This window comes from Companilactobacillus jidongensis (assembly GCF_003946575.1).
GTDB lineage: Bacteria > Bacillota > Bacilli > Lactobacillales > Lactobacillaceae > Companilactobacillus > Companilactobacillus jidongensis.
This window is the reverse complement of record NZ_RHOP01000007.1, coordinates 1-57,671: the sequence shown is the minus strand read 5'-3', so window position 1 is coordinate 57,671 and position 57,671 is coordinate 1. Positions and strand designations below refer to the sequence as shown.

62 protein-coding genes and 1 pseudogene (1 of these 63 running past the window's edge) are annotated in these 57,671 nt (G+C 36.2%); 8 read left to right on the top strand and 55 right to left on the bottom strand.

Going from position 1 to position 57,671, the window contains the following annotated elements:
* The 15 genes from EKM68_RS06005 to rpsU form a co-directional block, all read right to left on the bottom strand.
* Positions 1-250: the 5' portion of a recombinase family protein gene (locus tag EKM68_RS06005; protein ID WP_164509369.1), read on the bottom strand. It extends 392 nt beyond the left edge of the window; only the first 250 of its 642 coding nucleotides appear in the window; its start codon is at positions 248-250; its stop codon lies beyond the left edge, outside the window.
* 141 nt (positions 251-391) lie between these two features.
* Positions 392-1,639, bottom strand: coding sequence for a peptidase T (gene pepT, locus EKM68_RS06000; RefSeq protein WP_125588816.1), 1,248 nt, complete (start codon positions 1,637-1,639; stop codon positions 392-394).
* Between the two features lie 13 nt (positions 1,640-1,652).
* The gene (locus EKM68_RS05995) at positions 1,653-2,444 is read right to left on the bottom strand and encodes a Nif3-like dinuclear metal center hexameric protein (RefSeq protein WP_125588814.1); all 792 of its coding nucleotides are present in this window, start codon (positions 2,442-2,444) and stop codon (positions 1,653-1,655) included.
* Positions 2,444-3,133: a tRNA (adenine(22)-N(1))-methyltransferase gene (locus EKM68_RS05990; RefSeq protein ID WP_125588812.1), complete on the bottom strand. Its 690-nt coding sequence runs from the start codon at positions 3,131-3,133 to the stop codon at positions 2,444-2,446. The genes EKM68_RS05995 and EKM68_RS05990 overlap by 1 nt, the downstream gene beginning before the upstream one ends.
* 8 nt (positions 3,134-3,141) lie before the next feature.
* Positions 3,142-4,338, bottom strand: a complete 1,197-nt coding sequence (locus EKM68_RS05985) for an SAM-dependent methyltransferase (protein ID WP_125588810.1) — start codon at positions 4,336-4,338, stop codon at positions 3,142-3,144.
* A gap of 149 nt (positions 4,339-4,487) precedes the next feature.
* On the bottom strand, positions 4,488-5,615 hold the full coding sequence (rpoD, locus tag EKM68_RS05980; protein ID WP_125588808.1) for an RNA polymerase sigma factor RpoD: 1,128 nt from the start codon (positions 5,613-5,615) through the stop codon (positions 4,488-4,490).
* Positions 5,616-5,635: 20 nt separating this feature from the next.
* The gene (gene dnaG / locus EKM68_RS05975) at positions 5,636-7,462 is read right to left on the bottom strand and encodes a DNA primase (RefSeq protein ID WP_125588806.1); all 1,827 of its coding nucleotides are present in this window, start codon (positions 7,460-7,462) and stop codon (positions 5,636-5,638) included.
* Between the two features lie 81 nt (positions 7,463-7,543).
* Entirely contained in the window at positions 7,544-9,613 is a 2,070-nt protein-coding gene (gene glyS, locus EKM68_RS05970) for a glycine--tRNA ligase subunit beta (RefSeq protein WP_125588804.1), read from the bottom strand.
* Positions 9,606-10,517, bottom strand: coding sequence for a glycine--tRNA ligase subunit alpha (glyQ, locus tag EKM68_RS05965; RefSeq protein WP_125588802.1), 912 nt, complete (start codon positions 10,515-10,517; stop codon positions 9,606-9,608). Before glyQ ends, glyS begins: the two co-directional genes overlap by 8 nt.
* Positions 10,518-10,753: 236 nt before the next feature.
* A complete protein-coding gene (gene recO, locus EKM68_RS05960; protein WP_125588800.1) occupies positions 10,754-11,515 on the bottom strand; it encodes a DNA repair protein RecO in 762 nt (253 codons plus the stop codon).
* Positions 11,516-12,427, bottom strand: a complete 912-nt coding sequence (gene era / locus EKM68_RS05955; protein WP_125588798.1) for a GTPase Era — start codon at positions 12,425-12,427, stop codon at positions 11,516-11,518.
* A gap of 2 nt (positions 12,428-12,429) precedes the next feature.
* The gene (locus tag EKM68_RS05950) at positions 12,430-12,831 is read right to left on the bottom strand and encodes a cytidine deaminase (protein ID WP_125588796.1); all 402 of its coding nucleotides are present in this window, start codon (positions 12,829-12,831) and stop codon (positions 12,430-12,432) included.
* A 24-nt stretch (positions 12,832-12,855) separates the two neighbouring features.
* Positions 12,856-13,326, bottom strand: coding sequence for an rRNA maturation RNase YbeY (gene ybeY, locus EKM68_RS05945; RefSeq protein WP_125588794.1), 471 nt, complete (start codon positions 13,324-13,326; stop codon positions 12,856-12,858).
* A gap of 11 nt (positions 13,327-13,337) precedes the next feature.
* Positions 13,338-14,315: a PhoH family protein gene (locus EKM68_RS05940; protein ID WP_125588791.1), complete on the bottom strand. Its 978-nt coding sequence runs from the start codon at positions 14,313-14,315 to the stop codon at positions 13,338-13,340.
* A 100-nt stretch (positions 14,316-14,415) separates the two neighbouring features.
* Positions 14,416-14,598 (bottom strand): 30S ribosomal protein S21, encoded by a 183-nt coding sequence (gene rpsU / locus EKM68_RS05935; protein WP_025024478.1) that lies wholly within the window; start codon positions 14,596-14,598, stop codon positions 14,416-14,418.
* A 122-nt stretch (positions 14,599-14,720) separates the two neighbouring features.
* On the opposite strand from rpsU, the gene EKM68_RS05930 reads away from it, so the two are divergent.
* Positions 14,721-15,542, top strand: a complete 822-nt coding sequence (locus EKM68_RS05930; protein ID WP_125588790.1) for a pyruvate, water dikinase regulatory protein — start codon at positions 14,721-14,723, stop codon at positions 15,540-15,542.
* Between the two features lie 10 nt (positions 15,543-15,552).
* Here the strand turns inward: EKM68_RS05930 and EKM68_RS05925 are convergent, their stop codons facing one another.
* The 8 genes and pseudogenes from EKM68_RS05925 to EKM68_RS13680 form a co-directional block, all read right to left on the bottom strand.
* The gene (locus EKM68_RS05925) at positions 15,553-16,449 is read right to left on the bottom strand and encodes a deoxyribonuclease IV (protein ID WP_125588952.1); all 897 of its coding nucleotides are present in this window, start codon (positions 16,447-16,449) and stop codon (positions 15,553-15,555) included.
* A 17-nt stretch (positions 16,450-16,466) separates the two neighbouring features.
* The gene (locus EKM68_RS05920; RefSeq protein WP_125588788.1) at positions 16,467-17,345 is read right to left on the bottom strand and encodes a YitT family protein; all 879 of its coding nucleotides are present in this window, start codon (positions 17,343-17,345) and stop codon (positions 16,467-16,469) included.
* A gap of 63 nt (positions 17,346-17,408) precedes the next feature.
* Positions 17,409-17,927, bottom strand: coding sequence for a peptide-methionine (S)-S-oxide reductase MsrA (msrA, locus tag EKM68_RS05915; protein ID WP_125588786.1), 519 nt, complete (start codon positions 17,925-17,927; stop codon positions 17,409-17,411).
* The gene (gene msrB / locus EKM68_RS05910; RefSeq protein WP_125588784.1) at positions 17,927-18,367 is read right to left on the bottom strand and encodes a peptide-methionine (R)-S-oxide reductase MsrB; all 441 of its coding nucleotides are present in this window, start codon (positions 18,365-18,367) and stop codon (positions 17,927-17,929) included. Before msrB ends, msrA begins: the two co-directional genes overlap by 1 nt.
* Before the next feature lie 150 nt (positions 18,368-18,517).
* Positions 18,518-18,832 (bottom strand): bacteriocin immunity protein, encoded by a 315-nt coding sequence (locus EKM68_RS05905; RefSeq protein ID WP_125588782.1) that lies wholly within the window; start codon positions 18,830-18,832, stop codon positions 18,518-18,520.
* A gap of 45 nt (positions 18,833-18,877) precedes the next feature.
* The gene (gene aspS, locus EKM68_RS05900) at positions 18,878-20,647 is read right to left on the bottom strand and encodes an aspartate--tRNA ligase (RefSeq protein ID WP_125588780.1); all 1,770 of its coding nucleotides are present in this window, start codon (positions 20,645-20,647) and stop codon (positions 18,878-18,880) included.
* Between the two features lie 6 nt (positions 20,648-20,653).
* Positions 20,654-21,925, bottom strand: a complete 1,272-nt coding sequence (gene hisS / locus EKM68_RS05895; RefSeq protein ID WP_125588778.1) for a histidine--tRNA ligase — start codon at positions 21,923-21,925, stop codon at positions 20,654-20,656.
* 247 nt (positions 21,926-22,172) lie between these two features.
* Positions 22,173-23,300: pseudogene (locus EKM68_RS13680) on the bottom strand (chloride channel protein).
* A 261-nt stretch (positions 23,301-23,561) separates the two neighbouring features.
* Between EKM68_RS13680 and EKM68_RS05880 the strand changes: the two are divergent.
* The gene (locus tag EKM68_RS05880; RefSeq protein ID WP_125588772.1) at positions 23,562-24,863 is read left to right on the top strand and encodes an N-acetylmuramoyl-L-alanine amidase; all 1,302 of its coding nucleotides are present in this window, start codon (positions 23,562-23,564) and stop codon (positions 24,861-24,863) included.
* 49 nt (positions 24,864-24,912) lie between these two features.
* On the opposite strand, the gene EKM68_RS05875 is transcribed toward EKM68_RS05880, so the two are convergent.
* The 8 genes from EKM68_RS05875 to EKM68_RS05840 form a co-directional block, all read right to left on the bottom strand.
* Positions 24,913-25,527, bottom strand: a complete 615-nt coding sequence (locus tag EKM68_RS05875) for an HAD-IA family hydrolase (RefSeq protein ID WP_125588770.1) — start codon at positions 25,525-25,527, stop codon at positions 24,913-24,915.
* 5 nt (positions 25,528-25,532) lie between these two features.
* On the bottom strand, positions 25,533-25,970 hold the full coding sequence (dtd, locus tag EKM68_RS05870; protein WP_125588768.1) for a D-aminoacyl-tRNA deacylase: 438 nt from the start codon (positions 25,968-25,970) through the stop codon (positions 25,533-25,535).
* 1 nt (position 25,971) lies between these two features.
* The gene (locus tag EKM68_RS05865; RefSeq protein WP_125588766.1) at positions 25,972-28,203 is read right to left on the bottom strand and encodes a RelA/SpoT family protein; all 2,232 of its coding nucleotides are present in this window, start codon (positions 28,201-28,203) and stop codon (positions 25,972-25,974) included.
* Between the two features lie 96 nt (positions 28,204-28,299).
* Positions 28,300-28,638 (bottom strand): hypothetical protein, encoded by a 339-nt coding sequence (locus tag EKM68_RS05860; protein WP_125588764.1) that lies wholly within the window; start codon positions 28,636-28,638, stop codon positions 28,300-28,302.
* A 10-nt stretch (positions 28,639-28,648) separates the two neighbouring features.
* On the bottom strand, positions 28,649-29,398 hold the full coding sequence (locus tag EKM68_RS05855) for an RsmE family RNA methyltransferase (protein ID WP_125588763.1): 750 nt from the start codon (positions 29,396-29,398) through the stop codon (positions 28,649-28,651).
* A complete protein-coding gene (gene prmA / locus EKM68_RS05850; protein WP_125588761.1) occupies positions 29,379-30,296 on the bottom strand; it encodes a 50S ribosomal protein L11 methyltransferase in 918 nt (305 codons plus the stop codon). The genes EKM68_RS05855 and prmA overlap by 20 nt, the downstream gene beginning before the upstream one ends.
* Before the next feature lie 71 nt (positions 30,297-30,367).
* Positions 30,368-30,775, bottom strand: coding sequence for a hypothetical protein (locus EKM68_RS05845; protein ID WP_125588759.1), 408 nt, complete (start codon positions 30,773-30,775; stop codon positions 30,368-30,370).
* Between the two features lie 114 nt (positions 30,776-30,889).
* The gene (locus EKM68_RS05840) at positions 30,890-31,069 is read right to left on the bottom strand and encodes a hypothetical protein (protein ID WP_125588757.1); all 180 of its coding nucleotides are present in this window, start codon (positions 31,067-31,069) and stop codon (positions 30,890-30,892) included.
* Between the two features lie 167 nt (positions 31,070-31,236).
* Between EKM68_RS05840 and EKM68_RS05835 the strand changes: the two genes are divergently transcribed.
* Entirely contained in the window at positions 31,237-31,746 is a 510-nt protein-coding gene (locus EKM68_RS05835; RefSeq protein WP_125588755.1) for an aminoacyl-tRNA deacylase, read from the top strand.
* A 58-nt stretch (positions 31,747-31,804) separates the two neighbouring features.
* Here EKM68_RS05835 and EKM68_RS13760 read toward each other — a convergent pair whose 3' ends face one another.
* Positions 31,805-31,933 (bottom strand): hypothetical protein, encoded by a 129-nt coding sequence (locus EKM68_RS13760; protein ID WP_263853641.1) that lies wholly within the window; start codon positions 31,931-31,933, stop codon positions 31,805-31,807.
* A gap of 158 nt (positions 31,934-32,091) precedes the next feature.
* Between EKM68_RS13760 and EKM68_RS05830 the strand changes: the two genes are divergently transcribed.
* Positions 32,092-32,274 (top strand): hypothetical protein, encoded by a 183-nt coding sequence (locus EKM68_RS05830; RefSeq protein ID WP_125588752.1) that lies wholly within the window; start codon positions 32,092-32,094, stop codon positions 32,272-32,274.
* Positions 32,275-32,319: 45 nt separating this feature from the next.
* Here the strand turns inward: EKM68_RS05830 and EKM68_RS05825 are convergent, their stop codons facing one another.
* Complete coding sequence (locus EKM68_RS05825; RefSeq protein ID WP_125588750.1) at positions 32,320-33,030, bottom strand: hypothetical protein; 711 nt, start codon at positions 33,028-33,030, stop codon at positions 32,320-32,322.
* Positions 33,031-33,308: 278 nt separating this feature from the next.
* On the opposite strand from EKM68_RS05825, the gene EKM68_RS05820 reads away from it, so the two are divergent.
* Positions 33,309-34,538, top strand: a complete 1,230-nt coding sequence (locus tag EKM68_RS05820) for a M20/M25/M40 family metallo-hydrolase (protein WP_125588748.1) — start codon at positions 33,309-33,311, stop codon at positions 34,536-34,538.
* 41 nt (positions 34,539-34,579) lie between these two features.
* On the opposite strand, the gene EKM68_RS05815 is transcribed toward EKM68_RS05820, so the two are convergent.
* Genes EKM68_RS05815 through EKM68_RS05800 form a run of 4 tightly spaced genes read right to left on the bottom strand, consistent with a single transcriptional unit; the run spans position 34,580 to position 36,757 of the window.
* Positions 34,580-35,236, bottom strand: coding sequence for an NAD(P)H-binding protein (locus EKM68_RS05815; protein WP_125588746.1), 657 nt, complete (start codon positions 35,234-35,236; stop codon positions 34,580-34,582).
* Positions 35,237-35,596, bottom strand: a complete 360-nt coding sequence (locus tag EKM68_RS05810) for a cyclophilin-like fold protein (protein ID WP_125588744.1) — start codon at positions 35,594-35,596, stop codon at positions 35,237-35,239.
* Positions 35,597-35,614: 18 nt separating this feature from the next.
* A complete protein-coding gene (locus tag EKM68_RS05805) occupies positions 35,615-36,109 on the bottom strand; it encodes a YbhB/YbcL family Raf kinase inhibitor-like protein (protein ID WP_125588742.1) in 495 nt (164 codons plus the stop codon).
* A 9-nt stretch (positions 36,110-36,118) separates the two neighbouring features.
* A complete protein-coding gene (locus EKM68_RS05800) occupies positions 36,119-36,757 on the bottom strand; it encodes an NAD(P)H-binding protein (RefSeq protein ID WP_125588739.1) in 639 nt (212 codons plus the stop codon).
* A 136-nt stretch (positions 36,758-36,893) separates the two neighbouring features.
* Between EKM68_RS05800 and EKM68_RS05795 the strand changes: the two genes are divergently transcribed.
* The gene (locus EKM68_RS05795) at positions 36,894-37,793 is read left to right on the top strand and encodes a LysR family transcriptional regulator (protein WP_125588737.1); all 900 of its coding nucleotides are present in this window, start codon (positions 36,894-36,896) and stop codon (positions 37,791-37,793) included.
* Between the two features lie 16 nt (positions 37,794-37,809).
* Here the strand turns inward: EKM68_RS05795 and EKM68_RS05790 are convergent, their stop codons facing one another.
* The 18 genes from EKM68_RS05790 to EKM68_RS05705 form a co-directional block, all read right to left on the bottom strand.
* Positions 37,810-38,733 carry a hypothetical protein gene (locus tag EKM68_RS05790; protein ID WP_125588735.1) on the bottom strand — a complete coding sequence of 308 codons (924 nt, stop codon included), beginning with the start codon at positions 38,731-38,733 and terminating at the stop codon, positions 37,810-37,812.
* Positions 38,734-38,929: 196 nt separating this feature from the next.
* Complete coding sequence (locus EKM68_RS05785) at positions 38,930-39,313, bottom strand: VOC family protein (protein WP_125588733.1); 384 nt, start codon at positions 39,311-39,313, stop codon at positions 38,930-38,932.
* Positions 39,314-39,323: 10 nt separating this feature from the next.
* Complete coding sequence (locus tag EKM68_RS05780; protein WP_125588731.1) at positions 39,324-40,313, bottom strand: aldose epimerase family protein; 990 nt, start codon at positions 40,311-40,313, stop codon at positions 39,324-39,326.
* A 16-nt stretch (positions 40,314-40,329) separates the two neighbouring features.
* Positions 40,330-41,016, bottom strand: a complete 687-nt coding sequence (gene pgmB / locus EKM68_RS05775) for a beta-phosphoglucomutase (protein WP_125588950.1) — start codon at positions 41,014-41,016, stop codon at positions 40,330-40,332.
* Positions 41,017-41,092: 76 nt separating this feature from the next.
* The gene (locus EKM68_RS05770) at positions 41,093-43,336 is read right to left on the bottom strand and encodes a glycoside hydrolase family 65 protein (RefSeq protein WP_125588728.1); all 2,244 of its coding nucleotides are present in this window, start codon (positions 43,334-43,336) and stop codon (positions 41,093-41,095) included.
* Between the two features lie 71 nt (positions 43,337-43,407).
* Positions 43,408-44,511 (bottom strand): ABC transporter ATP-binding protein, encoded by a 1,104-nt coding sequence (locus EKM68_RS05765; RefSeq protein ID WP_125588726.1) that lies wholly within the window; start codon positions 44,509-44,511, stop codon positions 43,408-43,410.
* Positions 44,512-44,598: 87 nt separating this feature from the next.
* A complete protein-coding gene (locus EKM68_RS05760) occupies positions 44,599-45,255 on the bottom strand; it encodes a hypothetical protein (protein WP_125588724.1) in 657 nt (218 codons plus the stop codon).
* 16 nt (positions 45,256-45,271) lie between these two features.
* Positions 45,272-46,084: a carbohydrate ABC transporter permease gene (locus tag EKM68_RS05755; protein ID WP_125588722.1), complete on the bottom strand. Its 813-nt coding sequence runs from the start codon at positions 46,082-46,084 to the stop codon at positions 45,272-45,274.
* Positions 46,084-46,944 carry a carbohydrate ABC transporter permease gene (locus EKM68_RS05750; protein WP_125588948.1) on the bottom strand — a complete coding sequence of 287 codons (861 nt, stop codon included), beginning with the start codon at positions 46,942-46,944 and terminating at the stop codon, positions 46,084-46,086. Before EKM68_RS05750 ends, EKM68_RS05755 begins: the two co-directional genes overlap by 1 nt.
* A gap of 26 nt (positions 46,945-46,970) precedes the next feature.
* Positions 46,971-48,284, bottom strand: coding sequence for an ABC transporter substrate-binding protein (locus tag EKM68_RS05745; protein ID WP_125588720.1), 1,314 nt, complete (start codon positions 48,282-48,284; stop codon positions 46,971-46,973).
* Between the two features lie 164 nt (positions 48,285-48,448).
* Positions 48,449-49,729: an alpha-amylase family glycosyl hydrolase gene (locus EKM68_RS05740; RefSeq protein WP_125588718.1), complete on the bottom strand. Its 1,281-nt coding sequence runs from the start codon at positions 49,727-49,729 to the stop codon at positions 48,449-48,451.
* Positions 49,729-51,405, bottom strand: a complete 1,677-nt coding sequence (locus EKM68_RS05735; protein WP_125588716.1) for an alpha-amylase family glycosyl hydrolase — start codon at positions 51,403-51,405, stop codon at positions 49,729-49,731. Before EKM68_RS05735 ends, EKM68_RS05740 begins: the two co-directional genes overlap by 1 nt.
* A gap of 98 nt (positions 51,406-51,503) precedes the next feature.
* The gene (locus tag EKM68_RS05730; RefSeq protein ID WP_125588715.1) at positions 51,504-52,451 is read right to left on the bottom strand and encodes a LacI family DNA-binding transcriptional regulator; all 948 of its coding nucleotides are present in this window, start codon (positions 52,449-52,451) and stop codon (positions 51,504-51,506) included.
* Between the two features lie 124 nt (positions 52,452-52,575).
* Positions 52,576-53,082, bottom strand: a complete 507-nt coding sequence (locus EKM68_RS05725) for a DoxX family protein (protein ID WP_125588713.1) — start codon at positions 53,080-53,082, stop codon at positions 52,576-52,578.
* 237 nt (positions 53,083-53,319) lie between these two features.
* The gene (locus EKM68_RS05720; RefSeq protein WP_125588711.1) at positions 53,320-54,423 is read right to left on the bottom strand and encodes a lactate oxidase; all 1,104 of its coding nucleotides are present in this window, start codon (positions 54,421-54,423) and stop codon (positions 53,320-53,322) included.
* 289 nt (positions 54,424-54,712) lie between these two features.
* Positions 54,713-55,243 carry a PadR family transcriptional regulator gene (locus tag EKM68_RS05715; RefSeq protein WP_125588709.1) on the bottom strand — a complete coding sequence of 177 codons (531 nt, stop codon included), beginning with the start codon at positions 55,241-55,243 and terminating at the stop codon, positions 54,713-54,715.
* Between the two features lie 65 nt (positions 55,244-55,308).
* On the bottom strand, positions 55,309-55,845 hold the full coding sequence (locus EKM68_RS05710; RefSeq protein WP_125588708.1) for a phenolic acid decarboxylase: 537 nt from the start codon (positions 55,843-55,845) through the stop codon (positions 55,309-55,311).
* A gap of 72 nt (positions 55,846-55,917) precedes the next feature.
* Entirely contained in the window at positions 55,918-56,664 is a 747-nt protein-coding gene (locus tag EKM68_RS05705) for a TraX family protein (RefSeq protein WP_125588707.1), read from the bottom strand.
* A 114-nt stretch (positions 56,665-56,778) separates the two neighbouring features.
* Between EKM68_RS05705 and EKM68_RS05700 the strand changes: the two genes are divergently transcribed.
* Both EKM68_RS05700 and EKM68_RS05695 read left to right on the top strand, forming a co-directional pair.
* Positions 56,779-57,174 (top strand): hypothetical protein, encoded by a 396-nt coding sequence (locus EKM68_RS05700; protein ID WP_125588706.1) that lies wholly within the window; start codon positions 56,779-56,781, stop codon positions 57,172-57,174.
* 13 nt (positions 57,175-57,187) lie between these two features.
* Positions 57,188-57,571 carry a hypothetical protein gene (locus EKM68_RS05695; protein WP_125588705.1) on the top strand — a complete coding sequence of 128 codons (384 nt, stop codon included), beginning with the start codon at positions 57,188-57,190 and terminating at the stop codon, positions 57,569-57,571.
* The last annotated feature ends 100 nt before the right edge of the window (positions 57,572-57,671 follow it).

Genomic DNA, 57,671 nt, shown 5'->3' with positions numbered 1-57,671 from the left:
AAACCCTATCTAGTTTTACAACCACAAAGGTCACTTGATATCCTTTTTTAGATAACCTTTTACATTTATTAATTGCCTTCTGAAATTCCGGACGATCATCCTTTCGTCCGCTTATCTTCTCGCTATAGATATAATCTACATGATTATCTTTAAGTATTCTTTTCTGGGCTTCAAAACCTAACTTCTGTCGATCTTCAATAGTAGATACTCTTACGTAACCGATCATTACTTCGTTGCTATTTTCCGACATAAAAAAAATCACTCCTCCTATAGATTCAGCCATTCATTAATAGCTGAATCTATAGACAGAGTGACATTTTAAAAATATAAATAGCTTAAAATAAAAAAGAGCCAATCGCTAATTAAAGCGACTGCCTCTTTAAACGATCAATTATTTTTTACTATCATTATTCAACTTAATAATTTCAAGAATCACATCAACAGCTTTTTCCATTGATTCTTCAGCTACATATTCGTAACGTCCATGCATATTTTCTCCACCAGCAAACAAGTTAGGTGTTGGCAATCCCATGAATGAGATAGTTGAACCGTCAGTACCACCACGAACTGGTTCTTCATCCGGTGTGATGTCTAAGTTCTTCAATGCTTCTTCAGCAATTTTGACAACATCCATGTGATCCTTGATAACATCGATCATATTATAATATTCATCGTGCATATCAAGTCTAACAGTACCTTCGCCATACTTGTCATTTAGCGTTTTGGCAATTTCAGTTGCCTTATTTTTACGTGCTTCCAAACCATCACGGTCAAAATCACGGATGATGTAATCCATATAAGCATTATCAACAGTACCCTTCAACTCAAGTAAGTGGAAGAATCCTTGACGACCATCAGTCTTTTCAGGAACTTCATCGTCAGGTAATGCTGTTTGGAATTCAGTTGCGATATTGACCGCATTGATCATGATATCTTTAGCAGAACCAGGATGAACATCTTTACCGGTAATATAAACTTTCAAACTAGCAGCACTAAATGTTTCATATTCAAGTTGTCCAACCGGACCACCGTCAACTGTATAGGCGAAGTCAGCACCAAAGTCGTCAACATCAAACTTAAGTGAACCTGTACCGATTTCCTCATCAGGTCCAAGACCAATCTTGACTTTACCGTGCTTTACTTCAGGATGACTGATCAAGTATTCCATTGCCGTGATAATCTCTGTAACACCAGATTTGTCATCTGATCCTAGCAATGTGTCACCACTAGTTGTAATAAGTGTTTGACCAGCATAATTTTTTAATGATGAGAATATTGCTGGATCAAGTGTATACTTGCCGTCATCGTCAAGCTTGATAACACTCTTACCATCGTAATTCTCAACAATCTTTGGTTTGATGTTTTCAGAATTAAAATCAGCAGTATCAACATGAGAAATTAAACCAAGAACTGGGACATCATGATTCAAGTTTGATGGAAGTTCAGCGGTTAAGTATGAGTTAACTGGATTGATTTTTACATCGCTCATACCGATTTCCTTCAGTTCATCAGCTAACTTGTTCAAAAAGACTGTTTGTCTTTCTGTAGAAGGAATCGTATTTGAATTCTCATCAGAACGAGTATTCTCTTTCACATAACCCAAGAAACGTGGTACTAATTTTTCGTATTTAATTGCCATTTCCACACACTCCCTAAATAAAATTATATGGTTCTGTATCTACTTCTGATTGTACTATATCTACGTCCCAATGATTACCCTTTTTCCAATCATTAAGTAAATTAGCCATTTTTTCGATAAAAATTGCTTCAATATGGTGTCCTGGATCAACAACGTTCAATCCAGCTGACATCATATCGTGGGCAGTATGATAATAGACATCACCAGTAATAAATGTATCAGCACCAGCTTTTAATACTTCGGGATAAAATTTTCCAGCATCTCCACCGATCAAGGCAACTTTTTTTACGGATTGTCCCAACTCAGATTTGACAAATCTAAGATTAGGCAAGTTATAAGCATCACGAACTTTTTTTGCGAAATCAAGCAAGTCCATAGCTTCTGACAATTCGCCAATTCTACCTATTGAATAATCATCATCAGGGTCTAAATAATGGACATTCTCAAGTTCAAGCTTTTCCATTAACCAATCATTCATACCACCATGGGCTTTGTCCATATTAGTATGAGATGCATTTACAGCAATATTATTAGATAACAAATCAGCGTACATCTTGTTCTGAGCTGAATCTAAATCAAGATTCTTAGCAGGTCTGAACATAATAGGATGATGTGCCAAGATCAAGTCAATCTTTTTATCAATTGCTTCCTGAACGACCTTTGGCCTAACATCCAAAGTTGTCATGATACGATGAACCTCTTGATTACGATCACCGATTTGAAATCCTGTTGGATCACCGTCCATCTTAATTGACAGTGGTGCATAATCCTCTACTTGATTGATAATGTCTTGAACTTTAACCATTATAAGATCTCCTCAACATACTTAATATATTGTTGCATCTGACTTATCTTTGCTTCGTCGATTTGCTTAGCATTATGCATGTTAGCAACGGCCTTCTGGTAACCATTAAGCTTACGTTGCCACTTATTGACAAAAGCCTCTGATTTCTTGGACATAAGTATCGGACCCATCAAAAATTGAGCTTCAGTTAAATCATCAACTGAGCTCTTTTTTTGTGCCTTGATAATTTCATAATCATGATGATCTTCAGATAAAATATCTTCATCTATGATTTCAAAATTATGTTCAACTAACCAATGGCGGACCAGCGGTTCACCGATATTCGGCTGTAAAATCAGGGTTTGAACATTTGATAATTGCTCTTCAGTTGCACGTGACAAAATATCACATATCAAAATACCGCCCATTCCAGCAATCGTAACTGTATCAATCTTATCTTCCCCATTGATAACAGCTAAACCATCGCCCAAACGCACATCGATTTTGTCACTTAATCCAAACTTCTCAACGTCAGCTTTGGAGCGAGACATCGGTCCTACAGCAACCTCCCCAGCAATTGCATAACTGATGATTCCTGTTTCAGTCAATTCAACTGGTAAGTATGCGTGGTCAGAGCCAATATCTGCCACTCTAGTTCCAGCGTCTACCATTTGGTAAACGGCTTGTAATCTTTTTGATAGTAAAGTCACATTAACCTCTATTCTGCAGTCTTCTTGTCTAAGTCTGTCATATATTCACGTGTCATAGGCAATGATGAGCCACTAGGACCGTTTGTAAGTAAGAATTGAATTACATCGATATTACCACTTTCAAATGATGCGGCACAAGCCTGTAGATAGACATCCCACATACGGACAAATCTTTCACCATACATATCTTCAACTTTGTCTTCAACCTTCATGAAGTTACGGTGCCAGATTTCAACTGTCTTTTGGTAGTGGCGTCTAAGTGGTTCGATATCATCGATTTGTAACTTAGCATCCATAATATGACCGACATTTTCCTTGATATCCGGAATGTATCCACCTGGGAAGATGTACTTAACAAGCCATGGATCAACACCCAATCCTTCGTGTTGACCAGTAATTCCGTGAATTAAAGCAGTACCATTTGGTTTCAACAGGTTCTTGATTTGCTTAAAGTAATTCTCAAGATGAGTTTCACCAACATGTTCGAACATACCAACAGAAACAACATGATCGAATTTTTCATCGATCTCACGATAGTCTTCAAGAATAACTTCCATTTGGTCACTTAAGTTTTCTTCTTGAATCTTGTTATTAACGTAATCATATTGTTCTTGACTAAGAGTTACACCCTTAGCTTTCATGCCATATTCCTTGGCAGCAGTGAACATCATAGTACCCCAACCACAGCCGACATCAATAAGTGTCTCACCAGGTTTGGTATTCAACTTATTCAAAATATGATGAACCTTGTTCATTTGAGCTTGTTCAAGTGTATCTTCTGGTGTACGGAAATATGCACATGAATAAGTCATAGTATCATCCAACCATAATTTGTAGAAATCATTACCAATATCATAGTGTTCTTGAATTTCTTTTTTGTTGCTCTCTTCACTGTGACTGAACTTAGGAATGAACTTCTTTAATTTAACATTGGACATAAAGCTTTCTGATTGTTTGTATGCATTCATGATAAGTTTTTGAATTGAGCCTTCAATCTCAATATCTTTATCCATGTATGCTTCACCCAAAGTAAGTGTGGCATGTTTAACAACTTCAGAAATTGGAACCTTAGTATTAAACTTAATTGTTATGTCAGACTTTCCTTCTGCACCATAAGTTTTTTCTTTGCCATCCCAGTAAACAACCTTGATAGGAATAGTAAAGGAATGGGAAAATATTTCATCGTAAATTTTTTTATCTAACATAAATTTGAACCCTCCATAAAAGTAGCTATATTATATGGTAACGCAATTTTTAGAAAAATATAACAATAAAGTATGATATTTTCAGAAAAATTTCAATAAAAAGAGAACAGCATTTTTGTTTGCTGTTCTCTGATAATTAATAACGATTTTTATTCCAAGAAATCCTTCAATTGCTTAGATCTTGAAGGGTGACGGAGCTTTCTAAGAGCCTTGGCTTCGATTTGACGAATACGTTCACGAGTAACGCCGAATACTTTACCGACTTCTTCCAAAGTTCTAGTTCTACCATCATCGAGACCAAAACGTAGACGAAGTACGTTCTCTTCACGATCTGTCAAAGTATCCAACACGTTTTCGAGTTGTTCCTTCAATAGTTCGTATGAGGCGTGATCTTCAGGACTTGTAGCATCGGAATCTTCAATGAAGTCACCTAGGTGTGAGTCGTCCTCTTCACCAATAGGTGTTTCCAATGAAACGGGTTCTTGAGCAATCTTCAAAATATCACGGACTTTACCAGTTGGCATGTCCATTTCAGCACCAATCTCTTCTGGCAATGGCTCACGGCCAAGGTCTTGAAGCAATTGACGTTGAATACGGATCAACTTGTTGATTGTTTCAACCATATGTACAGGAATACGAATTGTACGGGCTTGATCAGCGATGGCACGCGTAATAGCCTGTCTGATCCACCATGTTGCATACGTAGAGAACTTGAATCCAAGACGATAATCGAACTTCTCGACAGCCTTCATGAGACCCATGTTACCTTCTTGAATCAAATCAAGGAATTGCATACCACGTCCAACATATCTCTTAGCAATAGAAACAACCAAACGAAGGTTAGCTTCAGCTAAACGTTGCTTAGCTTCTTCATCACCTTGTTCAATCTTCAAAGCAAGATCAACTTCTTGCTGAGCATTAAGCAATGGAACACGGCCAATTTCCTTCAAATACATACGTACAGGATCATTAACTTTGATATCAGTTGGTGCAGTAGTATCGTTCTTTTTCTTCTTCTTAGAATCCTTTTCTTCTTCCTTCTTTTCTTTCAAAAGAGAAAGTTTACTTGGATTACCCTTTTCGTCAACAACACCAATACCTTGGTCTTCAAGCTCACTGATGAAGTTAGTTAGAGGTTCACCCTTAAGTTTGTATGGCTTGATGATTTTTTCTTGTAGATCATCTTCGGTAATTGAACCTGTCTTCTTAAGATCTTTAACAAGTTTCTTTGTTGCAGCTTTTAGCTCTTTTGATACTGTTGTTTTTTTAGTTGCCATGTATTTTCCTCCAGTATGCTTTAATTACTTAACAATCTTCGAACATCAATCAATTGCTTTGTAAGTTCTAATTGTAATTTACTGTCACCTACCATTGCTGCTTCTTTCAACCGACGATTAATATCTGTAACCTTAACTTCAAGGCCAGAGTTATTAATGTTGCTGATATAATCATCAATCTCTTGATCACTATATTCCACGGGCATTGGCATCATCTCCAATTCTGCTAAAAGATTCTTTTGATCATTATCCAGAACATTCATGAAATCGGAAATATTGATCTCTTCATCATTGCTTTCTTCTTGTTCAGAATACGACAACAGTGAACTAAAGAGATCTTGATAATTAGCATGGACAAATTCGAATCCACTTCCCTTCAGATTGATTCTTACCTCCGGGAAGTTGATTGCCCAATAAATCAGACAGCGTTCAGATTTTTCGATTCGATCATAATTTGAACGAACAGTTGCGGTAACCTTTTCTAGTGCTGCTTGCTGAACATTCTTATTATTATTTGCAGGACGTTTGATTGCCATCTTACGACGCAATGTATCGAGTTCCTTATTGATGGCTTCCTTGGAAACTCCCATTTCATCAGCAATTTTGCCGACATACATGTCAATCTCAACGGGTGACTGTAACTTAACGATTTCATTCAACGAACGGTTGAGAAATTCAATTTGGTCATGCTCATTATTGAGATTATAGTTTCTGCGGAAATAATTTAATATGAATGACATTGGTGTTTGCACACCATTTTCGACTAAACTCTTAAACTTATCAGCGCCATCACTTCGAATATACTCATCTGGATCTTTTTGATTTGGAACACTGATAACTCCGTAAGAAAAACGGTCATCGTTTAACTGCGTCAAGGCTCGATAAGTTGCCTCTACACCAGGATTATCTCCGTCATAGCAGATATTGATCTGGTTGGTTAAACGACTTAACGTGTAAAGCTGTTGATCAGTTAAACTGGTACCCATTGATGCTACACCATTTGTAACTCCAGCTTTGTACGCACTGATAACATCCATAAAGCCTTCAAATAAAATCACGTTTTTATTATCACGAATTGCCTTCTTGGCATTACTTAAATTAAACAGTGCTTTACTTTTGTTAAAAATAGGTGTCTCAGGACTGTTCATATACTTAGCAGTGCCCTCTGACTTATTCAAGATTCTACCTGAAAAGGCAATGATATTACCAGCCTCATCAGTTATTGGCACCATTACTCGATCTCTAAAACGATCAAATAATTCACCTTCTTGATTCTCAGCGAACAATCCCGACTTTCTTAGGGTTGAATCATCAATTTTACGATCTTTGAAGAATTGAAGCAAGAGATTTGAATTATTCGGTGCATAACCTAAATCAAAAGTCTCAATGAGACTATTATCCAAATCACGTCCATTCAAATACTTTAGTGCTGGTGTACCATTCTCAGTTTTTAAGAGAATGTGACTGTAAAGCTTGGCAGCTTCTGAATACATTCTTATCAAAACTTGGCTGTCAGAATTTTGATAATTTTCGTTGCTTGCCTGATATTGATCAGGAATGGGAATATTTCCCATCTGAGCAACTTCTACTACAGATTCAGGAAAAGTTTTACTTTCCATCTCCATAATAAATTTGAAGACATTTCCACCACGACCACAACTAAAACAATGGAAAATTTGTTTATCTTCCGCAACTGAAAAAGAGGGTGTTCTCTCCTCATGGAAAGGACACAATCCAAACAGATTTTTGCCTGATTTTTTCAATTGCACATACTTACTAATAACATCTACTATGTTGGTTTTTGAGGTAACTTCATCAATAAATTCCTGTGGAATCCGAGTTGCCATGGCTGTCACCTCCTCAAAGATATCTGTAAAAACAGTGAACTATAATGTAACACGTTGTCACAGTAATTACAAACATTTCGACTACTTAACTACAATTTTAGACAAATCTCCCAATTTTGCAATTAAATGGTTTGCAATCACTAATTGAGTAAGACGATTATTCTTAATACTATCATCTTTTGCCATAATCATATTTTCATCAAAATAGCTATCAATAGCGGGCTTCAATGATGCCAATTCACCATAAAGTGCTTCAGCATCTGTTTTGTTAGCACCGATAATTGTTTTAACTTGCTCATTCAATGCTGATTCTGAAGGATTTTCGAATAATGATTCATCAAGTTTGAGATTATCACTATAACCAAACTTAGCCTTCTTAGATAAGTTAACAACACGACCGAGTGCTTCAACAACTGACTTGAAATCATCATCTAATACATGAGCTTGCAATACTTTGGCAGTATCGATCATCATAATTGGATCAATGGTTGACCCAGCAGTAACAGCATCAACGATGTCATTTCTAATCTCTGTTGTTCCAAGTAATTGACGAACACGGTCAACCATGAATTGATCGATATCCTTAACGTGTGCAGCTAAGTCTAATTTGGCAGGTACCGTCAAGTTTGACTTCAAGTAATCCTGCAAATCATTCAAGTTCAATGACCATTGATATTCATTAAGAATTCTTACAATACCATATGCTTGACGACGCAAGGCATATGGATCATTTGAACCACTAGGAATCAAATCAACAGCATAGAATGTAACAAGAGAATCAATCTTGTCAGCAATGGCTAAAGTTGCGCCAACCTTTGAAGCTGGTAAACTTCCCTCAGCTGAAATTGGCATATAGTGTTCCTTAACTGCTGCTGCAACTGCGTCATCTTCACCCATCAAGCTGGCATATTTTTCACCCATAACACCTTGTAGTTCTGGGAACTCATCAACCATGCTGGTTACAAGGTCGAATTTATAAATATCACTAGCACGGAGAACATCAGTTGTTTCTGTATCAGATAATCCGAATAATTTAGCTAAGTGTTCAGCAATTTGATGTACACGCGCCATTTTTTCGTACATTGTACCAATCTTAACGTGGAAGTTAACTGTCTTAAGTTTATTAACATAGTCAGCAATCGACTTCTTTTGATCTTCTTTATAGAAGAAATCAGCATCTTCCAATCTGGCAACAAGAACTTTTTCATTACCTTGAATGACATTCTCAATATGTTCTGAGTTACCATTTCTAACACCAATGAAGTATGGTTCCAATTCGCCTTCATGGTTTCTAACATAGAAGTATCTCTGGTTGTCTTTCATTGAAGTTATTAATACTTCCTCAGGAATCTCTAAATACTTCTTATCGAATGAGCCATAGAATGTAGTTGGAAATTCAACCAAGTTATTAACTTCTTCAAGTAGATCTGGGTCAACATCAATAACCCAATCTTTATCATTAGCGATTGTTTCAATTTGATTAGAGATCAAATCTTTACGTTCTTTGGCATCAACGATAACAAATTGTGAACGTAATTTTTCTACATAGTTTGTAGCTTCATCGATTTCAACATTTTCACCTAAGAAACGGTGACCACGTGTCATACGACCGGATTTGATATCCAAAATTTGTAGTGGAACTTCTTCATTATTTAATAGTGATACTAACCAGTGAATAGGACGAATATATTCAAAATCATATGAAGCCCAATGCATTCTAGTTGGGAATGTAAGTGATTTTACAACTTCTGTAATATCAGTCAAAACATCTTCAACTTTTTTACCATCTTCATGTTTTTGAATATAAGCATATTCTGTACCCTTCAAATCTTCGAAGAAGATGTCATCAGGTGTCATCCCTTGTCCACGAGCAAATCCTTGAGCAGCCTTTGTCCAATTGCCATCGGCATCTTGAGCAATTTTTTTAGAAGGACCTTTAGCTTTAACATCAATATCAGTTTGCTTTTCAGCAATATCCTTAATAATAATTGACAAGCGTCTTGGGGTTGAATACTTTTCAATATTTGAGAATGAAATACGGTTTTCTTTAAGGAATTTAGCTGCTTTTTGTGCTAATTGATTAACACTGTTTGTTACAACGTGAGCAGGCATTTCTTCCAAACCGATTTCTAGTAAATAATTTTTAGTCATTTTCATTCTCCTTTACTGCATCGCTATTTGCCAAAAGTGGGAAACCACGCTTTTTACGTTCTTCAACAAATGCTTTAGCAACTTTATGTGCCATCTTTCTAATACGTGATAAGAAAGCAGCTCTTTCAGTAACTGAAACTGCTCCACGAGCATCTAACAAATTAAATGTGTGACTACACTTCAAAATATAATCGTAAGCTGGATGAACTAAACCTAGATCCATCAAGCGATTTGCTTCCTTTTCGTATTCATCAAAGAATTTAAACAACATATCTTGATTGCTTTCTTCAAATGAATATTTTGAGTGTTCATATTCTGGTTCTTTAAAAATATCACCATAAAGTACACCGTCACCCCATTCAAGATCGTAAACTGAATTAACATTTTGAATGTATGAAGCTAAACGTTCAACGCCGTATGTGATTTCACTAGTTACAGGCTTACAAGCTAGGCCACCGACTTGTTGGAAGTATGTAAATTGAGAAACCTCCATACCATCGAGCCAAACTTCCCAACCAACACCGGCACAGCCCATTGATGGGTTCTCCCAGTTATCTTCAACGAAACGAATATCATGTTCTAGAGGTTCGATACCTAAGGCACGAAGTGAATCCAAATAATACTCTTGAATATTCTCTGGAGCTGGTTTCATAACCACTTGAAATTGGTGATGTTGATATAAACGGTTAGGGTTCTCACCATAACGACCATCAGCTGGACGTCTTGATGGCTCAACGTATGCAGCATTCCAAGGTTCAGGTCCAATCGCACGTAAGAACGTGTATGGACTCATTGTTCCGGCACCTTTTTCAGTATCGTAAGCTTGCATCAACATGCAGCCTTTGTCACCCCAGAACTTCTGAAGTGTCAAAATCATATTTTGTACATTTAATTTTTTTGCCATATTGTCTCCCCTCGGGTAAACACAAAAAATCCCTTGCAAGGTATAGTTATCTACCTAGCAAGGGACGAATGATTTCGCGGTTCCACCCTAATTCAGGACTTTAGTCCTGCTCTTTTATTCAAAAATTAAATTGTTGCTCGCCATTGAATCTGTAGCGGCTTTCACTATCCCGCATCGCTGTTTTCATAACTACAATTATAGCAATTTAAAAATCATTGTCAATCGTATAGGTTAGGCTAAAGATGCCATGTCTTCATGTCATCTATAAACTTCTTACTCTTAGGATAATAACCGACCGATCCCTCATAGATTGCGTCAATAGCGTGTTGAATCATATCTTTATTATTTTCCTTTATTTCAATCTTGCCAATTTGATCAAGATTGACTTTGGAAAACAACCGTAAGAAATAAACTATTCGCTCAGAAATATGTAATCGGTGAATATCTGCGTCAAAATGCTTAGAACAGATTATTCCGCCAAGGACGACTGAAAAATCAAATCTACCTTCTGTTTCACCACCGACCACACAAGAATCCATATTGGGGGCAACACCGAAGGCTTGTAACAAATGCATCTGCATGATATCAACAACCACTTGCGCATCAAATCCATTTTCAATGTACAACAAAGCCTTAAATAGGCTACGATACCAATCATCCGGCAACGGATCATCAATAAATGCATTGTGGAATAAATCAAACAAAAATGTTGCGTAAGCATTCAATTCAATATCCTTGATGATCTCATCGAATTGTTTGATATTACTAGCAGAATTAAGATAGGACAAGCCTTCATCCTTAACTACGCCAGTATAATCACCATAAGAAAAAGTAATAACTGATCCCGATATCTTGGACTTAGAACCCTGAGTTCCTCGTACCAAGAAGGTCTTGAATCCATACTCCTTAGTCAAGATGGTTACTAAGGCATCACGTTCCTTGTACCGTTGCCGTCTAACAACTATTCCAAAGAAGTTCGTTGCTTCAGTGTGTGCCAACTATTTAATATCCTTAACCGAATAACCAGCTTGAGTTAAGAACAATGGATCATCACGCCAGTTCTTTTTAACTCTGACCCAAAGCTTCAAATTGATTTTTTCACCAAGTAAATGTTCGATCTTAATTCGTGAACCAATACCAATATTCTTCAACATGCTTCCGCCTTTACCAATAACAATAGGCTTCTGGCTATCACGTTCAACATAGATACTTGCTTCAACTTGTAACTTGCCAGCCGCAGTACGTTGATTCATTGATTCAACAATGACCGCAATTGAATGAGGAATCTCATCACGTGTATCTTCAAGAATTTTTTCACGAATCAACTCCCCAACAATGAAGTATTCAGGATGATCGGTAATTTGATCGTCATCATAATATTGAGGTCCATTTGGCAAAGCCTTAGTCAAGGCATCGATCATTTCATCAACGTTATTACCATCAGTCGCACTGATTGGAACAACTTCAGCGAAGTCCATTAATTCAGAGTATTCACTAATCTGTGGTGCCATTTCATCCGGATTGATCAAGTCGATCTTGTTAAGAATCAAGAATACTGGAGCTTTGACATTCTTCAATTCATCAATGATAAATTTGTCACCAGGACCAGCGCTTTGTCCAGCTTCTGTCATGAATAATACAGCGTCAACTTCTCTAAGAGCTGAGATAGCTGCCTTATCCATATATTGATCCAAACCATTGTGTGGCTTGTGAATACCAGGTGTATCTAAGAAAATGATTTGGCGTTCATCATCAGTATAAATACCTTGGATCTTGTTTCTAGTTGTTTGAGCCTTTGGTGAAGTAATCGCAATTTGCTCTTTGATGATGCGATTCATAAATGTTGATTTACCAACATTGGGACGTCCTACAATTGCAACGAATCCTGAACGAAAGTTTTTGTTATCCATAATTAATCCATATCCTTATCACTGAATGCCAGTGGCAAAATTTCTTTGAACGTAAACTCTTTATATTGATTAGTGTTGTTAGCCAAGAACACTGGTGCATCGGCTTTCATAAATTCACTCATAACCTGACGGCAAGCACCACAAGGTTTAGACATTTCTGAAGTTCCGTTGACGATTGCAATGGCTTTGATTTCCTTAGCACCTTCAGATACAGCCTTGAAGATAGCCGTTCTTTCGGCACAATTAGTTAATCCATAAGAGGCATTCTCAATATTGCCGCCATCATAAACATTGCCATCATCACATAAAATAGCTGCACCAACTTTATAGTTGGAATACGGTGCATATGCGTGATCCATCGCCTTAAATGCTATATCAAATAATTTTTGTTCATTAATTTCCACTAGCCCAGTCTCCTATTTAAAATACTATTTTTTTAAACCATAAGCGCTGAGAATTTTTTCTTGCAAACCAATCATGACTTTTTCATCCTCTGGCTTGATGTGATCATAGCCATTAAGATGCAAAATTCCATGAACGATAGTATAGCCTAATTCGCGATCAAATGAGTGCTCATAATCCTTGGCGTGCTCGTCAACGATTTCAACACTGATGAACAAGTCACCCAAATCAAGTGGCAAATCTGGAATTTGTTCTTCTAAGTAATCCAATGAATCTTCACCATCATTGATTGCAAAACTGATAACATCAGTTGCTCTATCAGTATCACGATATTCTTTGTTGATCTCATGAATTTTATCTTTTGTAACAAAGTGGATCGACAATTGAGTGTTGTCTTTTAACTCCAAATTATTAAAGGTAAAGCTCACAATGTCATTGACCCAATCCTCACGTGCTTGGTCAATTAAATTATCATCATTATATATTTCTAAATCCATGTTAGTCCCCATTACTTTTCAATTTTGTCAGAATCATCATATGCGTCAATAATCTCCGCAACAACTGGATGTCTTACAACATCCGCCGATGTGAAATCAACGAATTGAATGTGTGGCAAATTCTTTAAGATCTTTTGTGCTTGAACCAGACCACTTCGTGCATTACGAGGTAAGTCAATTTGAGAAATATCACCGTTTACGATCATATTTGAATCAAATCCCAAACGAGTTAAGAACATCTTCATTTGTTCTCTAGTCGTATTTTGCGCCTCATCAAGAATAACAAACGATTCGTCCAACGTACGGCCTCTCATATAAGCTAGTGGGGCAATTTCAATTACACCACGTTCAATTAGACGTCCTGTGTGATCAGCGCCTATAATGGCATACAATGCGTCATAGATGGGACGTAGATATGGATCAACCTTTTCTTTTAAGTCACCTGGCAAGAATCCCAGACTTTCACCAGCTTCAACTGCGGGTCTTGTCAAAACAATCCGTTTAACAGTTCCCTTCTTCAAGGCCGCAACTGCCATAACAACAGCTAAATATGTCTTACCAGTACCAGCAGGTCCGATACCAAATGTAATATCGTTGTGATTTATGGCGTTGATATACTGTCTTTGACCAAAGTTTCTAACTCGAACAGGTTTACCACTAAAATCCCTGATCAGTTCAGTCCTGTACAAATCTTCAAAGTAATCTAATGTTCCACGTTCAACCATCTTCATACCGCTGACAATGTCTGCTGAGCCTAGTCCAATGCCGCTCTCAATCAGTTTGACCAATTTAACGACCAATGCGTAGGCTTTGTTGACGTTATCTTCATCACCAGTAATATCAAGTTCTTCTCCGAAAGCATGAACCTTGACGTTCATCCCTTCTTCGATCAGCTTCAGATTGCTATCATTAACACCAAAAAGACTAACTGCATCTTGCGGATTCTTAATATGAATGCTCTTTTTAAATTGCTCTTTGTTTTCTGCCAATAAACACACATCCTCCTATTATTACTTGAATGATAGCACACGAATGTAAATTTTTCGTAAAAAAAAGGTTAAAACATAAAATGTTTTAACCTTAATCTTATTAACGACGTTTCTTGTTGCGCTTACGAGCGGCCTCTGATTTTAACTTTTTCTTAACACTAGGCTTTTCGTAAAACTCGCGTTTTCTATATTCTTGAAGTGTACCACTTTTTGAAACAGAACGTTTAAAACGACGAAGAGCATCATCGAGCGACTCATTTTCATGAACGACAGTTTTTGACATATGATATCCCTCCTTCCGCTTTATACGTAACTGCTCTATTTCTTTCACAGCTCATATGTTATTATAACAAAAAGAGTTCAATGTTCAAACATTTTTCGATATTTTTTTTAGGAGGAATTATTATGACTCAAAAAATAGATGTTTTTGCTTTATCAGATTCTGCCGGAGAGACTGCTGTACGTGTTGCCAACGCCGCATTTGCACAGTTTCCAAATATAGAAACTGTCTACACAAAATATCCATTTGTAAAAAATGATAAGCACTTAACTGAGATACTGGAACTTGCCAAACAGAAAAAGGCAATTGTTTTGCACACAATTGTATCAAAAGAACTCTGTAATATCATCAATGGATTTTGCCAAGATAACGGGTTAACCTACTATGATATCCTCAATCCTATTATTGGAACCTTTTCTCAGATGGTTCATCAAGAACCACTACGTAAAAAAGGTATCATTCATAACTTGGACGATGAATATTTCGACATGATCTCGGCCATGGAATTCACAGTTTCAAATGATGACGGTCAGAACCCTAAGGGATTACTTGAGGCTGACCTAGTCCTATTGGGTATTTCTAGAACTTCTAAGACACCTTTATCACTCTACCTTGCCAATCGTAACATCAAAGTAGCAAACCTCCCTATCGTCCCTACGGCTACAATTCCTGATGAACTGTGGCATGTAGATAAATCCAAAATTGTGGGATTAACAAACGACATGAATGTTCTACTAAAGATTCGTCGTCAGAGAATGATTGCTTATGGACTTGACCCTGACACAACCTATTCTGAAGAAGGCGAAATTCAAAAAGAACTAGATTACTCCAATGAATTATATGCCAAACTTGGCTGTCCAGTCATCAATACAGCTGATCGTTCAATTGAAGAGACAGCAGCATTGATAATGGAAAAACTACAAATTAATGGTTACCAAAAAGGATAATCCTCACGGATTATCCTTTTATTAATTTATTCTTCATTTCTGGATCAAATTTTTGCTCACGCAGCATATCAATTTCAGCCTTAAAAGGTGCAACACCCTTTTTGTCATTCTCATCACGCTTCACATAAGGAGTTTCCATAATTTTAGGGATATCCTCTAATTGTGGATGGTGTGCAACATAATTCAATGTGTCGAAGCCAATCGTACCAAAACCAATATCGTCGTGACGATCTTTGTGTGATCCTCGTTCATTCTTTGAATCATTCAGATGAATCACTGACAATCTATCAAGGCCAACAATATGATCAAATTCATTCAATACACCATCGAAGTCATTTTTAACATCATAACCAGCGTCACTCATATGACAAGTATCCATAGTTACAGATAACTTATCATTATTTTGACAATGATCAAAAATATATGCCAGTTGTTCAAAGTTGATACCAACTTCTGTACCTTTACCAGCCATAGTTTCGATTGCGACACTGACTTTTTGGTCAGGCAAAATTGCCTTATCCAATGATTGAGCAATTTGTAGAAGTGCTTTTTCAGGTCCTTGATTCAAGTGCGCACCCGGGTGAAAACTAATAGCTTCAATGCCTAAAGCATCTGCACGTTCAAATTCATCATGCATAAATGAGATACCAAAAGGCAACTTCTCAGGTTTAACAGTATTTCCAAGATTTACAATATATGGTGCATGACCAATAATATGGTCGATACCGTATAACTCAAGCAGACGCTTGCCTTCAGGAATATTCATCTCTGAAACGTTCTTGCGACGAGTGTTCTGCGGTGCACCTGTAAAAATCATCATAGCATTGGCACCATAACTGTGTGCCTCTTTAGCTGAACCAGCTAACATATTTGGTGCTTTCATTGCGACATGCGATCCGATTATCATCAAAATAACCCTCTCTTCTAATAGATATGTTTCTGATAGAACCTACCTAATATCTTAACAGTATCAGTAACACTAACAAACGCATGCGGATCTGATAATGTCATAGCCGTCTCTAGGTCATTCAATTCAGCACGTGAAATAACTGTGAATAAGATAGTTTTTTCTTCATGTTTGAAGGCACCTTCAGCATCATGAACAATCGTAATACCACGCCGCATCTCACTTTGAATTTCTTTGATGACATACTTCGGCTTCGATGTAACAATCATAACTTGAAGCTTCTGATCCTTGTTATAGATCATATCGATAACTTGACCGTTTATAAAAATACTTATAGCACTGTATAAAGCGTGTACCCAGCCGAACAAGAATCCCGCACAGGCAATAATGAACAGATTAAACATAATATTAATCGTTCCGACACTCTTACCAGTTTTTTTTCGTAAAATAATACCAACAATATCTATTCCACCAGTTGAAATTCCATTACGCAATGCCATACCTGTACCAAAACCATTAGCAACCGCACCAAAAATGGCACAAACTAATGGATCAGCCGTTATCTTAGCCGTTGGAAAGAAATGCATCATTAGTGATGCAAAGGCTACGGCAATAATTGTGAACACCGTAAAATTATGGTCGATCTTCTTCCAAGCCAAAACAAACAGTGGTGCGTTAAACGCAAAGTACATCAACGCAGTTGAAACATGAAATGGAAACCAGCGCTCACTTATAGTTGAGATCAACTGAGCGGCACCAGTTACACCTGAACCATAAATACCTCCTGGTGTCCAAAACATATTAACCGCGATCGATACTGCTATTGAATATAGGAACGCAACTGATATTTTGGATAAGTTCTGATGTCTTTCAATCAGCTTATCTATTTCATCCATTTAAATTACTCCTAATAACGAATTTACCCTAATTATATTAGCACAAATCGATATTAATACAGCTTAATTCCAATGTTTTTCGATGAAATCTGATCTGCCACCGCTTTCTTCTAATTCATATCGAGCAGGATTTTTCTTATAAAATTCTTGATGATAATCATCTGCTGGATAAAATGGTTGAACTGGAAGAATTTCTGTAACAATGGGATCTTCGAATTTTTTCGCATCAGCTAGGGCTTTCTTGGACTCTTCTGCATCATTTTTTTCGGATTTGTCTGCATAATAAATCACTGGGCGATAGTTATCTCCACGATCTTGAAACTGACCTCCAGCATCAGTTGGATCGGTAACTTGCCAATAAATCTCTACAAGTTGTCTATATGAAACCTTGTCAGAATCATAGGTGATCTCCACTGCTTCGGTATGACCGGTTGTTCCAGTGCAGACCTGTTCGTACGTCGGATTAGGGACATGACCGCCTGTAAAGCCTGATACTACTTTGATAATTCCCGGTTGTTCGTCGAATGGTTTGACCATGCACCAGAAACATCCTCCAGCAAAAACAGCTTTCTTTTCGTTCATTATTTATCTCCCGCTTCAACGTATTTTTTATAATCTGAATAACCTTTTTGATCCATCTCTTCATATGGAATGAACTTCAATGCAGCTGAATTGATACAATATCTCAATCCGCCCATTTCTTTGGGACCATCATTGAAAACATGGCCAAGATGAGAACCAGCATCCTCGCTGGTTACTTCGGTACGTTCATGACCAGTTCTAAGATCCGTACTTTCTTTAAGCTGTGTGATAGGCTGACTAAATGATGGCCAACCACAACCTGCGTCGAACTTATGTGCCGACGAAAACAAAGGTTCACCACTGGCGATATCAACATAAATACCCTTCTTATAAAAATCATCATATTTACCAGTGAATGGCATTTCTGTTCCACGATTTTGAGTCACATCTAATTGTTCATCAGTTAGACTCTCAAGATTTTTCTTGTATTCCTTCTCCAATTAAATCACTCCCAGTCATAGCGTATGTCTATAAGTATACGCAACTTATATACCATATCTAGCAAATGGCTCATGAAAATTAAAATTAAATTAGTAAAAAAAGACGCTACAGAATTCTATTTTCTGTAGCGTCTTTAATTTATTGTTAATTTAAAATTGTGATCTAGGATCAGTTGGTCCCATCGGAGAACCCTGAAATCCTTCAGTTTGTGTCAACATCATCAATTTCTTCAAGCGATTCCAATTAGCCGGATCAAGTTTTGATTTATTAGATGCATTGGCTAACAGAATTCCGTTAACTGTTTTAGAAGCGATAATTTGTGATGCACTTTTCTTTTTGCTTAGATAAGTGCCGGCTGTCAGCAAAACTTTCATAATTTCTGGATCAGTATCAGCATTCTTTGATAAAGAATTATACATTTCATCTACAATTTCAAAAACCTGTTCATCAACTGATTTTTTCATATTCGATTATCCCCTTTAAGTAATTTAATTGTGGGAGTTTATTTATTATTCTTTATTTGACTTTGAAACTTCAATACCAAGGTCAACTAATTGATTGTCAGCAACTGGTCTTGGTGCATGTGTCATTGGCTCTGTTGCATTTGAATTCTTAGGGAATGCAATCACGTCACGGATATTATCTTTACCAGCCAATAGCATGGCAAATCTATCCAAACCAATAGCCAAACCGCCATGTGGTGGACAACCATATTGCAAGGCATCCAATAGGAAGCCAAATTGTTCGTAGGCTTTTTCTTTAGTGAAGTCCAAAGCTTTGAGCATCTTTTCCTGAATCTTGTAATCATGGATACGAATTGATCCACCACCAAGCTCGTAACCGTTAAGAACGATATCGTAACTTTGAGCATATGCCTTGTGTGGATCTTCGTCCAAGTAGTGAACGTCTTCTTCATTAGGCATTGTGAATGGGTGATGAGCAGCTGTCCAGCGTTGAATACCTTCATCATATTCAAATAATGGCCAGTTAACAACCCATGTAAAAGCAAATTCATTAGGATTGAATAAGTTTAAGTTCTTAGCAATATCAACACGCAAGTATCCTAAGGCATCAGCAACGACCTTCTTCTTGTCAGCAACGAATAATACTAAGTCGTTGTTTTCAAGTCCAAGACGTTCAACCAAAGCATCATGTTGTTCAGTAATAAACTTAGCAACTGGTCCAGTGATCTTGTCATCGTTAAATTTGAGCCATGCAAGACCCTTAGCGCCAAAACGCTTGATGTATTCTTGATATTCTTCAATATTCTTTCTTGAATACTTGTCAGCATTATTCTTAACAACGATTGCCTTAACTTGGCCACCATTGTCAATTGTTCCCTTGAAGACCTTGAATTCTGTATCTTTGAAGACATCGTTCAAATCTTGTAATTCCATGCCAAAACGAATATCTGGTTTATCTGAACCATAGCGAGCCATAGCGTCATCCCAATCAATTCTTGGGAATGGCAATTTAACATCAATGCCCTTTTCGTCCTTCATAACACGAGCAATAAGTCCTTCAGTCACTGTTTGAATTTCTTCAGCGGACATAAAACTCATCTCTAAATCAATTTGAGTAAATTCTGGTTGACGATCTCCACGAAGATCTTCATCACGGAAACAATGTGCCAATTGATAGTAACGGTCAAATCCACCGACCATCAATAGTTGCTTAAATAATTGTGGTGATTGTGGCAAAGCGAAGAAATGTCCAGGATACACACGTGAAGGAACAAGATAATCACGGGCACCCTCTGGAGTTGAAGGAGTTAAGTTAGGTGTTTCAATATCGATGAAACCATTGTCGTATAAGTATTCGTGTACTGAATGTTTGATTTGAGCACGTGTACGGATAGCACTTTGCATCTCAGGTCTGCGTAAATCCAGATAACGATACTTTAATTTTGTTTCTTCTGAAGCATCAACATCGTCAACGATTTCAAAAGGTGGTGTGATCGATTTATTTAGTAACTCAACTGTTTCAACGACAACTTCAACTTTACCAGTTGGAATGTTTTCGTTAATAGCACTTTCGTCACGTAATCTAACTGTACCAATAACATTGATAACATATTCTGAACGCAATGATTCAGCTGTTTCTAATGCTTCTTTGTGATCAGTATTGAATACTAATTGTACGAAACCTTTGTAATCTCTAAGGTCAACGAAGATCAATCCACCAAGGTCACGACGTTTTTGAACCCATCCATCTAAAGAAACCTTTTTACCAACATACTCTTCAGTAATGCTGCCACAATAATTTGTTCTTTCTTGCATATTTGCTTATCCCTCTATCTTTTTCAATTCTTCTGCTAGATTTTCAAGTGACACACTGACCTGTTCGCCAGTAGCCATATTCTTAACATTAGCGGTATCATTCTCTAACTCAGCATCACCAATAGTTACAGTGTACTTAGCGTTCAAACGATCTGCCGTCTTAAATTGAGCTTTTGTTTTTCTTTGTAGATAATCCTTGTCAGCTGAGAAACCTGCACGACGAAGATTTGACAAGATCTTAACTGAAGCACGTTCAGCGGAATCACCTATAGTAACTAGATAAACATCCAAGTTATTCTCAACATGAATATCTTCATCCTTTAGCAATAGCATTAAACGCTCCATACCTAAACCAAAACCTATCCCTGGTTCAGACTTACCACCAAGTTCTTCAACCAATCCATTGTAACGACCACCAGCTAGCACAGTAATTTCTTTGTTGTTAAAAGCTGGATCGGTTACCATGAACTCAAAAATCGTGTGATTATAATAATCGAGACCACGAACCATAGTTGGATCAACTACATAATTGATGTCTAAATCATCTAATAGTGACTTAAGATATTCAAAACGTTCTTTCGACGCATCATTCAAATAATCCAGAATTGAAGGTGCATCAGCAACGAATTTCTTATCGTTTTCGTCTTTGCTATCAAGAATTCTTAATGGATTCTTTTCAAGGCGGACTTTTGAATCATCACTAAGTTGATCTTTGAAAGGTGTGAAATAATCAACCAAAGCCTTGTGGTAATTCTCACGTGACTCGGGATCACCCAAAGTATTAATGGCAACCTTCAAGTTATGAACCCCTAATTCATTCAAGAAATTCAAACCAACTGAAATAATCTCTACATCTAGTTCTGGTGAATCTGAACCGAATGCTTCAAGACCGATTTGATGGAATTGACGTTGACGACCAGATTGTGGACGTTCATATCTGAACATTGGTCCCTTGTACCATACTTTGTATGGACGCTGGTATTCAGGTCCGTACAACTTGTTCTCAACGTATGCACGAACAACTCCAGCTGTACCTTCTGGACGAAGAGCAATGTGTCTGTCACCCTTGTCTTTAAAATCATACATTTCTTTTGAAACAATATCTGATGTGTCACCTGATGAACGTTCAAAGACTTCATAAGATTCAAAAATCGGTGTTCTGATCTCTGAAAAACGATAGCGACTAAAAACGTTTTGGGCAACTGATTCTACATATTGCCACTTTTCTGATTCTCCAGGTAAAATATCCGCTGTACCCTTTGGTTTTTGATAGCGCATAAAATCCTCCTTTTGCGGTGAATCATACATATAAAAAAATACACCCCTGCCTAAATAAGACAAAGGGTGCATTTGCACGGTACCACCTAATAGTTTGCTACAGTTAACGCCTGCCAGACGATTGATAAAACGTCACTCAAATGAATTACTTACCTGATCTCAGCATCCAGGTTCTCTGTAGAGCAATTTTAATTTGATTCGAATATAGTTATAAATTAATCAAAACAGCGTCAATTGTCAAGTAGCATTAGCGTTTTGAAAGTGATTTCAGCAAATAATTTGTCAAATAACAAACAATTATAATAATCGGAAATACTTCTATTGGTAACAAAAATAATAGTAGCCCTGCTACAACTCCAGGCTGTCTCATAATATAGGTCAGGCTTGATGCAATAGTCACTGACACAATAATAGCTGGTGTAAACGGCAAAATAGTTGCTAAGGCAAAACCAGCGGCAGCACTAGAAAATATCGCTGGAAAAATCAATCCACCACGCCATCCTAAAGAAAAACAAAAATTAGTTATAAAAGCTTTGCCCACAGCAATAAAAATCAAAAGCATTGCTGACTGTGAGACAGCAACTCTTGAAAAGCCAAGTAACTGTGCTTCACCTGAAAACATAAAGTACGGAGAAACAATTCCAGCAGTTCCAATGATCAAACCGCCTAAAATGGCCCAGATAACTGTTTTTTTATTATTTTTAGTCAGTTTATGACTCCACTTACCTAGGTTATTGAAAAGCATTCCAAATACGACTCCGATAATTAATGCGACCGGTATTAAGGCAAATCCTTGCCAAGTCCAATTAATATTTCTTCGAAAATGAATTCCAAAACTACTTTCATGTGGTAAGACTTTATTAATCAGATAAAATCATATCACACCAGACAATACTGTAACTGAATACACAAATATTTTTCTACTTTTTATTCTAAAATCACGTGTTGGTTCGTCAAACGCCTTACCTATACCTGCAAATGGAGCATAGAATACAGTCGACAAAATTGCACCGATCCCCATGTTTATCAATTCTTCACGTCGTTCCAGTGTTAATCGCATGCGATCACCGACCCAGTTTACCAATCCTCCGAGGATACCAGATAATGCTGCTTCGGGACCTACACTTGCTCCTAACGCTAATACTGGAATTGCATGAAAGAAGTTCTTTCTGATTTCATTAGTATATTTGATTTTGCCAGTCTGCTTATATTCACCAAGAACTTCAACCATCGTCCGAGGATAATTACCATTCTTACGTTGTAGAAGACCAATAAGAATCCCGCCCAGACCACAAATTATCAGCGGATAATAAATCGTCGAAATATTAAATACATTTGGTACAGTTTTCCAAATTAAATTAATTAAAAAGTTCACTAAAATTAAATAAGCACCTGCCGTGATTCCAACCAGGAATCCTAGTAAAATACTATATAAGAGAAATATCACACTAAATTTTTTCAAAATAAACCCCATTATTTCTAAATTCTAATGATAATTATCATATTAACTAATATTATTACTTAAAAATGTCAATTTTCTGTGAATTTTTCACTTTCTACCTTTTAAGTTTCATGTTTTTTCAGTAAGATATACATATATGATAATCATTATAGCGACAACAAAGGAATCCTTTAAATGAAAAAGATAATAACTTTTTTAATTAAAAATAAACTATTTGTTGCCATTGTTTTTTTAATTGCCTTATCAAGTTGGTCGACTGTAGCTTTGGCGAACGCAAATGCAATTGTTGTCGAGTCTGATTCGGTCAACGTGCGTGTTGGTCCGGGACTTTCCTATTCCAATATGGGTCAAGTAAAAAAAGGCGACAAATTAGCTATTTTGGCTGAAAAAAATAAATGGTATCAAGTTCGCCTTTCCGGAGACAAAATTGGTTGGGTAGCAAGTTGGTTAATAGATAATACTGAAGTAAGTTCTGCCACAAATAAAGTTGGTATCGTCAAAGTACCTAATACCACAGTTTTTAAAAACGACGATGCTAACAGTAATGTTCTTGGCACGATCGAACAATCTCAAAAAGTTACCGTCATGTATCAAGAGCAAGAATGGTCACAGATTCTCTACAAAGGAACCGCTGGTTGGGTCAAGAGTCAATTCATCCAAGGAACTGATGAGACTTCAGGTTCTAGCGATACTTCAAGCTCTAGAGACAGTGATATTAAGACCGTTACGGTCACGCAGTCAAATACTAAATTACGAATTGATCCTAACAGTGGTAGTCGTGCTATTAAGACCGTTAATGTCGGTAAAAAATTTGACTACTTAAGCAAGAGTGGCAAGTGGTACAAAGTAAGAGATAGTGATGGTTCTGTTGGCTATGTTGCTAGCTGGGTCGTAACAATTTCTGGAACTAAGAGTGCTATTAAGTCAGCCGCAACTAATATTTCAGAAGCAACTATCGTCATTGATCCCGGACATGGTGGCAATGATGTTGGTGCAGAATCCAAGAAAAAGACCTACGAAAAAAACTTCACTTTAGCCTATGCTAAAGCAATCAAAGCCGATCTTGAAAAGACTGGTGCCAGAGTTGTTCTAACTCGTTCTGGTGATGATACCAAGACATTGGGCGAACGAGCTCGTCTATCGAGTAAAATCGAGGCCGATGCATTCATCAGTTTACACTTTGATTCAACTGGTGAACAAGATGCTGGTACAGGAGTAACGACTTACTATTATGGCAAGAACAAAGATAGTAATCTAGCTACAGATATCAACGATCAATTGAAGAATTTAGCCATCAATAATCGTGGTACACAACAAAAAGACTTGTATGTCTTACACTACAACAGTCAGCCTTCAATCTTGATTGAATTAGGATACATCAATTCGACCTCAGATTACGGCTACATCAAGTCTGATTCATACAAATCACAAGTTGCACAGGCTGTAACAAATGGTTTAAAAGAATACTTCAAATAAAAATAGACTGAGACGAAAAACGTCTCAGTCTATTTATTTGTCTTGAATTCTAAAGTACAGTATTTATTTCTCGTAGAGATTTAATTTGATGATCAACCTTAAAGTCAACTTTTTGATCACTCAACAAAATTGTTTTAGCATGAACTGAATCACCAAAATCAATATCGATTTTACGATCACCAACTACCCAAGTATCCTTAGGATCAAGAGTATATTTTTCAATCAAATAATCCAGCATCTCTGAGTCAGGTTTGCGAACATGCCCATCTTCAGCACTAACCATTTCCGTGAAGTAATCTGCAATACCTAATCGCTCAGCAACTGCAAAAATCGAAGTATCACGATGCGTCACGATAAATTGTTGATATCCTTGAACCTTGCAATATTCCAAAGCAATTTTGGTATGTGGCATCAATTTTATTTGATCGTGAAATGTTTTTTCATGTAGCTTATATGACTTATAAAAGGTTTTGACCTTGTCATCATCACCGTCTAATAAATCACCAGCTAGCTTTCGGACAGAAGTCTTCAGGGCTTCCTTATAAATTGAATCTTTTGAAATATTAATATCAAAATTTTCCTTTAGAGATTTTTGCGTAGCCATAACAATCCCTGGATAGCTATTGGCCAATGTACCGTCAAAATCCCAAACAATACTTGTCATGATAATTATCGCTCCATTATTATCGTCACAGGTCCGTCATTAGTTAATGATACTTGCATATCAGCACCAAATTCACCCGTAGCAACATTTATATCGTAGTCCCTTAACTTGTCATTGAATTGATCATACTTCGCACTAGAGGTCTTGAAATCTCCTGCTCCAGTGAAGCTAGGGCGATTCCCCTTCTTAGTATCCGCATAAAGAGTAAATTGTGAAATAGACAAAATTGCTCCATCAATATCCTTGATCGACAAATTCATTTTATCATCCGTATCAGAAAAAACTCTCATATTAGCAATTTTGTGTGCCATATATTCTAGTGTTTCATCATTGTCTTCATCCGCAAATGCCACCAACAAACAAAATCCTTGATCGATTTGACCAAGGATTTTGTTATCGACACTAACCTTTGCTTCTGAGACGCGTTGGATAACTACTTTCATCCTATTCAACCGTCCTTTTAATTTCGTATACATCTGGCACATTCTTTAATTTAGAAATAATCTGATCTAAGTGTTCTTTATTATTAACACCAACACTGACGTGAATAACTGCCATCTTTTCCTTGTCCAAACGTCCGTTAACGTTGATCAAAGAATTGGTATTTGAATTGATAACCTGTAGCAATTCATTCAGCAAACCGTTTCTGTTGAAAGCATAAATATCAAGTTCGGCTGTATAACGTTTTTCACGAGTAACATTATTCCAACTAACTTCAATAAAACGCTTCTTAGCTTCATCGCTTTGGACATTAGGACAATCAGCACGGTGAATTGTTAGTCCCCGTCCCTTAGTGATATACCCGACAATGTCATCCCCAGGAATTGGGTTGCAGCATTTAGCCAAGCGAATTAATAAATTGTCGATTCCTTGAACAGAAATACTGGTATTAGCATTAGCCTGCTCTTTTTTAAGCTTAGTACTCTCAGGAATTGGCTTAGGCGCATTTTCGTGCGTTTCAGTAATAACATTCTCTTCGAGTTCTTTTTTCTCAGCTTTTTTCTTATTCTCAGGATCTTCACTGATCAACTTATGGATAACATTAATTGGCGACAATTCGCCATATCCGACTGCATTATATAACTCTTCTGAGTCAGTGAAGTTAAAAATATTAGTTGCAAGTTCAACATGCTTCTTATCAAGATATTTCTTCGTTGAAAGTGAACGGTTCTTTAACTCGGTCTCAAGCAATTCATGACCAATTTGGATATTTTCCTGACGATCCTTGATTCTGAAGTAACGTTTGATCTTATTACGGGCACGTGAAGTGTAAACCATTTGAATCCAATCACGACTTGGTGTTGAGCTCTCATTCGTCAACATCTCAACAATGTCGCCATTCTTCAATTGATAGTTCAAAGGTACCATTCTGCCATTGACCTTGGCACCAACGGAGTGACTACCAACCTCGGTATGAACTTGATAAGCAAAATCCAGTGGAATTGAACCTTTTGGTAATTCTCGTACTTCACCTTGTGGTGTGAAAATATAGACTCTGTCATTAAAAATCTCACCTTTGACAGACTTCATGAAGTCGGCAGCATTATCAGAGTTCTCCTGCAATTCTAGAATTTCACGGAAAACATCGATCTTCTGCTCATTCTCATCCAGTTGAACACCTTCAAAGTTACCTTCCTTGTATGCCCAGTGAGCCGCAACACCGTATTCAGCAATCTCGTGCATTTCAAATGTACGAATCTGGACTTCTAGTGGTTGTCCGCCAGGTCCAATGATAGTTGTATGTAGTGATTGATAACCATTAGCTTTAGGAACCGCAATATAATCTTTGAAACGTCCTGGAATTGGCTTCCACTTGGAGTGAATCGAACCTAGGACTGCATAACAGTCTTTAACAGAATCAACAACAATCCGGATTGCCAACAGATCATACAATTCAGAGAATTGCTTATGCTTGTCACGCATCTTCTTATAAATAGAATAAATGTGCTTTGGACGACCATAAATATCGTACTTGATGCCCAGTGCATCAACGCTTGTTTTGATATAATCAATTGCTTCAGCAATATAGGCCTCACGTTGATCACGTTTGCTGTTCATCAAATGAACGATACGATAATACTGTTGAGGATTAATGTAATGAAGTGATAGATCTTCAAGCTCCCATTTGATCTTACTGATACCTAATCTATCTGCTAATGGAGCGTAGATCTCCAAAGTTTCATTGGCGATGCGTCTTTGCTTGTCAGGTCTCAATGCCTTTAGGGTACGCATATTATGCAACCTGTCAGCGAGCTTGACCATGATGACACGTAAGTCCTTAGCTGTCGCCAAAAGCATCTTACGATGATTCTCAGCCAATAGTTCTTGGTGTGAGTGATACTTGTACTTACTGATCTTCGTTACACCATCAACAATAGTTGACACTTGATTACCGAATAACTCCTCAACATCGCCGAGAGTAACATTGGTATCCTCAACGACATCGTGCAAATATCCCGCAGCTACGGTGTAAGGGTCCATATGTAATGAAGCCAAAATTTGTGCAACTTGAGTAGGGTGAATAATATAAGGTTCACCAGTGGCTCTCTTTTGTTCCTTATGAACGTATGCGGCAAAGTTATAGGCTTTATTTACAAATTCGACATGCTCATCGTTCATATATTCACGACAAATATCGAGAACTTGATCAGGAGTATAATCTTCATTCTTTTTCATTTCCGTTCACCCCTTCGATTACAATAAAAAGCACTCTGTTCGAAGCGAGTGCTTTTCTTTACGTATTATTATGCTTTCTTTGGTTCCAAAAAACAATTAATTTTCATTATCAAAAAGGAAATATATTAAAATACTCAAAACTAGATAAATTCCAGATAAGAAATAGCCGTATTTACCATATTTCACAAAAACACTGATGACAAATATTACTGGGAAAATAACCATGTTAAAGAATGACAAATGATACTTCCTTGTAAACCAACCGATAAAGCCCGCAAATAAAATATTGATCACAAAGAATAACCAGATGATTCTATTTGTTCTGCCCAAGTGAAATAAATTAAATAATATCGGCATAATAAAAACTAAAATAATAGATATAAGTGCAATGTAAGCTGATTTAGATTTCTCAACTTTGTTCCAAAGATTCTTCAATTTTCATTCCTCATTTTGCATTAAGTTCATAGTTATATGATAGCACTGATAAGAAGTACATTGGAGCAGTTTCAGCACGCATTATTCGTGGTCCTAATCCAATCGAAACAAACTCATTGTTTTGTAGGTCTGTCACTTCTTCAGAAGATAATCCACCTTCTGGTCCAAAAATACAAATTGCCGATTTTGGTTGTGATGCCAATGATTGAGCTAAGATACTAGTCTCACCATCTTTAGCAGATTCCTCATAAGCAATAAGTTTCAGATCATCGGTTGAGTCGTCCAATTCACTGATATCTTTGAGATAGCTGACTTTTGGAATCATACGGCGCTTAGACTGTTGTGCGGCATTCTTAGCAATTTCTTGTAATCGAACTATCTTTTTTTCAACGACATTAGCCTTCCAGTTCATGATCGAATATTGGGAATTAAAAAAGATGATTTTTTTAGCACCTAATTCCGTCGCCTTTTGAGTGATCCATTCAACCTTATCCTTCTTTGATAACGAACAGGCAATTGTTACATCGATCGGTAATTCAGTTGTAGGTTTGCTGCTCTTTTTGACGTTGAATTGAACAAACTTATTCTCAGTATCCACTTGATCAATAGTTGCCTGGTACAATTCATTTTTATCATCAACTAAATAAATAACATCGCCAGACTTATGTCGTAAAACAGTAGCTAGATGCTTATATAATTCCTTGTCAGAGATTCTGAATGAATCTCGTTCTATTGTTTGATTAACGAAGTATTGCTCCATTTTGTTCCTCGATATCCTTTGTTCTCTTACAGATTATAGTTGACCAACCTTGTAAATGAAGAACTTCGATTGCCGAGAATCCTTGTTCTTTCATTAAATCAGTGATTAGCTTTTCCTTTTCATTAATAATACCAGATAAAATGACAAATCCCTTACTATTTAAATGAGATTCGATATCAGGTATAAATTGTTCCAATACGTCTGCTAAAATATTGGCAACAATCACATCGGCTTTGCCATTTACCCCATCCAATAATGAATTCTCATAAACTTCAATATCTTCGCATCCAGGATTCAACTTGATATTTTCTTTAGCAGCTTCAACGGCCTCAGGTGCCAAGTCAAACGCCTTAATATTATTAACTCCTAATCGACGAGCTTGAATTGACAAAATGCCAGATCCAGTTCCAACATCATATAATGATTCAGCGTTGCCTAAAATCATTTCCAATGCCTGCATACATGAGAATGTTGTAGGATGTGTTCCGGTACCAAATGACTTACCAGGGTCCATAACAATAATGTGTTCGTCCATATTTTCAGGCACATAGTCGACCCAGTTAGGAACAACCGTCAAATAATGACTGATATGAACGGGGTGATAGTATTGTTTCCATTCATTTTCCCATGAACTTTCGTCAACCGAACTCTCTTCGATTTCAACTCCATCAATATTAAAACCAAACTTTGGTAACTTATTTATTTCTGTCTGTAATTCATTAATCAATTCTGGTTGATAATTTTTTTCGTCAAAATATGAATTAATTCTCGTTTTCACCGCATTATTGTCATCATTAACTATTTCAGTACCTTGTGCACCAATCTTCATAAACGTATCTGAAATAATTTCCTCATTTATTGTGCCTGGGAACAACACACTAATTTTTTTCCAAATCATAATTTGCCTCCGTCTCAATATCTCTAAGATTACTAGAAATTGGCCATAAAAAAAAGACGTTTCTCGCGTCTTTATCTAATATATGAGTGAACTTCATTCATGAAGTCCACTTCGCGATCACGAATCACTGATCTGGCCTTGGCAACTTGTAGTTTATTTACTACGTTGTTTTCGTAGTCTAAGTAGTTAAGTGCGTCGATCAAAGCAACAAAGTAATTGTTCAAACTATCGTACATTTTTGAATCTTCCAAACCGTATTTTGAAATATAAGAATTTCCCAGTTTAATAAAATTTTTAATATTGTAAACATAATTGTCAGCTAAACGGGAATAATTTTCATATGTCAGAGCTTCACCTCTTTCAATTAGATTCATCGTTTTGAAATACTCAACGAATACATCTCGATAAGTTAAAAACCTTTCTACAAATACATTTGTTTCCAATACGTGAGTTCTCTCTGCACTAATGAATTTCATCATTCCTTCACCTCAATATTTATTTTTTTATAATATACCATAAATTATTAGTTATGCAAAGCATAATTTAAAACTAATCATTAGTGCGTAAAAAAAGAATGCCAAAATCTCGGCATTCTAATTCTTTTTTGATTCAGATTTTTTTATATCAGTCGCTGGTTGTCTTAAAGACTCATTATTCTTAAACAATCTTTGTGCTTCTGATAATTTTTCTGGGCTATTTTTGATTTCTTGAGATATCTTACTGAAATCATTATTAGCTGGGTCATTAGTTTGCTTGCGTCTAAAAAAACTCATGATCATCGCTCCTTCTATTACATCGGTAACTATTATATAACAAGTATTTATTATTTTAACTTAAAAATTTTTAAAAAACATAATTAATTGACAGTTCGGCATACTTTAAAATTTATCTTAGTTTGTTATGATAGTAGAAGTAAGAATTTGCAATTAAGGTGATATATATGGGAAAAAAGAAAAAGATTCAAAAAACATTAGTCGAAAAAATATTAGATAAGGAGAAGGTCTCATATGAGCCAATGACCTTCCCTACTCAAGCTGAAGGCGATACTCAAGAACTCGTCAACGACGGCAGTGAAAAAGATGGTTATAAGATATACAAGACATTGGTCCTAACGGGGAACAAAACTGGTCCATTAGTTGGTATGGTCCCACTAGACAAACATATCAGCTACAAGTTGTTAGCCAAATTGTCTGGCAACAAAAAAATTGGTATGGTCCCATTAAAAGATTTAGTTAAAACTAGCGGCTTCGAACATGGAGCAAACAGCCCCGTCGGGATTCACTCTTTACATAACTACCCTATCTTCTTTGACACCGAAGCCGACGAAGCTGATAAAATTATTGTTTCTGCCGGTAAGATCGGTCAATCGATTTTAGTTGAACCACATGACCTTGCGCAGGCGGTTAATGCTACATTCGGAAAATTTGCTGTCGACGAACCAGAAATATAATAGAAACACAAAAAAAAGGACCGAAGCCGAGACGCTTCAGTCCTTTTCTATTCTATAATTAAGCAGCTTGTTTAAGGTTTGCGATAGCTTTTTCAATGGTTGTACCATTGCCAAAGTGATTACTATTATTAACGTCAACTGCTGTGAATAATTGATTATCTAAATCTAATAGGATTCTATATTTCATATTATTCACGCCTCCTTTGTGTTCCGTATATCTAAGAGGTAGCGATAGGTGTTACTATACTAGGATGTTATCCAATAGTCAACCTTTTTTTCATAATTCTTGACAACCGTTAATATAAGTAAGATTATATAGACACAAATTAAAAAAGGAGAATTTAATTGGCCGATACATTTTTAAATATCTTAAAATGGATTCTGATCGTTGTGGTTGCTGGCTTCTTGATCATTCACGTTGCTATTCCACTTATCATTGTTGCTGCTATAGTTGGTGGTATTTACTATCTATATCGCAGACACAAAGCAAATCAATATACACCTGAGGGTCGCAAAAAAGTAAACTAACAAACACAAAAGCTGTCAATCACAATGATTGGCAGCTTTTTAATTTTATTCTTGAATGTAAGGCAAACCAGCTTGATCTGCAGCCAAACGATTAATACCTTCTGTAATTGAATCTTCAGCATCTCTGATATAAGCAGTTTCAAAATTAAACATATCACCATCAACTTCATCTGACATATTTAATTGTTCAATCATTGGACGAATCATAGCAATATATAATTCTGAATCTTTTTCAGTATAGTCACTCATTCCCATAAAGTAAAATTGACCAACCATTAAGAAGGCATCCATCAGATCAAACTTATAACTACTCTCAGGATCACCGTAAGTTACCCATGGATAGCGATCAGCTAACTTATCCAAAATTTCAATCAAGTCTAAGAATGAGTCATAAGCATTCACATGTGCCTTCTTATATGAATCGAATTCTTCCTTAACGCCATCTTCATCATTATCTGATTGGAAAAGGATTGTCTGTTCCAAAGCAATGGCACTGATACTCTTCTTTGTCACATTACTATTGAATCTTGCTAGCTCATAACTTAAGTCGTAGATGATCTGTGTGCAATCATCTGAAATTGATTGATATGACGATAATTCAGCTCGATCTTCAAAATCACTGATCAAATTCAATTCTGTTTGAACTGCTACTTGAATCTTTTCGATCCATTCAATCAAAGTACCGTAACTGTTGGCAAAGTGCACCGAATTGGTCATTAAATAATCTTCAAAAGTAATATTCTTATTGTCGTCCATGAGTTCTCTCCTTAGGATCTTTTTTGTCTGAAGTAAACGAAATGATAATTAATAATATACCCGCCCCAGCTGCTGACCACAAATAATTTGTCGTGAACCAGCTGAAGATAAATCCTAATATAGCAACCACTAACAGAAATATTCCTAAATATCTGTCAATTCTCATCAATAAATTCAATATTTAATCCTCTTTTATTACTAATTTGTCGCGAAAAATACTAAAATAGAACTGTTGAACTATCTTGTATTATACATAAAAAGTTATCGGAGGACTAGATATGGAAAAATCTGAAAGATTAGAAATCTTAGATGATTTAATCAAAATGAGAACTGTTAACGGTAATGAGAAACTTGTTGCCGATTATTTGAAGGCACTCTTTGACAAACATGGCATTGAAACAGAACTAGTTAAATATGATGAGGGACGTTATAACCTAATTGCCACTGTTAAAAAAGGTGACGGTCCTGTATTGGGATTCACCGGACATGAGGATGTCGTTGCACCAGTTGACGAAAGCAAATGGAATTATGATTCATCGTTCAAGCCAAAGCATATCGACGGAAAAATTTTTGGACGTGGTACATCTGATATGAAAGGTGGATTGGCTGGTATGGCCATCGCCTTAATCGAATTAAACGAAGATGATTCCTTCAAGGGAAATATAAAGTTTATCGCTACTGTTGGTGAAGAAATTGGTGAATTTGGTGCCAAGCAATTATCAGACGCCGGTTACGCAAATGACTTAAAAGCGCTCATAGTTGGAGAGCCAAGTAATTCTACTTCAAAATTAGTAACTGACAAACTAGCTGCCAGCGGCTTGATCCGGATTACACAGCCTAATCCTTCAGAATACGGACGTCACTCAATTTTTTGTGCCCACAAGGGTTCAGTCACCTATCAAGTTATTTCTCATGGTAAAGCCGCTCATAGCTCAATGCCAGAGGTCGGAATCAATGCACTTGATAATTTAGTTACCTATTATAATAAACAAAATGAATACTTCACCAAATTGACTGATGCAGACGATGATGTTCTTGGTAAAACTAAACCATCTGTGACTGTCTTCAAATCTGGTGACCAAGAAAATACCATCCCTGATTATGCTGAAATGACAGTTAAAATCAGAACAATTCCTGAATACAACAATGACAAAATCATCGCTGAACTTGGTGAACTGGTCCAAAACATGAACGAAGCTGATCCAAGAATGAATCTTGAATTAAATATTGAGAGCAGTAACTGGCCTGTTAAGACTGATTTAAACTCTGACTTCCTACAAATGGCACGTGAAGCATTCAAAGAAGTTTGGACACAAGATGCAGTTGCCGTCGGTGCCCCTGGTGGTACTGATGCTTCTCAATTCGTTGAAGCAAATAAAAATCTGGAAGTGATCGTTGCTGGTCCTGGTAATGAATCTGCACATCAAATCAATGAATTTGTCTTTGAAGATGACTACTTGAAATTTATTGATATTTACAAATTGATTGCTCAAAAGTTTTTTGCATAGAGCCATAAAGACTTAGATAAATTTTATTATCTAGGTCCTTTTTATATTCCATTTTCAATTTGATTAATTCGTTCCATGCTATCAGTCCCTGGTTCACTAATGCCAAAACTCTCACACATGTATTTAGATGGATTATTGATTACCTTAACCACAAAATCAGCAATACTGGTTCTAGATATGATTGTTCCTTTAAAAGTTTCGCCTTTTCTCGTTAATTCATAATTAATTTCATCCTCATTAACCATATATGCTGCACGAATAATTGTATATTCCAAATTGCTAGTTTCAATTATTCGTGCAGCACGACGAGTATTCTCCTTCGATAAATGACCAACACGATTCTCAACCCAGGAACCAAACGGATCCAGTGTCTCATGGTATAATCCTGACCCAGTAATCCAAATTAACTTCTTAATATTGAATAGATCCATTTCTTCAACAATTAATCTAGCGAAACGTTCCATGTCTCCATTTAAATTCACATAAACGATGTCTTGTTCAGGGATGACACGTTCTAAAAATTTTCTGTTGGAAACATCCCCTTCAACAATTTTTATATTTTTAAATGATTGTAAATCATTTAAACGATTAGCGTCCCTCAACGCCAATGTTAGACTATAAGCTTCATTTCCAGCCAATCGTTTTTCGACCATTTTGGCAATTTTACCATTAGCGCCTAATATCAAAATATTTTTCACTTATTCTTCCTCACTTAATTGAAATTCAATTTCAGTATTTCCGAGAGATTTGAATATTTCAACACCAGATTTTATATGACCAACTATTTGTAAATTATCAATAATTTCTCCGGTTTGTTTATAGAATATTACTAGACTATGCCTAGGTGTCCAATATGCAATATCTCCAACCTCATATCCACTAGTTTTGGCTTTTTTAGCTGGTAGTGCCTCTGGAAATCTATAAGTCATTTCACGTGAGTACAAATTAATCATTGATATTTTTAAAGTTAACTTATTCAATAACGCTATTGAAGTATCGTTGTCAAAAAAATTAGCCTCCAGCTTTTTGTCATTAAATATTAAATTTACTGTTTTCATAATTCATCCTCTTTTATATTAATTTCTAGCTCTAAGTTTGATACTACAATGTGCAACAATTTTATCTTCAATTGAATCCAATAACTGATTATAGAAAAAGCCCTGATTTAATTTTGTTTTATCATTCAATGCAAAAACTTCCAAGGTATATCTATGTGGTTTATCTGGTGGAGTCGGACCAGCATAATGATTAATAACATACTCATCATTAAGATCATAAAAACGTGAATACCAAGAATTCTTTCCTTGCGGTCCATCATAGCATCTACTGAAATCTTCGGGAATTATATCCATTGTTGGAACATCAGTGATCAACCAATGAATAAATGGGAATCCGGTTCTTGGTATTGCATCGTAATCAATCAATGAAATCACTAAACACTTAGTATTTACCGGAATATCCGATAATCGCATTGGAAAAGAAACTATCGGTTGACCGCTTAATTTTTGATTAGAGTATTTGGTATATTTATCAGGTAAATAACTATTTTCTAATTCAACTTTTACTTTCATTATTACCTCCTAGTAAAATGAGGGTTTATCCCATTCAGTATTCGGCTCAACAACACCAATACTTTGATATTTGTACAAATTAGGATTTTTTACTATGTCTGTAACCAATTTGGCAATCGCCTGACGAGTTACCTGCGTCCCCTTAATCGGTTGACCTTTTGGTACAATTTGGTATTTAAAATTATCATCCTGGTTGTACAACCAGCTCATTCTTAAAAACGTATATTCCAAATCACTCTTATCAATAACGGCAGCAGCCTGTTTTATGATTGTGTAATTACCCATCATTTGTGCATTCCATTTTCCAAATTTACCAGTGACTTCATCATAGATTCCTAATCCACCAGCAACAATCAATCTTTTTACGTTATTATTTTTCATTGCTTGAATAACATTTTGATTTGCATCAATAAAATGACCCGTTGCTAAATAAACAATATCGTTTCCTGAAATAGCATCATTCAAAACTAGCTGATCATTCCAATCACCATCAGTTAATGTAATGCGCGGTTTGTCTGAATACTTAGATAATCTTGAATTCGCAGCTCTAGCAAATAAAGTAATTTCATAATTTGTTTCATTTAATAACATTGGAATTAAATATTTCGAAATATTGCTTGTAGCACCTAATAAAATTATTTTTTTCATTTAATCTCCCTAAAATTCAAAGTTTGTACTTGATTACAAACTTAAGTATAAATAGAAATCAATTAATTAGAAGAACTCTATAATTGATACAGCATTAACCAATAGTTTATACTATTGAAATAGGAGATTAATAATAATGGATATATCACAATTACAAACATTTTTAAGAGTGTCTGAATATGGAAGTTTTACTAAGGCTGGCGAACAGAGTTTTATTTCAGGAACCGCTGTAATGAAACAAATAAATAAGCTAGAAAATGAATTGAACATAAAACTATTTGTTCGTACTCCTACTGGAACTACTCTAACTATAGAAGGTGAAAAATTTCAACCATACGTTAAACAAATTTTAAAATTGTTAGACACCGCAATTAACGAGACCAGAAAAGCTGGTATTTCAAATCAAAAAATCATTACCGTGGGGACATCAATCCTTCACCCATCAGAATCATTCATAGAAATTTGGAAAAAAATAGCTGGATCAATGTCAGATTTTCAAATCCGAATTGTCCAGCTACAGGAAGATCTAAATTCAAATAATAGAGAATATGCAATGCTTGGCAGAAACTGTGATCTAATTGTTGGAACATTTGATAACACAACATTGCAGCAATCATTCAATGCCATTCAATTAGGCCAATACAACTTTGGAATTGCAGTTAGAAGTGATAATGCCTTGGCAAGATTAAGCAAAATAAAATTATCTAATCTATCTGGAAAAACTCTACTTAGCGTACCCTTGGGAATAAGTGAGAAAAACGATCAGCTTAGAAAAATAATAAATTCCAATTATTCTAAAATCAAAGTTATTGAAACATCCGGCAGATATGATATGAATGTTTTTAATCAAACAGTTGAACAAAATATTGCCATGATTACATTAACGCCTTGGAAGAGGATCCATCCTAATCTAGTTACTATTCCACTTGAAACTGATATTAAAGTCCCCTATGGAATCTTAAGTGCAAAGATACCGGGAACTGATGTTGAAGAATTTTGGTTAAAATTATCTAAATATCTTTCTTCACAAAAATAAACACCTTGTTTGAATTTTAATTTATATAGTTACCATCATTTTGACTTGCATGGTCCGTCACATTTATCCATTCATTTGTAGCAACACGAGCATAGATTTTACCATTATAATTTCTGATATTATCAATTTTCCAATTGGTATTCACTTTCAACGCACGATCTGCTAGTTGTGTAAATGAACCGTCTTTTTGAAGTTCCATGACTGGCACTGTATCACCTTTGCTACTGTATACGAAGGTTGTATTAACAGCATTTGAATCTGTATCACCATCAGAATAATTTCCATAGTTCGTAATATTTGAAACATTATTACGCTGTGTATTCAATTCTTCAACTTGTGATGAATTGAAATATAAATTATCGCCTACTTGCCAGCAATCTTTGCCATCAATATTAACTTTGTTGGCCTTCCAATATTGTGCTGAGAAACCCTTGGCAGAATTCACGCTCTTGCCAGTATTGACCAACTTACCGTTCACATTTTTATATAAATCAACTGTCATATTATCCGACTTTGGATCAGCTGCAATTAAGACAATGTCTTTTCCATCATAATTGGGCAAATCTGGTGTATAGTTTGCATATTTAATCTCATTATCATTTTGATTTGGCACATTACTTGCATCAAGTTTTTCTGAATTTTTGGTACTAAAATATTCATTCTCAGAAACTTGCCACCAATCTTTACCATTAACGTTTACTGAATTAGCTCGCCAGTTTTTAGGTGTACCTTTAGTATCGTATATTTCTTCTTTGTCATTAGTCTTGACGATTTTCCCGTTTTCCATTTTATATACAGCTACCTCAGGAGAATCACTCTTCATAAATATTGTTTCGGTAGCCTCAAATGTATATGTCTTCTCAGAAGCCTCAACCACATTAATACTTGTAAGAGTACATCCAATTAATGCAGCGGTTATTGCTAAGATAGATTTTTTCACGATTATCCCCCAGTATTTATTTAGTAATTTCAAATAACTAATTAAGTTTCACTTCAATATTATCAGAGCCAACGTAGTATTTACAATGGTCATAAAGAAATATAATAATTTTTTATTTTATGTTCAAAAAGTAAAATTATTATTACCATAAAATCAAAATAAGACAGCTATTCATATAAAATAGCTGTCTTATTAATTATACTGTCAATTCAATCTGATTACCTTCGGGGTCACAGACGACACTCTCGTAATATCCATCACCCGTAGTCCGTGGACCACTTAAGTGACGATATCCATCGGTTTCAATTCTGGCCGTCAATGCATCAACGGCCTCCTTGGAACCAAGGGAGAATCCAATATGCATATAGCCTAAAGGAAATCCGCTTGTGCGATGTGGATTCATGTCATCTCTATTACATACTTCTAGTCGTGCTCCATCAGGAAAGCTTAAGAATCGTGATGAAAAAGTCGAAACTGGATTATGATATTTTCCTGATGATTTGGCATCAAAATACGTTTCATAAAATTTCACTGTCTTCTCAATATCTTTAACAAATAAACCTACATGTTCAATTTTCATAAAAATCCCCCTATAACTTCCTATACTGATATTTATTAGTGTAGGAAGCCTTTTGATTCTTCCGCAAAATAATATTTCCAAAATCACTATGGTTGACCGCATCTGGCAAGGTCTGCAATTCCATGGCCAGTCCACTATATTGATGCGGTGTTTTTTTGCCTGTCGGGTTAGCTGTAAAGATAACTAACCCATTACGATCAGAATATAAGTCGATCGACCGTCTTCCAGATGACAATGTTGCTACCCGATCACCATGGGTCACAAATGTATCATCGAATTCTAGTTTACCATTTTGCTTTTCCAAATTACATAAAGCGTTTTCAATAATTTGCCCTTTTCTAAAATCAAATGCCTTATCTACGGGAATCAAAGAACCTGTGGGAACCTTTTCATCATCAACATCTAAATAATCATCCGAAGCTATTTGCAGATTGTCCTTCATTATTGAAAATTCACCCAAATCAAAGTAAATATGACAAGTTGGATTAAACAACGTATCTGCATCACTCACAGCTGTGTAATTGATCGATACTTCGTCATGATCACTCAAAAAATAAGTAATCATTAAATCAATATTACCTGGAAAATCATCATCTTTAGATTTAATGATCAATGATAAAGAAACCGAATTATGTGCTTCGTCAATTGAACTATTAAAATTTTTTGTTTGAATTCCATTATCCCCGCCATGCATAAGGTTAGATTGATTATTAGGCGTCAGCTGATACGTCTTGCCATTGATCATAAATTTAGCTTTACCAATGCGACCAGCCACACGTCCAACCGTCTTACCCACCTGAAATGGCGTTTTGATATAACTCTGTAAGTCGTCAAAATGTGAAATAAGAGAATGATATTCTCCATCTTCATACACTTCAAAATTCTGCCAAGTTGCCGCATATGTCAAAATACTGATTCGAGTTTTGTTAGAATTCTCAATCGTATATTTATAGACATCCTCACCATCAACTTGACCAAACTCAGTTCTAGTTACTGGCATCCCCAACACTCCAAATTTAGCTCATTTCCATTACGTCCATGGCTTTTTTTATGTTATCCAATGTAACTTGTGATGTATCGATAAAGTTAATATCTGCCTCATGTAGGATTTCTGGGTCCCCAATACCAACAGATAGTTCACCAGCACCGTTGATGGATTTAACTCCAGCAGATGCATCTTCAAGACCAATACATTCTTCAGGTTTCAGGCCTAATACTTTAGCACCACGAGCAAAAATTTCTGGATCTGGTTTACCGTGTTTCAAAGTTGATGGATCGATACGTTCCTTGAAGTATTGTGCTAATCCCAGTTGTTTGAGAACCAAAGGTGAATTCTTTGAAGCGGAAGCAAGCGACAACTTATAGTCATGTTCTTCAAGACTCTTAATAAAGTCAGCCATCCCTGGCAAAATTGCAGTTTTATCCATATCCTTTAACAGATTAAGATAATTAGTATTTTTTTCTGCCGCATACTTTTCTTTTTCTTCTAATGTATAATCATTTTCCTTGCCACCAGCTTTTAGGATCAGTTCAAGCGAATCCATACGACTGACACCCTTTAGATCATTACCTAATTGCTCAGTCCAAGTAACTCCCAATTCATCAGCTAATTGATGCCAGGCCTTACCATGATAGACTGACGTATCAGCGATTACTCCATCTAAATCGAATACAAAACCTTTGATTTGTTCAAATTTAACCATCATATACACTCCCATTTTATAAAAAAAGACCAAGACAAATAATTTGCCTCAGCCCTCAATTTAATTTTGTTTGTAGCTAGTTAAGTGTAACCGGCTTGCCATTAACTTCAATATCAAGTGGACTGCCTGAAATCAACTTAATGTCAGAACCATTCTTATCAACACTCACTTCGATAACTCGATCTCTGAAGACTTGTCTGAATGAATAACTGTCCCATTTCTTAGGCAGGAATGGCTTGTAACTCAGAACTCCATCGACATGAACTCTCATGCCAGCAAAGCCTTGAACTATTGCCAACCAGCCACCGGTCATTGCAGTAACATGCAGTCCGTCAGCTGTATCATTATTATAGTTATCTAAGTCCAGTCTAGCGGTTCTTTCGTAGAATTCAACTGCTTTATCCTCATAATGAAGGTCGGCTGCTAGCACAGAATGAATTGCAGGTGAAAGACTTGACTCATGAACTGTTAATGGTTCATAGAAATCAAAGTTAGCTTTCTTCTCTTCCGGTGTGAAATCTTCAATGAAATCCCAGATACCTTGCAGGACGTCGCCCTGCTTAATGTAAGGCGAGCGTAGAATTTTGTCCCATGACCAATGTTGATTGATTGGTAATTGATTCTTCGGGATCGAACTAACTGGTTCAAGATCTTTATCCAAAAATCCATCATGCTGAACAAAAATATTCAATCCTTGATCATATGGCATGTACATTTTGTCTACAATATCTTGCCACTTAGCACGTTCTTCATCCGAAACATTCAATTTTTTAGCTTGCTCAACTGACACTTCTTTTAGAATTCTGAGTGTATATTCCAGGGTCCATCTGGCCAACAAGTTAGTATCCCAATTATTATCGACATTGTTCTCATATTCATCAGGACCTGTAACACCATGGATCATATATTGATTATTACGCTTGCTGAAGTGTACACGGTCAGCCCAGAAGCGACTGATTTCAGTTAAGATCTCGCTACCTTCATTGAGAACAAATGATTTGTCACCTGTATATCGAGTGTAATTATAAATTGCAAAAGCAATATCACCATTACGGTGAATCTCTTCAAAGGTAATTTCCCACTCGTTGTGACATTCGATACCATTGAACGTTACCATTGGGAACAATGCACCCTTGAGCCCTTGTTCCTTGGCATTAACGAAGGCGCCGTCTAATTGCTTATACCTGTACATCAACAAGTTACGAGTAACCTCAGGCTTAGTAATTCCCAGATAAACTGGGACACAGAAAGCTTCAGTATCCCAATAAGTTGCTCCACCGTATTTTTCACCAGTAAAGCCCTTAGGACCAATGTTCAAGCGGGCATCTTCACCGTAATATGTAGTGAATAGTCCAAACAAGTTAAAACGCATGCCTTGTTGTGATTCATCGTCACCTTGGATTTTAACGTCAGACTTGTTCCAGCGTTCTGCCCAAATATTCTGATGCGATGTTAATAATTCATCATAAGATTGTGTTGTGACATCATTTGCTAGTTTGCTCATGGCATCTGTCAAAGCCGCAGTTGAATCATAATCACGTGAAGTAACCACAATGACACGTTTCTCTAAAATTGCGACTTCATCTGATTCAAGATCGATTTTAAAAGTTTCACTTGTTTCTGAATCACTTACAGTTGAATCAACTTTTTCCATAACTGTAACGTGACACATTTCCATCCCTGAAGTAAATCTTGGAGTTCCAAAGTCATTAGATTTGGTTTCGGCAACCAAACTATTCTCGTCAATATCCAAGACATTCCAGAAATGTTCGTCATAATTAGAATCCTCATTGACAACATTAGAATCCAATGACGAAATTGCTTTGACTTCAACACTCTTATCTGACAAATTCTTAAAACTGACTTTCTGAACTGATAACTCTTTTTGAGCCACACTCAGAAATCTTTCAAACTTGAATTCAACTTTGGCGCCATCTTTTGTTACGATAAATGATCTTGTTAAAACTGCATTTTTCATATTCAAATCTAATTTGAAATCACTAATCTGATCTTTGCCCAAATCTAATTTTGAACCATTGATCAAAAAGTTGATTTTTATAAAGTTGACTGCATTGATGACTTTTCCAAAATACTTAGGATAGCCATTCTTCCACCAACCAACACGTGTCTTGTCGGGATACCAAACCCCAGCGAGATATGTTCCTGGAAGGCTGTCACCTGTGTAGTCTTCTTCAAAGTTGCCACGCATCCCCATGTAGCCATTACCAAGACTGGTCATACTTTCTTGTAGACGTTTGTCATCCTTGTTTAGCTTATGTGTGACGATATTCCAGGGGTCAACTTCAAATATCCGCTTCATTCATTTACGCCTCCTAAAAATAAAAAAGGTAATTAGGTAAATAAAATACCTAATTACCTTTCTAAAATCCTCTAAAGAACTGTTTCTTCTGTTTCATCATCGAAGTAATGTGCTTTTGTCATTTCAATAGCCATTTTAACTTCAGCACCCGGTTCATGATAATCACGTGAATTTACCTTTGCGATAAAGTCTGTATCGCCGAGTTTTGAGTACAGCATTGATTCTGCACCTAATAATTCAGAGACTTGAACTTTAGCATTGATAATTGCATCAGGGAAGGCTTGCATTGCTACTTCTTCAGCATGAATATCTTCTGGACGAATACCAAATGTTATTTTTTTACCTTCATAACCCTTGTCTCTTAAGATCTTATATTGACCTTCAGGAACAGCTAGGTTGATACCTTCATCATTAGTAATACGACCATCTGCTAGAGTTACATCAAAGAAGTTCATAGCAGGTGAACCAATGAATCCAGCAACGAATTTATTTACAGGTTTGTTGTATAGATCAGATGGTGAACCAACTTGTTGAATCTTACCATCATTCATGATAACGATACGGTCAGCCATTGTCATAGCCTCAACCTGATCGTGAGTAACATAAATGAAGTTACGACCCAGTCTTTGATGTAATTGAGCAATTTCAGTACGCATTTGTACTCTCAATTTGGCATCCAAGTTTGACAGTGGTTCATCAAGCAAGAATAACTTAGCATCACGAACGATAGCACGTCCTAAGGCAACACGTTGTCTTTGACCACCAGAGAGGGCACCCGGTTTACGTTTGAGATAATCTGTTAAGCCTAGGATCTTAGCAGCGTTCTCGACACGCTTCTTCGTATCAGCTTTATCATTTTTACGAATGTTCAGTCCAAAGGCCATGTTGTCAAAGACGCTCATATGAGGATATAGTGCATAGTTCTGGAATACCATGGCGATATCACGATCTTTAGGGGCAACTTTGTTCATTACCTTCCCTTCCATCTTGAAATCACCGTCAGTTATATCCTCCAAACCAGCTATCATACGCAATGTGGTGGATTTACCACATCCAGAAGGTCCAACGAAGACAATAAACTCACCATCTTTTATGTCTAGGTTGAAATCACTAACTGAATAGTCAGTATTGCCTTGATAGCGTTTATAAATGTGATCTAAATTAATTTCTACCATTTTTAACGCTCCTTTTAATTTTTTGACTTCCAGTTAACTAACGAGCTAACTCATTAATCAATCTAGATGTGTCCTCCACACCCAAAGTCAATCATTTTTTTCTATTTTGCCACCTAATAAACGGTAAGAAATATAAGTAGCTAGAGAAATACTACATATAACACTTAAGAATGCTAATTGTAGGACGAAATTTATCAGAATTAGAACTAAGAAAACAATTACTGAAATAATAATTGGAAACGGCTTAGATACTAACAAAGTCAAGGTATTATTGCTGGTACCAGTTGCTGACTGAAAAGTTGCAGCAATCAATGCCATCATATATACAAACGTAAATGTTAGAACCACCGTATGCCATTGTGTGTTACCTGCCGCAATCTTATTGAGTACGATCAATGCAACACCAACTGCACTAAAACCAAAGTTAGTCTTATAATCTTTTAATAGTTCAAACCATTTTTTAAAGAAATATTTGAAGAAACTGCCGCTACCGTTGACTTGCCACTCCTGCACTGCCGCAAAACTAGCGGTCAATCCAGGTATTGTGAATAATGAAAGCATCAGCCACATTATGAAGGTCACAATGTAGTAAGCCGCCGATATAGGTAAATTGGAAAGGATAATTGCAGTTAAAATAACTGAGAAATTGATCAAAAAGAATGAAACATTAATCGTAAACAAAGACCAGATCCAATTTCCAGCGGTCATTAATTTTTGACCATTTTTCGAGTTTAAATTAATCACGATTTTCCCTCCTTAATTACTTAACAGCACCATCTGTAACACCTTTGATAATCCACTTTTGTGCGATTAGATAGAAGAGAATTACAGGTAGGATCGAAATTGTAATTCCGGCTAATGCCAAATGCCATTGCTTTGTATACTGACCGAAGAAATTAAACATTTGTAGCGGAATAGTGTATTGAGTTTGTGGTAATACCAATGATGGTAATAGATAATCGTTCCAGATCGCAATGATATTTAAGATAGCAACTGTAACGGTCATAGGGCTAAGCATTGGGAAAATAACTTTGTAAAATATTTGCCAACGGCTTGCGCCTTCCATTTCAGCAGCTTCATCCATTGCTAATGGAATACTAGATAAAGTACCTTGGTATAAGAAAATCGACAAACTACAATCGAATCCTAAGTACATAACGACAAGTCCCCACATATTTAGGAAGTGAACACTACCGAAGTTAGCAGTCAAAGGAATCATAACTGATTGGAATGGAATCAACATAGCTGAGATAAACAGCATTAATAGTCCACCACTCAATTTGGATTTATTTCTTTGAAGTGCATAAGCACCCATTGATGCTCCTAAAATGATAACAATAACTGATGCTACGGTAATGATCAGTGAATGAGTCAATGAAGCCATAAAATCTAGAGCTTTGAAAGAATTAACGTAGTTATCAGTTGTACTATGCACTGGAAGTGAAAGTACTGATGCGAAAATTCCTTTAGGTGTCTTAAATGAGTTTGTAAGGATCAGATAGAATGGGAATAACCAGATAATACCAAGGATAATTCCGAAAACTCCTAAAGTAGTTCTACTTTTTTTGCTCATTATAGATCTACCTCCCTCTTACGGTTGTAGAAGACTTGCAATAATGAAATTGCAGCAACAATCAAGAAGAAAATCATAGCTTTAGCTTCTGATAAGGCAAAGTTACTTGAGTTGTAAGCTGTATTAACAATATCCATTGCCAACATTTGTGTTGAATGGTAAGGTCCACCATTCGTCAATGAAAGGTTTTGGTCGTAAATCTTGAATCCGTTTGAAAGAGTTAGGAACATACAAACTGTGAATGCTGGTGCAATCATAGGGAACGTAATTTTGGTGAAACGTTGCCAAGCTGAAGCACCATCAATTTCAGCAGCTTCGATAACTTCGTTGGGAATGTTTTGTAAGTATGCAATGTAAATGATCATTATATAACCACTCATTTGCCATACGGTAACAATAACTAATCCCCAGAATCCAGTTGTTGCATCTGTAAGCCAATCTTGCAACCAACTCATATGCAATGCTGTACCCAAAGCTGAAAAACCTTGTGTGAAAATAAATTGCCAAATAAATCCTAGGATCAAACCACCAATCATATTTGGCATGAAGAATACAGTACGTAGGAAATTACTTCCCTTGAATTTTTGTGTTACTAATAATGCTAACCCTAAACCAATTACGTTTAATAAGATAACCGTTACAATAACAAAGCCCACTGTAAACCAAAAGGCGTTAATAAACGCCTTATCGTGGAACAATTGAATGTAATTTTGAAATCCTACCATTTTGGTATAAGTAAGACCATCCCAATCGGTAAATGAATAGAATAAACCTTCAAGTACCGGAATGAATACAACCAAAGCTAACGCAACGAGGGTTGGCGTTAAGAATAGCCAGAATGAAAGACTTCTATTTTTCATCATATTCAATGCCCTCTTTTGTCTAACTAATTACTCTTTTGTTGTTTTGCCCAGCCATCTGTCATGTTCTTGACTGTCTTATCCCAGCTTTGTTTGCCAGATAAGTACTTTTGTAAGTTAGGTTGTGCAACGTCTGGATCCCAAGCAGTACCTGTGTAACCAGGGAATGCCCATCCAGTTGTTTCACCTTTTTGTTCGTAGTCATAAACTACTGATGTTAATGGGTCTGACATCTTCAAATTGTCGTAACCTTTGTATGCTGGTACATAGTGAAGTTTATTAACAACGGCTTTCTTACCTTCTTTAGATGTGTATAGCCAATCTAAGAAGTCTGTAGCAGCCTTTTGTTCTTTAGTATCTTTACGTTTATTAACAGCCCAGTATAGTGATGTTCCGACTGGTAATTTACCTTCTTCACCAGGTACAGGAATAGGAATCATACCAATATCATTCTTTGCAAAGTTCTTGTCAATACCTTCAACTGTAGGATAGATCCAGTCACCTTGTTGAATCATGGCTGTCTTACCTTGTGAGAAGTATTGGTTAACTTGTGCTGAATAGTCCATTTGCATTACTGGTTTGATTGAATACTTATTTTCTAGATCAAGCATTGTCTTCATATCAGCATTCTTGGAGAATTTCATAGTCTTTGACTTGTAAAGTTTTTGTGCGTTACCATCGTAATCTTGTGCTAAGTATAGGTTTGCCAAGTGATCTGACATGATCCATGCTTCTTTACCAGGTAATGCGAATACACCCTTAATACCTAATTGTTCCTTTTGTGAATCCAATTGTTGAACTGCAGCTTGCAATTTATCAACTGTTGTCAAACTTTGTGGATCGATTCCAGCCTTTTCGAAGACCTTCTTGTTATAAACAAATCCATAACCTTCAACGTTGAATGGTAGTCCAACGGTCTTACCGTCTGACTTAACAGCACTCAATACACCAGATTGTGCGGCCTTAGCAGTCTTTGTGTTTGATAGGTCAGCTTCATAAGACTTGAATTGCTTAACATCGGCAGGACCAGCCAAACTAAAGATTGTAGGTGAGTTACCAGAAGAAATTCTTGTCTTTAAGACAGGATCATAATCTGTACCACCACCGATTGATGTAACTTCAATAGTGACATTCTTATGTGTCTTCTCATATTGTTTAGCAATTTGTTTGAATTGCTTGTTGTTCTCTACCTTCCCTTGTAGAATAGTGATCTTAGTTTTACCACCTGAAGATGATGAACTACCACTACTACTACATGCAGCTAATGTAAAAGTTGCTCCAGCTGCTAATGCAACTACGGCAACGCGTTTTCCGAAACGTTTCCAGAAACCTTTTTTCATTACCCTGACCCCCTATATAATAATTTCTTTACTACGCTTATAATTATTGTTCTGATACCGGTTTCTTGCAAGCGTTTTCGCGATGTTACCGATAACAAGATTGTTCCATACCAATCAAAAAAGCCAAGCTAATCGCTTGGCTAGCTTGACTTACAGAGTTTATATCAATGTTCAATTATGATTGGATCATAGTCGATAGACAACAATCCATGATGAATTTCAACGCTATTTTCAGTAATTAAATTAGTGTATTTTGCATCAGGAAGGTCCATTTTTACACGGGCACCCTTGCCTTTCAACGTAAATATACCGATTCGTGTTTTATCACCTAACTTAAATGTTACTTTCACAACATCATCATCTAGTGCTTCAATATCATAAGCTCCCTTATATTGAATCTCGTCTTGACTCAATTCATGAAGGCGTTTGATCAGGGAACTAAGATCCATATTAGTATTCCAATCCAACTTATCGATGTTAAACAAATCTGGTGTGTGCTTCATACCAACCTCTTGGCCTGCATAAATCAACGTTGAACCCTTTTGGAAAGCTGAAAAAGCGGTCCAGTTGATCAAATCATTTTCGTTTGGTAATAAATGATGAGCACGATCTTGATCATGATTCTCTAATCCACGCATCTTAATATAGTTAGCCGGATAGATCAATTCTTGTTGGTTCAATGCTTCAACATAGCGACTAAGACTGATTTCTCCTCTTATATAGCTACGATATATTTGATCAATATCGTAATCATAGGCAAAATCAAAAGCACGATAAATTTCACCATCTGAAGAAATCCAATAACCCTTGTTACGGATTGCCTTGATGTATTCACCACCAGTAGATTCAGCTAACCAAAGAATGTTGTCGTTAACTTCTGAGACTTCTTGACGTGCTTTTTCCCAGAATTGAATTGGAACTTGTGGAGCAACATCACAACGGAAACCATCGACGAGCTTGGCATACATCTTCAAAGTTTCAATTTGATAGTCCCACAAGCCTTGCTCTGAATAGTCTAACTCGGCAACGTCAGTCCATTCAGGATTCTTATTGTATAAGTTACCTTCATCATCATGTAAGAACCACTCAGGATGCTTCTTGAGCAATACTGAGTCACGCGACGTGTGATTATAGACAATATCGATCATGGCCTTCATACCATGAGCATGAATTGCTTTAACCAAGTGTTCGAAATCTTCCCATGTACCTTGTGATTTATCGATCGTACGATAATCGCTGATTGCATATGGAGATCCAACTTGTCCCTTACGGTCTACTACGCCAGAAGGATTGATCGGCAATAACCAAATGTAATCTGTTCCGAGATTTTTGATGCGTTCCAAATCACTCTCGAGTGATTTTAGCGTCCCCTCTTGAGTATGATTACGTGTAAATACACTGTATATTTGAATCTTTCTAAGGTTGATATTTGTTTGATAAGCCATTAATCGATTCCCCCATCATTCATTAACGCACAACATCCCCAAGCATCGAGATGAATTTGTCCGTTAACTATTTTTATTTCTTGATTTGATAGTGCCGTTCTTAAACTCATTTTAACTGGTAATTGATAATTTTTTTCTTTATCAGAAAAGTTAATTATTACCAGGCCATACTTATCATTCGTTGTACGTTCGAAGACGAACATGTCAGCATCAGTTGCAAATAAACGATAATCCCCTAAAGTAAAGCAGTCGTTTGACTTCAAACGTAACAAATGCTGATAGAAATTCAAGATACTATCTGTATTCGGTAATTCTTGATATGCATTCTCACTTGAATGGCCTGCCCAGTTCCATGGCTTGACATGTGAGAATCCAGCGTATTCCGTATTATCCCATTGAAATGGACCACGTGCCGTCATTTCATCTTGATCATTCAACAATTCAAGAATTTGTTCATCTGGAACTTTTTTACTACGTAAATTTTGAATGAGATCCAATGCACGTTGATCGTCAAAGTCAGACAGTTTTTCATACCTCAAACCGTGTTGCCCAATTTCTTCACCATAGTAAATAATTGGAATCCCGCGCTGCAAAAACATCATCATCGCTAAAGATTTTTTCAGTTTAACATCATCTGTTGGCAACTTTAATCTGTCAACAAACCGACTGATATCATGATTACCCCATGTCAAAGCAGGAAAGCTGGTATTAGCTAGGACACTTTCCCATTTTACAAAAGTATTTTTGAATCTATCAAGTGAGATTTGGCGTGGTCGAAAGAACTTAGGAATGTCACCAAAATTCTTATCGTCGTAAACTTCACCAAAATTATCAGACGAAACAATCATGTCACAGCCATCCTCGTCAGGCTGCGTATACTCTGCAGCTTGATAGGCATTAGCTGAAGCTGCCTCACCCAATAAGAATATATCTGGATTTTCTTCTTTGAGCTGACTAACGAATCCACCCAAATATTTTTTAACTTCTGGCAGATTAGCGAAAAATGTATCATCGACTGGATATTTTTCTGAATTGTCTAACGCCATCTGCTTCAAATTGGCTTTTGCCATATGAATGAAGGCATCCAATCTGAAACCATCAACACCTTTTTCAATCCAGAATTTGGCAATATCGGCCATCGACTTCTGAACTTCAACATTCTTCCAATTCAAATCTGGCATCTTTTTATCAAATAAGTGGAAATAATAATATTCACTGTCAGGATTTATCTTCGACCAGACACTACCACCAAAAAATGATCCCCAATTATTTGGTTCATGTCCATCAACTTGCTTACCCCATATATAGTAATCCTTAAAAATACTATTCTTATTGTTAATAGCATCTGTAAACCATGGATGTTGGTCCGAAGTATGGTTAATCGGCAAATCCAATATTACGTGAAGATTCCTACTATGTGCTTCTGCCATTAATCTTTCAAAATCATCAATCGTTCCCAAGCTTGGATCAATAGCGAAATAATTTGATACATCATAACCGTTGTCGATTTGCGGAGATACAAAAATGGGATTTAACCAAATAGTATTAACGCCAAGTTGCTTAATATAATCTAACCGGTGAATAATTCCCGGTAAATCTCCGATTCCGTCATCATTTGAATCTTGAAAACTCTTCGGATAAATTTGATAAATAATTGCATTATCATACCATTTCATTGCGTTCACACCCTCCCAACTGGTAACCGCTTCCAAACAAGTATAAAAAAATAAGCCCAATAATAATAGGGCTTACATAAATGTTACCGATAACAGTTTTATTTTCTTAAAGTTCCACCCATACTTATCTTGGGTTCAAAGATGAGATTACCTTGGGCTGACTTAGAATTGATCTTATCCAAAAGGTTCTCACCACAGGCACTTCCCATCTCAATAATAGATTGTTTGACGGTTGTTATTTTAGGCGAGGCAACTTGGCTCAGGAACACACCATCGAAGCCCGTAACTCCATAATCGTTTGGAATCGATCCGCCACAACGAGCAATTCCCCGTTCGATTCCCATTGCCAACCGATCTGACGCACAAATAAAAGCCGTATTAGGTTCAATTTCATCCCAGTGTTTAGTAATGAATTCTTCTCCCAAATGACTGTGATTCTCAAAACGATACAATTCAGGAATCATTTGATTCTCTTGAACCTGTTGAATAAATCCAGCTTCACGCGAATATTCAAATGACTCTTTACTATCTATACCAATATAGACTAAATGTTTATATCCTCGTTCCAAAACCAGCTTAGCCATACGATAAGTACCAGCCTTATTATTGGTGTCAACATAATCTAAACCATAACGATTTTCGCCAAACATGATAACCGGCTTATCGAGTTTTTTGATCCAATCAAGATCGCCCTTGCGCATCCCTGTGATAATATATCCATCACAATTACCGATATCAAAGTTGCGACGCGTAACTAATTGCAATGAATATTGATGTAGATCCAATGTCTTAGCAATTCCCACCATCAAGTTCATATAATAGGGTTCGGTTGTATCAATATCTTCCAAAATACATAATTTAACGATTCGTGTAGAATTGTTGACCAAAGCTTTTGCAATCAAATTAGGATGATAATCTAATTCTTGCATTGCTTGATATACCAATTGTTTAAGCTCATTAGTAACCATATCTGGATGATTAATAACACGTGAGACCGTCATTTTTGAAACGTTAGCACGCTTTGCCACATCCATAAGTGTCGCCATATCTTACAACTCCCTCAATAAATATTATCCCTTATGAATTCAATTATACCAATTACTAGATATATGGCCATTATTATTTTTATATAAAAAAGCGCAATCCATTATAAACGGATTGCGCTTTTTGCTATTTGAAGCTTACCTCGGTAGGCCTCTGTTTGAAAATATGTGTTCTAATCCATGGAATTACCCAGTAATCCAAGCCAACTTTACCAGCATTGAATCCGGCGAAGATAATAAACATTTCAAAGAAGATGTATTCAGGATTAACTGAAACTGTTCCTGCTAACATGTATGAGAAATTCATCATCATACCAAAGAATGTGGCAGCAGTTGTCAAACAACCAAAGATCAAACCCAAACCAACTAAGAACTCGCCCCATGAAACTAAGAAGCTAATTGTTCCGTTGTTTGGTAAAACCATGTTTTGAATCATTCCATTGAACCAAGGATACAAGACATTGCCCTCTGGACCCTTAACAGGGTTCTTAACAACACCCATCAACATTCCTTGTGCTGAAAATCCGCTAGTGATTTTACCCCAGCCGGCAATTGCCCATTGGAAACCAAAATAGATTCTAATAATTGCTAAAACATATGACGCATATTTATTTGTACGTAGAAATTTAACCAAATTTATCTCCCCCTCTTTTTAGCATAAACAAATAATACTACTTTGAGATTATATACACAAAGAATTATTCTTTTATATATTATTTTCATAATCTTTCATAAACATCAAACAAATCGTCGAACAAAAAAGCAGCCCTGAAGGCTGCTATATCAAGCTTAAATACACATTGATATCCTCATGATATTTTTAAGATATTTTAAATTCAATTGGTCAAAATTTCACGATGTAGATATTAATCTACTTTTTTAGTAACTGAGCATGCTTAACATCCTCAATAGTCTTAGTACCAGCCAATTGCATGATCGTCTCGAATTCATCGTTCAAATGCTCAACAACTGAGTAGACACCATCGGCTCCACCAAGTGCTAATCCATAGATTACAGGTCTTCCCAAAGCAACCATATCAGCACCACTAGCCAATGCCTTGAAGACGTGTGATCCACGACGAACACCACTATCAAAGATAATTGGAACTTTGTGATTAACCGACTTGGCAACATCACTCAACACATCGAATGATGCAGGTCCACCGTTTAATTGACGACCACCATGATTTGATACTTGGATACCATCAGCACCAGCACCGATTGCAAGCAAAGCATCTTCTGGACTTTGAACACCCTTAACAATAACAGGTAATCCTGCAATGTCCTTAATACGTTGGATATCCTTAGAGCTGATTTTTTGAGCAGCAGCGGCATAAATCTCACCGATTCCTTTGCCTTCTCCATCGCCTTCACTGAACTTAGTCAAGTTAGCCATTGGAATAGGGAATTGGAAGTCATTAATAATATCGGATTCACGATAACCATCGACAGTTGCATCAGCCGTCAGAACAATGGCTTTAGCACCTGCTTGCTTAGCTTCTTTTAGCAAACTTTCGTTGAAAGTCCAATCTTTACTCATATAAAGTTGGAAAAATTGTGGAGCACCATTACCAGCGGCCATTGTATCAGCAATTGAAGTTGATGAGTAAGTGCTTTGTTCCATCAATGCTCCAGCCTTGGCAATACCCTTTGCTGTATCCATTTCACCCTTAGCATGTGCCAGGCCCTGTGCAGCGGTAGCAGTCATCATGATTGGTGTTTTAACGTCGATTCCAAAGATACTTGTGTTTGTTTGAGGATTTTCAATATCACTCAATACATGAGGAACGATTTGAACATGATTGAATGCTTCTGTGTTAGCCTTCAAAGTCCAGTTATCCTCTGAACCTCCAGCAATATATCCGAAACCACCCTTTGGAATAATTTTTTCAGCCTCAGCTTCTAGACTTGGTAAGTTTACAATTTTAATTTCTTTCTCATTATCATTTTGAAAATATCCATTTGTTTCTGTCATATGATCATCCTCCATTTTTTCTGTCGTGATCATATTAGTGGACACTATACAGAATGGCAAATATTCTTTCTCGAACATTGACATAGTGCCAAAAAAACAGCCTTGAAGCCGGGCAGACTTCAAAGCTGTTTCGTTACGGATTTAGCATATGATATGTAGTTTGTATTTGATAAATGTTCAAATTCATTTACCAACATTAATTATGACGCATATAAATAATTTAGTAAATACTTTATAACGGATGTAACTGAACCGTTAGCTCAATCTTACAGAACTGTAAGGTCGCCAGCTATTTTAAATCATCTAGAGTATTCTTTAGCCAATTAATGTGATTATGCTCACGTTCAATTGCTCGATTAAGAATCAATGAATGTCCGTAATTGTCTCTAACCTTTGATTCATCAGAAAATACTAACTTTTTGCGACTTAATAGGTGCAAATAATGTTCTGAATTAATTTGTAATTGTTGTTGAACCAAATTCTTTAATAAAGGACTATCCTGATCCTTAATAAAATACAGTTTCAAAGAAAATAAGTCATCCTTCTCAGACAATGGTTCACTTAGCCATTCTTTAAGAACATTTTTTCCATTTGGAGTAATCAAATAAAAAATAGATTTGGAATCTTTAACTGCATCATCCGGTTCGATCCATCCATCTGAAATCATTCTCTGTAACTCTGGATAGATTTGACTATGTGACGCATGCCAAAACTCCCCAATCTCATGATTAAACTCTTGGCTTATTTGATAACCAGACATTTTAGTCTGATTATTGATCAAACCCAATAATATATATGGTAAAACTCTCTTCTTAGGCATTTGTCTCTCCTACTGTTCTGTTAACTACCATAAATATTATCTCATCCTGATAAATTTTCTCAAATTTATTTATTAATTCTATTATATTCAGCATCAAAATATTTACCATTGCGAATATCATCAGGTAAATTATCATAGGGTGCTTCGCTAATAACATCTTCATTATCAATTCCAGCATCACCAATATAAGTAATACTTGCGAATTCCGGAACAACTAGTTTTGGGTACGTTTCATATTTTTCACGTGATTCACGCATAAGTTCCAAATGTTCATTTTGATATGTAACAGTAATTTCAGGATGTTCTTCAACCCATTTAGGGAAGAAAATTGTACCATGAATCTTCTTTTCATTTGGCAAGAAATCGAGCGCAACGTCTGTTCCAGTTGGTTCTGTCCAGGAAATCTTGTAAACACCCTCTGTTAACATCACAATATCAGCTTCTTGATTAGTTACCCAACGTCCAGCAACCATACCGCCATGAATACGATAATCAACTGTGTGATCATTTTTAGCGTACCATTCATATTCCCAACCATTTTCATATGTATAGATAAAATGTGTCCCTAAAAAATCTTCTAATGTTTTAAATTGTTTTGTCATAGTTATTCTCCTATGTCGTTATCGACAAATTATAGTATATGTCGATAACGACATATAGTCAACCATTTAATTCTAGTTACCTAAATAATTTGCGACCAAATGTATGATCCACAAATGTGCTGGGTAAAAAACATAAAACAAGTACTTTAATTGTTTACCATTCTTTCCTTGTTGCCCATTGTATAAATGCAACAACGGAACAATCAAAACAAAGAACATACTACTAGCATTCATCGCGATTCCATCAAAAACTCCGACAAAGTTACTTGTATCCATTGCTGAAAAGCTCATCGATAATTCTAATATTCCAAAAAACACTGCTAAGCCCAAGTATGATAAATCACGTTGTTTGACATTGCCATATGTTAAATTAGTAATAAACATGAAAGGTAGTAATACAAAACTTCCTTCTAGAACCGGAATACATCCTATCAGTAACAAAGCAAATGCAATGTACTTATTTCTCCTATTATCGGTATTCCATAACATGACTATTGCGGCACCCAAAGCCAAAGTTATAAAAATATTATCACCAAGAATCGACATTTGATATTCTTGACTCAAGAATTGGTTCATAATGAAGTTACCGATTCCCATGAATACACCCCAATCTGTCAGTCTAATCAGGTAATCACGCTTGCTGTGGGTGTATCTCAGTCCCTCAATTACCAAATATCCGAATCCCACAGCAACAACACGAGTAATTATATGGAAAGCGTCGGCCAAATATGGTGAAATGAAATAAGGTATGTGGTCTAGTACCATTAACAACATTAATATTATTTTAAAAGTTTCACGATTATACTTTATTTTTTGCATTAAAATCTCCTCTGATATATCATCCTTTAGTCATTATTCAGGATATACAAACACAAGTAAATAGACCTTGCACAAGTGTTAGCACATGTGACAAAGTCGTAAGGAAGTGCACTTATGAGTTCATTCAATGAATTTACGTTGGCTATTTCAGCTATTATCTTAGTCGTTACTAGTATTGTCGGCGTGGTCTTATTATCAACCTCCGTTTTTAATATTAATGCTTCTATGAAAAAAACAGTCAATGTTATCGAAAAATATCAGCGTCCATATATAGCTATTAATATAAATGATACAAATTTAATAATTAAAAATACTGGGAAATCCCAGGCTATCATTGATTCCATAATTGTAAATGGAACTGAAAAACTGAATCAATTTGATGGAAAAACTATTAATCCAGAACAGTCACTTTTGACGAAAAATAATTATGAAAATCAAGAAAAATTGACGATTGAAATAAACTATCATAGTGAAAACAGAATCTATAAGGAAACTCTTCCCCTTAGATAATTGGAGGTTCACTATGCAAAGTGGTTCATTAGCAGACTGGGTTACTGGTATCGGAGAATTATTGGCCGTGACAGTAGCATTATTTTTACCCTATATTGATAAGCGAAAAAATATTGTGACTTGGAATATTCGGGCTAAACAAATGATCTATCGTTCGGCCAAAAAACTTATTCAAAACAATGGCAACAATGATATTCAATCAAACGAAAATTTCAAAAATCTTAATTTGTTCATTGAAGTATATTCAACAATTTCAACGTCTAGTTCAACCATTAAAATCATAACTGCAGGCGACAAGATACTTGATATCATAGGCGAGTCCAATCAGTTAACTGTTAATCAAATTGACCAAATTCAAAACATTGTTGACGGTCTAAAAAATGGGAAGCAAAATTAATTGCTTCCCATTTTTATTTATTTGGTCCTATACTTTCTGGTATTGATGAATAATCAATACCAGTTTTTTTATACTCTTTTAATGCAAAAAAAACATCACT

What these genes read in the sequence shown, in the direction of transcription:
- pepT (WP_125588816.1), bottom strand. Translation starts at nt 1,639, where the DNA reads ATGGCAATTAAATACGAAAAATTAGTACCACGTTTCTTGGGTTATGTG.
- EKM68_RS05995 (WP_125588814.1), bottom strand. Translation starts at nt 2,444, where the DNA reads ATGGTTAAAGTTCAAGACATTATCAATCAAGTAGAGGATTATGCACCA.
- EKM68_RS05985 (WP_125588810.1), bottom strand. Translation starts at nt 4,338, where the DNA reads ATGTTAGATAAAAAAATTTACGATGAAATATTTTCCCATTCCTTTACT.
- rpoD (WP_125588808.1), bottom strand. Translation starts at nt 5,615, where the DNA reads ATGGCAACTAAAAAAACAACAGTATCAAAAGAGCTAAAAGCTGCAACA.
- dnaG (WP_125588806.1), bottom strand. Translation starts at nt 7,462, where the DNA reads ATGGCAACTCGGATTCCACAGGAATTTATTGATGAAGTTACCTCAAAA.
- glyS (WP_125588804.1), bottom strand. Translation starts at nt 9,613, where the DNA reads ATGACTAAAAATTATTTACTAGAAATCGGTTTGGAAGAAATGCCTGCT.
- glyQ (WP_125588802.1), bottom strand. Translation starts at nt 10,517, where the DNA reads ATGGCAAAAAAATTAAATGTACAAAATATGATTTTGACACTTCAGAAG.
- era (WP_125588798.1), bottom strand. Translation starts at nt 12,427, where the DNA reads ATGGATAACAAAAACTTTCGTTCAGGATTCGTTGCAATTGTAGGACGT.
- ybeY (WP_125588794.1), bottom strand. Translation starts at nt 13,326, where the DNA reads ATGGATTTAGAAATATATAATGATGATAATTTAATTGACCAAGCACGT.
- rpsU (WP_025024478.1), bottom strand. Translation starts at nt 14,598, where the DNA reads ATGTCAAAAACTGTCGTTCATGAAAATGAGTCGCTCGATGATGCTCTT.
- EKM68_RS05930 (WP_125588790.1), top strand. Translation starts at nt 14,721, where the DNA reads ATGACTCAAAAAATAGATGTTTTTGCTTTATCAGATTCTGCCGGAGAG.
- EKM68_RS05925 (WP_125588952.1), bottom strand. Translation starts at nt 16,449, where the DNA reads ATGATAATCGGATCGCATGTCGCAATGAAAGCACCAAATATGTTAGCT.
- EKM68_RS05920 (WP_125588788.1), bottom strand. Translation starts at nt 17,345, where the DNA reads ATGGATGAAATAGATAAGCTGATTGAAAGACATCAGAACTTATCCAAA.
- msrA (WP_125588786.1), bottom strand. Translation starts at nt 17,927, where the DNA reads ATGAACGAAAAGAAAGCTGTTTTTGCTGGAGGATGTTTCTGGTGCATG.
- EKM68_RS05905 (WP_125588782.1), bottom strand. Translation starts at nt 18,832, where the DNA reads ATGAAAAAATCAGTTGATGAACAGGTTTTTGAAATTGTAGATGAAATG.
- aspS (WP_125588780.1), bottom strand. Translation starts at nt 20,647, where the DNA reads ATGCAAGAAAGAACAAATTATTGTGGCAGCATTACTGAAGAGTATGTT.
- hisS (WP_125588778.1), bottom strand. Translation starts at nt 21,925, where the DNA reads ATGCGCTATCAAAAACCAAAGGGTACAGCGGATATTTTACCTGGAGAA.
- EKM68_RS05880 (WP_125588772.1), top strand. Translation starts at nt 23,562, where the DNA reads ATGAAAAAGATAATAACTTTTTTAATTAAAAATAAACTATTTGTTGCC.
- EKM68_RS05875 (WP_125588770.1), bottom strand. Translation starts at nt 25,527, where the DNA reads ATGACAAGTATTGTTTGGGATTTTGACGGTACATTGGCCAATAGCTAT.
- dtd (WP_125588768.1), bottom strand. Translation starts at nt 25,970, where the DNA reads ATGAAAGTAGTTATCCAACGCGTCTCAGAAGCAAAGGTTAGTGTCGAT.
- EKM68_RS05865 (WP_125588766.1), bottom strand. Translation starts at nt 28,203, where the DNA reads ATGAAAAAGAATGAAGATTATACTCCTGATCAAGTTCTCGATATTTGT.
- EKM68_RS05855 (WP_125588763.1), bottom strand. Translation starts at nt 29,398, where the DNA reads ATGGAGCAATACTTCGTTAATCAAACAATAGAACGAGATTCATTCAGA.
- prmA (WP_125588761.1), bottom strand. Translation starts at nt 30,296, where the DNA reads ATGATTTGGAAAAAAATTAGTGTGTTGTTCCCAGGCACAATAAATGAG.
- EKM68_RS05845 (WP_125588759.1), bottom strand. Translation starts at nt 30,775, where the DNA reads ATGATGAAATTCATTAGTGCAGAGAGAACTCACGTATTGGAAACAAAT.
- EKM68_RS05840 (WP_125588757.1), bottom strand. Translation starts at nt 31,069, where the DNA reads ATGAGTTTTTTTAGACGCAAGCAAACTAATGACCCAGCTAATAATGAT.
- EKM68_RS05835 (WP_125588755.1), top strand. Translation starts at nt 31,237, where the DNA reads ATGGGAAAAAAGAAAAAGATTCAAAAAACATTAGTCGAAAAAATATTA.
- EKM68_RS13760 (WP_263853641.1), bottom strand. Translation starts at nt 31,933, where the DNA reads ATGAAATATAGAATCCTATTAGATTTAGATAATCAATTATTCACAGCA.
- EKM68_RS05825 (WP_125588750.1), bottom strand. Translation starts at nt 33,030, where the DNA reads ATGGACGACAATAAGAATATTACTTTTGAAGATTATTTAATGACCAAT.
- EKM68_RS05820 (WP_125588748.1), top strand. Translation starts at nt 33,309, where the DNA reads ATGGAAAAATCTGAAAGATTAGAAATCTTAGATGATTTAATCAAAATG.
- EKM68_RS05810 (WP_125588744.1), bottom strand. Translation starts at nt 35,596, where the DNA reads ATGAAAACAGTAAATTTAATATTTAATGACAAAAAGCTGGAGGCTAAT.
- EKM68_RS05805 (WP_125588742.1), bottom strand. Translation starts at nt 36,109, where the DNA reads ATGAAAGTAAAAGTTGAATTAGAAAATAGTTATTTACCTGATAAATAT.
- EKM68_RS05800 (WP_125588739.1), bottom strand. Translation starts at nt 36,757, where the DNA reads ATGAAAAAAATAATTTTATTAGGTGCTACAAGCAATATTTCGAAATAT.
- EKM68_RS05795 (WP_125588737.1), top strand. Translation starts at nt 36,894, where the DNA reads ATGGATATATCACAATTACAAACATTTTTAAGAGTGTCTGAATATGGA.
- EKM68_RS05785 (WP_125588733.1), bottom strand. Translation starts at nt 39,313, where the DNA reads ATGAAAATTGAACATGTAGGTTTATTTGTTAAAGATATTGAGAAGACA.
- EKM68_RS05780 (WP_125588731.1), bottom strand. Translation starts at nt 40,313, where the DNA reads ATGCCAGTAACTAGAACTGAGTTTGGTCAAGTTGATGGTGAGGATGTC.
- pgmB (WP_125588950.1), bottom strand. Translation starts at nt 41,016, where the DNA reads ATGGTTAAATTTGAACAAATCAAAGGTTTTGTATTCGATTTAGATGGA.
- EKM68_RS05770 (WP_125588728.1), bottom strand. Translation starts at nt 43,336, where the DNA reads ATGAAGCGGATATTTGAAGTTGACCCCTGGAATATCGTCACACATAAG.
- EKM68_RS05765 (WP_125588726.1), bottom strand. Translation starts at nt 44,511, where the DNA reads ATGGTAGAAATTAATTTAGATCACATTTATAAACGCTATCAAGGCAAT.
- EKM68_RS05755 (WP_125588722.1), bottom strand. Translation starts at nt 46,084, where the DNA reads ATGAGCAAAAAAAGTAGAACTACTTTAGGAGTTTTCGGAATTATCCTT.
- EKM68_RS05750 (WP_125588948.1), bottom strand. Translation starts at nt 46,944, where the DNA reads ATGAAAAATAGAAGTCTTTCATTCTGGCTATTCTTAACGCCAACCCTC.
- EKM68_RS05745 (WP_125588720.1), bottom strand. Translation starts at nt 48,284, where the DNA reads ATGAAAAAAGGTTTCTGGAAACGTTTCGGAAAACGCGTTGCCGTAGTT.
- EKM68_RS05740 (WP_125588718.1), bottom strand. Translation starts at nt 49,729, where the DNA reads ATGGCTTATCAAACAAATATCAACCTTAGAAAGATTCAAATATACAGT.
- EKM68_RS05735 (WP_125588716.1), bottom strand. Translation starts at nt 51,405, where the DNA reads ATGAAATGGTATGATAATGCAATTATTTATCAAATTTATCCGAAGAGT.
- EKM68_RS05730 (WP_125588715.1), bottom strand. Translation starts at nt 52,451, where the DNA reads ATGGCGACACTTATGGATGTGGCAAAGCGTGCTAACGTTTCAAAAATG.
- EKM68_RS05720 (WP_125588711.1), bottom strand. Translation starts at nt 54,423, where the DNA reads ATGACAGAAACAAATGGATATTTTCAAAATGATAATGAGAAAGAAATT.
- EKM68_RS05715 (WP_125588709.1), bottom strand. Translation starts at nt 55,243, where the DNA reads ATGCCTAAGAAGAGAGTTTTACCATATATATTATTGGGTTTGATCAAT.
- EKM68_RS05710 (WP_125588708.1), bottom strand. Translation starts at nt 55,845, where the DNA reads ATGACAAAACAATTTAAAACATTAGAAGATTTTTTAGGGACACATTTT.
- EKM68_RS05705 (WP_125588707.1), bottom strand. Translation starts at nt 56,664, where the DNA reads ATGCAAAAAATAAAGTATAATCGTGAAACTTTTAAAATAATATTAATG.
- EKM68_RS05700 (WP_125588706.1), top strand. Translation starts at nt 56,779, where the DNA reads ATGAGTTCATTCAATGAATTTACGTTGGCTATTTCAGCTATTATCTTA.
- EKM68_RS05695 (WP_125588705.1), top strand. Translation starts at nt 57,188, where the DNA reads ATGCAAAGTGGTTCATTAGCAGACTGGGTTACTGGTATCGGAGAATTA.